The 57,671-nt window shown below is 39.7% G+C and carries 47 protein-coding genes, 10 pseudogenes and 1 other annotated feature (1 of these 58 only partly in view); of the genes and pseudogenes, 27 read left to right on the forward strand and 30 right to left on the reverse strand.

Translation table 11 applies throughout. The annotated features are described in order from the left end of the window. Nucleotides 1-193: 193 nt before the first annotated feature. Together F972_RS06840 and F972_RS06845 are read right to left on the reverse strand one after the other, a co-directional pair. Complete coding sequence (locus tag F972_RS06840) at nt 194-601, reverse strand: nuclear transport factor 2 family protein (RefSeq protein ID WP_004682042.1); 408 nt, start codon at nt 599-601, stop codon at nt 194-196. Nucleotides 602-673: 72 nt separating this feature from the next. Further along, nucleotides 674-2,698 carry an NADPH-dependent 2,4-dienoyl-CoA reductase gene (locus F972_RS06845; RefSeq protein ID WP_004769346.1) on the reverse strand — a complete coding sequence of 675 codons (2,025 nt, stop codon included), beginning with the start codon at nt 2,696-2,698 and terminating at the stop codon, nt 674-676. A gap of 124 nt (nt 2,699-2,822) precedes the next feature. Here F972_RS06845 and F972_RS06850 point away from each other — a divergent pair, with 124 nt between their 5' ends. Continuing rightward, on the forward strand, nt 2,823-3,383 hold the full coding sequence (locus F972_RS06850) for a PadR family transcriptional regulator (RefSeq protein ID WP_004682045.1): 561 nt from the start codon (nt 2,823-2,825) through the stop codon (nt 3,381-3,383). After that, nucleotides 3,383-4,294: an alpha/beta fold hydrolase gene (locus F972_RS06855; protein ID WP_004682046.1), complete on the forward strand. Its 912-nt coding sequence runs from the start codon at nt 3,383-3,385 to the stop codon at nt 4,292-4,294. Before F972_RS06850 ends, F972_RS06855 begins: the two co-directional genes overlap by 1 nt. A gap of 91 nt (nt 4,295-4,385) precedes the next feature. On the opposite strand, the gene F972_RS06860 is transcribed toward F972_RS06855, so the two are convergent. From F972_RS06860 to argC, 6 genes are all read right to left on the reverse strand, one after another. Continuing rightward, nucleotides 4,386-5,426, reverse strand: coding sequence for a 3-deoxy-7-phosphoheptulonate synthase (locus F972_RS06860; protein WP_004682048.1), 1,041 nt, complete (start codon nt 5,424-5,426; stop codon nt 4,386-4,388). A gap of 470 nt (nt 5,427-5,896) precedes the next feature. Beyond that, nucleotides 5,897-6,259 (reverse strand): YnfA family protein, encoded by a 363-nt coding sequence (locus F972_RS06865; RefSeq protein ID WP_004758005.1) that lies wholly within the window; start codon nt 6,257-6,259, stop codon nt 5,897-5,899. Continuing rightward, a complete protein-coding gene (gene clpA / locus F972_RS06870) occupies nt 6,259-8,544 on the reverse strand; it encodes an ATP-dependent Clp protease ATP-binding subunit ClpA (RefSeq protein ID WP_004758003.1) in 2,286 nt (761 codons plus the stop codon). Before clpA ends, F972_RS06865 begins: the two co-directional genes overlap by 1 nt. A 518-nt stretch (nt 8,545-9,062) precedes the next feature. Beyond that, nucleotides 9,063-9,476, reverse strand: a complete 414-nt coding sequence (gene clpS, locus F972_RS06875; protein WP_171062104.1) for an ATP-dependent Clp protease adapter ClpS — start codon at nt 9,474-9,476, stop codon at nt 9,063-9,065. A 22-nt stretch (nt 9,477-9,498) separates the two neighbouring features. Beyond that, nucleotides 9,499-10,248 (reverse strand): DUF6776 family protein, encoded by a 750-nt coding sequence (locus F972_RS06880; protein WP_004677325.1) that lies wholly within the window; start codon nt 10,246-10,248, stop codon nt 9,499-9,501. An 81-nt stretch (nt 10,249-10,329) separates the two neighbouring features. Next, on the reverse strand, nt 10,330-11,379 hold the full coding sequence (gene argC / locus F972_RS06885) for an N-acetyl-gamma-glutamyl-phosphate reductase (protein ID WP_004769349.1): 1,050 nt from the start codon (nt 11,377-11,379) through the stop codon (nt 10,330-10,332). Nucleotides 11,380-11,712: 333 nt separating this feature from the next. Between argC and F972_RS06890 the strand changes: the two are divergent. Then, a pseudogene (locus F972_RS06890) lies at nt 11,713-12,529 on the forward strand (hypothetical protein); the annotation flags it as partial. 58 nt (nt 12,530-12,587) lie between these two features. On the opposite strand, the gene F972_RS15250 reads toward F972_RS06890, so the two are convergent. Next, nucleotides 12,588-13,720, reverse strand: a protein-coding gene (locus tag F972_RS15250) for an IS3-like element ISAba14 family transposase (protein WP_228127220.1) whose coding sequence is annotated in 2 segments (ribosomal slippage) — nt 12,588-13,468 and nt 13,468-13,720 — 1,134 coding nt in all. Because the reading frame shifts where the segments join, the coding sequence is not laid out codon by codon here. 88 nt (nt 13,721-13,808) lie between these two features. Here F972_RS15250 and F972_RS06905 point away from each other — a divergent pair. Further along, nucleotides 13,809-14,528: pseudogene (locus tag F972_RS06905) on the forward strand (hypothetical protein); the annotation flags it as partial. On the opposite strand, the gene F972_RS06910 reads toward F972_RS06905, so the two are convergent. Both F972_RS06910 and rpiA read right to left on the reverse strand, forming a co-directional pair. Next, nucleotides 14,525-15,214, reverse strand: a complete 690-nt coding sequence (locus F972_RS06910; protein WP_004682064.1) for a YgjP family zinc-dependent metalloprotease — start codon at nt 15,212-15,214, stop codon at nt 14,525-14,527. The pseudogene F972_RS06905 and the gene F972_RS06910 sit on opposite strands and share 4 nt — an antisense overlap. Beyond that, on the reverse strand, nt 15,214-15,885 hold the full coding sequence (gene rpiA / locus F972_RS06915) for a ribose-5-phosphate isomerase RpiA (protein ID WP_004682065.1): 672 nt from the start codon (nt 15,883-15,885) through the stop codon (nt 15,214-15,216). The genes F972_RS06910 and rpiA overlap by 1 nt, the downstream gene beginning before the upstream one ends. Before the next feature lie 98 nt (nt 15,886-15,983). On the opposite strand from rpiA, the gene ilvA reads away from it, so the two are divergent. From ilvA to F972_RS06930, 3 genes are all read left to right on the forward strand, one after another. Beyond that, nucleotides 15,984-17,528, forward strand: a complete 1,545-nt coding sequence (gene ilvA, locus F972_RS06920) for a threonine ammonia-lyase, biosynthetic (RefSeq protein ID WP_171055713.1) — start codon at nt 15,984-15,986, stop codon at nt 17,526-17,528. 165 nt (nt 17,529-17,693) lie between these two features. Then, entirely contained in the window at nt 17,694-18,344 is a 651-nt protein-coding gene (locus F972_RS06925; RefSeq protein WP_004769353.1) for a potassium channel family protein, read from the forward strand. A 1-nt stretch (nt 18,345) separates the two neighbouring features. Further along, nucleotides 18,346-19,683: a TrkH family potassium uptake protein gene (locus tag F972_RS06930; protein WP_004757997.1), complete on the forward strand. Its 1,338-nt coding sequence runs from the start codon at nt 18,346-18,348 to the stop codon at nt 19,681-19,683. Between the two features lie 21 nt (nt 19,684-19,704). On the opposite strand, the gene F972_RS06935 is transcribed toward F972_RS06930, so the two are convergent. The 3 genes from F972_RS06935 to F972_RS06945 are packed head-to-tail and all read right to left on the reverse strand — an operon-like array spanning nt 19,705 to nt 24,359. After that, the gene (locus F972_RS06935) at nt 19,705-20,229 is read right to left on the reverse strand and encodes a cysteine peptidase family C39 domain-containing protein (protein WP_004769354.1); all 525 of its coding nucleotides are present in this window, start codon (nt 20,227-20,229) and stop codon (nt 19,705-19,707) included. Continuing rightward, nucleotides 20,230-21,399, reverse strand: coding sequence for a phospholipase A (locus F972_RS06940; RefSeq protein WP_004769355.1), 1,170 nt, complete (start codon nt 21,397-21,399; stop codon nt 20,230-20,232). 20 nt (nt 21,400-21,419) lie between these two features. Next, a complete protein-coding gene (locus F972_RS06945; RefSeq protein ID WP_004769356.1) occupies nt 21,420-24,359 on the reverse strand; it encodes an insulinase family protein in 2,940 nt (979 codons plus the stop codon). A 176-nt stretch (nt 24,360-24,535) separates the two neighbouring features. On the opposite strand from F972_RS06945, the gene F972_RS06950 reads away from it, so the two are divergent. The 8 genes from F972_RS06950 (at nt 24,536) to F972_RS06985 (ending at nt 30,379) form a co-directional block, all read left to right on the forward strand. Continuing rightward, nucleotides 24,536-25,549, forward strand: a complete 1,014-nt coding sequence (locus F972_RS06950) for an adenosine kinase (RefSeq protein ID WP_004682077.1) — start codon at nt 24,536-24,538, stop codon at nt 25,547-25,549. Nucleotides 25,550-25,565: 16 nt separating this feature from the next. After that, nucleotides 25,566-25,871 (forward strand): Rieske (2Fe-2S) protein, encoded by a 306-nt coding sequence (locus F972_RS06955; RefSeq protein WP_010589426.1) that lies wholly within the window; start codon nt 25,566-25,568, stop codon nt 25,869-25,871. A 22-nt stretch (nt 25,872-25,893) separates the two neighbouring features. Next, complete coding sequence (locus tag F972_RS06960) at nt 25,894-26,505, forward strand: OB-fold-containig protein (protein WP_171062621.1); 612 nt, start codon at nt 25,894-25,896, stop codon at nt 26,503-26,505. A gap of 547 nt (nt 26,506-27,052) precedes the next feature. Next, nucleotides 27,053-27,244, forward strand: a complete 192-nt coding sequence (gene cydP, locus F972_RS06965) for a cytochrome oxidase putative small subunit CydP (RefSeq protein ID WP_004677296.1) — start codon at nt 27,053-27,055, stop codon at nt 27,242-27,244. Then, a complete protein-coding gene (locus F972_RS06970) occupies nt 27,244-28,821 on the forward strand; it encodes a cytochrome ubiquinol oxidase subunit I (RefSeq protein WP_004757992.1) in 1,578 nt (525 codons plus the stop codon). Before cydP ends, F972_RS06970 begins: the two co-directional genes overlap by 1 nt. Next, a complete protein-coding gene (gene cydB / locus F972_RS06975; RefSeq protein ID WP_004682087.1) occupies nt 28,818-29,963 on the forward strand; it encodes a cytochrome d ubiquinol oxidase subunit II in 1,146 nt (381 codons plus the stop codon). The genes F972_RS06970 and cydB overlap by 4 nt, the downstream gene beginning before the upstream one ends. A 14-nt stretch (nt 29,964-29,977) precedes the next feature. Then, nucleotides 29,978-30,079 (forward strand): cytochrome bd-I oxidase subunit CydX, encoded by a 102-nt coding sequence (gene cydX / locus F972_RS15255; protein ID WP_004653762.1) that lies wholly within the window; start codon nt 29,978-29,980, stop codon nt 30,077-30,079. Between the two features lie 3 nt (nt 30,080-30,082). Then, entirely contained in the window at nt 30,083-30,379 is a 297-nt protein-coding gene (locus F972_RS06985; RefSeq protein WP_004682089.1) for a cyd operon YbgE family protein, read from the forward strand. Between the two features lie 140 nt (nt 30,380-30,519). Here the strand turns inward: F972_RS06985 and F972_RS06990 are convergent. The 3 genes and pseudogenes from F972_RS06990 to F972_RS07000 form a co-directional block, all read right to left on the reverse strand. After that, nucleotides 30,520-30,984, reverse strand: a pseudogene (locus tag F972_RS06990) (GNAT family N-acetyltransferase). A gap of 118 nt (nt 30,985-31,102) precedes the next feature. Continuing rightward, a complete protein-coding gene (locus F972_RS06995) occupies nt 31,103-31,780 on the reverse strand; it encodes a YccT family protein (protein ID WP_004682093.1) in 678 nt (225 codons plus the stop codon). A 222-nt stretch (nt 31,781-32,002) separates the two neighbouring features. Continuing rightward, nucleotides 32,003-32,599, reverse strand: coding sequence for a nitroreductase family protein (locus tag F972_RS07000; RefSeq protein WP_004769358.1), 597 nt, complete (start codon nt 32,597-32,599; stop codon nt 32,003-32,005). A gap of 173 nt (nt 32,600-32,772) precedes the next feature. Between F972_RS07000 and F972_RS07005 the strand changes: the two are divergent. Next, nucleotides 32,773-33,453, forward strand: a pseudogene (locus F972_RS07005) (IS3 family transposase); the annotation flags it as partial. Nucleotides 33,454-33,492: 39 nt separating this feature from the next. Here F972_RS07005 and F972_RS07010 read toward each other — a convergent pair. From F972_RS07010 to F972_RS07020, 3 genes are all read right to left on the reverse strand, one after another. Further along, nucleotides 33,493-33,999 carry a flavin reductase family protein gene (locus tag F972_RS07010; RefSeq protein WP_010589514.1) on the reverse strand — a complete coding sequence of 169 codons (507 nt, stop codon included), beginning with the start codon at nt 33,997-33,999 and terminating at the stop codon, nt 33,493-33,495. 84 nt (nt 34,000-34,083) lie between these two features. Next, complete coding sequence (locus tag F972_RS07015; protein WP_004677272.1) at nt 34,084-35,118, reverse strand: methionine synthase; 1,035 nt, start codon at nt 35,116-35,118, stop codon at nt 34,084-34,086. A gap of 31 nt (nt 35,119-35,149) precedes the next feature. Beyond that, complete coding sequence (locus tag F972_RS07020; RefSeq protein WP_004682100.1) at nt 35,150-36,142, reverse strand: DUF1852 domain-containing protein; 993 nt, start codon at nt 36,140-36,142, stop codon at nt 35,150-35,152. A 220-nt stretch (nt 36,143-36,362) separates the two neighbouring features. Between F972_RS07020 and F972_RS07025 the strand changes: the two are divergent. Continuing rightward, a pseudogene (locus tag F972_RS07025) lies at nt 36,363-36,614 on the forward strand (transposase); the annotation flags it as partial. Nucleotides 36,615-36,701: 87 nt separating this feature from the next. Here F972_RS07025 and F972_RS07030 read toward each other — a convergent pair. Continuing rightward, nucleotides 36,702-38,192, reverse strand: coding sequence for a bifunctional ADP-dependent NAD(P)H-hydrate dehydratase/NAD(P)H-hydrate epimerase (locus F972_RS07030; RefSeq protein WP_004769363.1), 1,491 nt, complete (start codon nt 38,190-38,192; stop codon nt 36,702-36,704). Between the two features lie 22 nt (nt 38,193-38,214). On the opposite strand from F972_RS07030, the gene queG reads away from it, so the two are divergent. Then, nucleotides 38,215-39,330: a tRNA epoxyqueuosine(34) reductase QueG gene (gene queG, locus F972_RS07035; protein ID WP_004682103.1), complete on the forward strand. Its 1,116-nt coding sequence runs from the start codon at nt 38,215-38,217 to the stop codon at nt 39,328-39,330. Between the two features lie 87 nt (nt 39,331-39,417). After that, complete coding sequence (bioB, locus tag F972_RS07040; RefSeq protein WP_004677262.1) at nt 39,418-40,407, forward strand: biotin synthase BioB; 990 nt, start codon at nt 39,418-39,420, stop codon at nt 40,405-40,407. A gap of 83 nt (nt 40,408-40,490) precedes the next feature. Here the strand turns inward: bioB and F972_RS15840 are convergent. Next, nucleotides 40,491-40,616: pseudogene (locus tag F972_RS15840) on the reverse strand (IS4 family transposase); the annotation flags it as partial. Between the two features lie 521 nt (nt 40,617-41,137). Between F972_RS15840 and F972_RS15265 the strand changes: the two are divergent. After that, nucleotides 41,138-41,347 (forward strand): annotated as a pseudogene (locus F972_RS15265) (transposase); the annotation flags it as partial. Nucleotides 41,348-41,350: 3 nt separating this feature from the next. Here the strand turns inward: F972_RS15265 and F972_RS07050 are convergent. From F972_RS07050 to F972_RS15845, 4 genes and pseudogenes are all read right to left on the reverse strand, one after another. Continuing rightward, nucleotides 41,351-42,423: pseudogene (locus tag F972_RS07050) on the reverse strand (IS3 family transposase); the annotation flags it as partial. Nucleotides 42,424-42,477: 54 nt separating this feature from the next. Continuing rightward, nucleotides 42,478-42,577, reverse strand: a sequence feature (AL1L pseudoknot). Further along, nucleotides 42,482-42,852 (reverse strand): annotated as a pseudogene (locus tag F972_RS07060) (transposase); the annotation flags it as partial. It overlaps the preceding feature by 96 nt. After that, nucleotides 42,821-43,342 carry a helix-turn-helix domain-containing protein gene (locus F972_RS15270; RefSeq protein ID WP_081399035.1) on the reverse strand — a complete coding sequence of 174 codons (522 nt, stop codon included), beginning with the start codon at nt 43,340-43,342 and terminating at the stop codon, nt 42,821-42,823. The gene F972_RS15270 and the pseudogene F972_RS07060, both read right to left, overlap by 32 nt. Nucleotides 43,343-43,789: 447 nt before the next feature. After that, a pseudogene (locus F972_RS15845) lies at nt 43,790-45,746 on the reverse strand (alkyl/aryl-sulfatase). Nucleotides 45,747-45,842: 96 nt separating this feature from the next. On the opposite strand from F972_RS15845, the gene F972_RS15850 reads away from it, so the two are divergent. Continuing rightward, nucleotides 45,843-46,933 (forward strand): IS4-like element ISAba33 family transposase gene (locus tag F972_RS15850; RefSeq protein ID WP_141629351.1). Its coding sequence is split into 2 segments (ribosomal slippage): nt 45,843-46,383 and nt 46,383-46,933, totalling 1,092 coding nucleotides; the frame shifts between segments, so codons are not numbered across the junction. A 108-nt stretch (nt 46,934-47,041) separates the two neighbouring features. On the opposite strand, the gene F972_RS07080 is transcribed toward F972_RS15850, so the two are convergent. The 4 genes from F972_RS07080 to F972_RS07095 form a co-directional block, all read right to left on the reverse strand. Next, nucleotides 47,042-47,293, reverse strand: a complete 252-nt coding sequence (locus F972_RS07080; protein ID WP_010589574.1) for a polymorphic toxin type 46 domain-containing protein — start codon at nt 47,291-47,293, stop codon at nt 47,042-47,044. Between the two features lie 168 nt (nt 47,294-47,461). Then, complete coding sequence (locus F972_RS07085; protein ID WP_004682117.1) at nt 47,462-48,703, reverse strand: tetratricopeptide repeat protein; 1,242 nt, start codon at nt 48,701-48,703, stop codon at nt 47,462-47,464. A gap of 16 nt (nt 48,704-48,719) precedes the next feature. Next, entirely contained in the window at nt 48,720-50,303 is a 1,584-nt protein-coding gene (locus F972_RS07090; RefSeq protein ID WP_004769368.1) for a CAP domain-containing protein, read from the reverse strand. Between the two features lie 30 nt (nt 50,304-50,333). Beyond that, nucleotides 50,334-50,942, reverse strand: coding sequence for a sortase family protein (locus tag F972_RS07095; RefSeq protein WP_004769369.1), 609 nt, complete (start codon nt 50,940-50,942; stop codon nt 50,334-50,336). A gap of 839 nt (nt 50,943-51,781) precedes the next feature. On the opposite strand from F972_RS07095, the gene F972_RS07100 reads away from it, so the two are divergent. The 6 genes from F972_RS07100 to F972_RS07125 all read left to right on the forward strand — a co-directional run. After that, nucleotides 51,782-52,135: a hypothetical protein gene (locus F972_RS07100; RefSeq protein ID WP_004682121.1), complete on the forward strand. Its 354-nt coding sequence runs from the start codon at nt 51,782-51,784 to the stop codon at nt 52,133-52,135. 502 nt (nt 52,136-52,637) lie between these two features. After that, complete coding sequence (locus tag F972_RS07105) at nt 52,638-52,985, forward strand: hypothetical protein (protein WP_004682123.1); 348 nt, start codon at nt 52,638-52,640, stop codon at nt 52,983-52,985. After that, nucleotides 52,969-53,823, forward strand: a complete 855-nt coding sequence (locus F972_RS07110; protein ID WP_004682125.1) for a hypothetical protein — start codon at nt 52,969-52,971, stop codon at nt 53,821-53,823. The genes F972_RS07105 and F972_RS07110 overlap by 17 nt, the downstream gene beginning before the upstream one ends. A 228-nt stretch (nt 53,824-54,051) precedes the next feature. Continuing rightward, nucleotides 54,052-55,260 carry an FMNH2-dependent alkanesulfonate monooxygenase gene (gene ssuD, locus F972_RS07115; protein WP_004769371.1) on the forward strand — a complete coding sequence of 403 codons (1,209 nt, stop codon included), beginning with the start codon at nt 54,052-54,054 and terminating at the stop codon, nt 55,258-55,260. A 584-nt stretch (nt 55,261-55,844) separates the two neighbouring features. Continuing rightward, nucleotides 55,845-56,414, forward strand: a complete 570-nt coding sequence (locus F972_RS07120) for a hypothetical protein (protein WP_004675247.1) — start codon at nt 55,845-55,847, stop codon at nt 56,412-56,414. A 202-nt stretch (nt 56,415-56,616) separates the two neighbouring features. Then, nucleotides 56,617-57,671, forward strand: partial view of a Dyp-type peroxidase gene (locus F972_RS07125; protein ID WP_004682128.1) — the 5' portion only. Its footprint extends 535 nt past the window's final position; 1,055 of the gene's 1,590 nt are visible here — the first part of the coding sequence; the start codon lies at nt 56,617-56,619; its stop codon lies off the right edge, out of view.

Raw genomic sequence — 57,671 nt, forward strand, 5'->3', positions numbered from 1 at the left:
TGAGCGAAAAGCACTTTAAATGTGACTTGTTCCATTTTAGAGATTTGTTTAAGATAAGATATAACTCATTGAGATGTGTCATAGTATTCGTCGTTAGAAAACAATTATTGTGACATTATTTCAATGAGTTATCTATTTTTGTCGTGTACAGAGAATTTTGGGGATTATTTTTACTTAGGCTATTTTGTATTAATTAATTTGGTTGATATTGAGCAAATCTTGCGCCCATCTGTTCAGCCAATGCCGCCAAGCCACTCATTGGGCGAATCATCACTTCAAAATCAATGATTTTACCTTGCTCATTAAAACGAATCATATCGATGCCTTTTAATGATTTTCCGCTGACATTGGCACTAAATTCCAGTACCACATTTTCCCCATCTTCGGTATAAAATTCACGGTGATAAGTAAAGTCCTGAAAAACTTGAATTACATTGGTCAGGATAAAAAATACCACATGCTTGCCCTCATAAGGTTTGTATGCCACAGGCGAACGAAACACGACATCATCTGCCAGTAATTCATTTAAAGATGACATATCACCTGTTTTGATCATCTGATGCCATTTTTCTAGCGCTTGCTTAGTTGTTTCGATTGTCATTGTAATTTCCTTATATTTTAGCTAATGAAGTTTGAGACATTCTCCTAACATAGAGAATGTCTCATCTTTTACTTATAGAACTGCTGCTAACTCAGCACCTTGACGAATCGCACGTTTAGCGTCTAATTCACCAGCTTCCTTCGCACCACCGATCAAGTGAACATTCTTACCATCTGCTTTGAGTTGATCAAACATTGCTGTATATGATTCTTGACCAGCACAAATCACAACATTATCAACATCTAACACTGTGGTCTGACCATCTACAGTAATATGTAATCCTTGATCATCCACTTTGTCATAGCTTGCGCCTGCAATCATTTTCACATCGCGATGTTTTAAGCCTGTACGATGAATCCAACCAGTCGTTTTACCTAATCCAGCACCAACAGCGGCTGTTTTACGTTGTAATAGGTAAATCTCACGTTCAGATTTCTCTAGCTCAGGCTGTTTTAAGCCACCTACATGCGCATAAGTGGTATCAATGCCCCATTCATCATAGAATTTCTGTGGATTTAAACTACCGCTTTCACCCTCATGGCTTAAATATTCAGCCGTATCAAAACCAATACCGCCAGCACCAATAATCGCAACACGCTTACCGACTGGAACACGCTCTTTTAATACTTGGATGTAGCTCAATACTTTTGGATGATCAATACCTTCAAATTGTAATTGACGCGGTGTTACACCTGTTGCAACAACAATCTCATCATAATTAGCCTGGCTGAGTTCTTCATAAGTCACTGTATGATTGAGTACCAGCTCAATATTCGGCTGTAACTCAATTTGACGTTTGAAATAGCGTAAAGTTTCGTAAAACTCTTCTTTACCAGGAATGGTCTTAGCAATATTAAACTGACCACCAATCTGATTATTTGAATCAAACACTTTAACTTTATGACCACGACTCGCTGCATATGTTGCAAAACTTAGACCCGCTGGACCTGCACCAATTACTGCAATATTTTTTATTGCATTTGTTTCTTTAAAAATCAGCTCAGTTTCATAACATGCACGTGGATTAACTAAGCATGTTGCAATCTTCATCGAGAAAATATGATCTAAACATGCTTGGTTACAACCAATACAGGTATTGATTTCATCACTACGACCTTCACTCGCTTTCAATACAAAATCGGCATCAGCCAACATTGGGCGAGCCATCGAAATCATATCCGCATGACCTGAAGCCAGTACATGTTCAGCCATTTCAGGTGTGTTGATACGGTTCGATGTGATTAACGGAATTGAAACTGAGCCTTTTAGCTTTTCAGTTACCCATGTAAATGCAGCACGCGGTACTTTCGTTGCAATCGTTGGAATACGCGCTTCGTGCCAACCAATCCCTGTATTGATAATTGTTGCACCTGCTTTTTCAATTTCTTTAGCAAGTTGTACAACTTCTTCTAAACTTGAACCACCTTCGACTAAATCAAGCATCGATAAACGATAAATAATAATAAAGTTTTCGCCAACTAAGTCACGAGTACGTTTAACGATTTCAATAGGAAAGCGGATACGATTTTCGTAGCTACCGCCCCATTCGTCATCACGGTGGTTGGTACGAGCAGCAATGAATTCATTGATCAAGTAACCTTCTGAACCCATGATTTCAACACCATCATACCCTGCATATTGTGCAAGCTTGGCACAGTTGGCAAAGTCATCAATCGTTTGCTGAACTTCTGCCGAACTTAATGCTTTAGGTTTGATTGGATTAATGGGCGCTTGAATCGCTGATGGCGCAACATTGTTTGCTTGATAAGAATAACGCCCCGTATGCAAAATTTGCATTGCGATCTTTCCACCAGCTTCATGTACAGCCTGAGTAATAACTTTATGTTTTTCAGCTTCTTCGACGGAATCTAATTTTGTACCGTGTGCAAATACAACACCATCATCATTTGGAGAAACACCGCCAGTTACAATCAGACTTACACCACCTTTGGCACGTTCTGCATAAAATGCAGCCATACGTTCATAGCCTTGAGGTGCTTCCTCTAAACCAATATGCATAGAGCCCATAAGCACACGGTTCTTTAATGTGGTAAAACCCAAGTCAAGTGGTTGTAATAAATGTGGATAAGCTGACATGTTTTCTCCTTTGGCTAGCAATCTGCTTGCTAATGCAACTTGTTGCATAAACTTATAAACAAGATTTGATTTTTATGCAACATATTGCATAATTCTGATGAGTCATTTTTTATTACGGATCATCATGTCACTTGCCCATGTTTTATTGACAAGCTTATTAGAGAAACCAAGTACAGGTTTTGATTTAGCTCGTCGTTTTGACCGTTCAATGGGCTTCTTTTGGAACGCGACTCATCAGCAAATTTACCGCGAACTCAATGGAATGCTGAAAAAAGGATGGATTTCTACATTAGAAGAACAGGCTGCAAACAGCCGAAAAAAAACCTATCAAGTCGAAGCACTAGGCAGAATAGAACTTGCTGCATGGGTTGAACAACAAAGCGAGCCTGCCCAGCTGCGTGATGACCTGATGGTTAGATTAAGGGCCGAAGCACAACTTGGCGGCAATAATATTTTGCCTGAACTTGAACGACATCTAGAACTTCATAAAGAAAAACTTAGTCTTTATCAAACCATCCATGATAAGGATTTTAAAAATAATGAACCTACTAATCGTGTCTTATTTATTCATAAAATGATTCTGGAACTCGGTATCATTAAAGAAATCGAATGGATAAGATGGTTAGAACAAATGATTCCACAACTTAAAAAGTTTGAAAAAGCCAACGGAGCTAGAGAAAAATAATGCCGTTTTATACCATGCCTGATCAGGAAAAATTGTTTGTCAGACGTGTTGGTGAGGGCAAACCTGTACTCGTCCTGTCAGGATTGGGCATGCAAAGCTGGCTATGGCTTCCATTTTTATTTGCAAGCCGTAAAAAATATGAATTTATCATTCCCGACTGGCGTGGTTTTGGCGGCTCAAAAGACTGTGCTATTCCTGAAATGGATGCAATCTCAAGTCACTGGAATGATGTGAATACCCTCATCAAGCAACTCAAGTTAGACCAATTTATTCTGATTGGCTATTCCATGGGTGCAACCACAGCCATGCATGGCTTTAAGCACGGTGGTTTGGCACAAAAACTCAAAGCCTATCTGCATATTGACCAAACCCCAAAGATTCCTGTGGATGATTCCTGGCAATATGGTTTACTTGGGCAAAAGCATCCCCTATTTAAATCGCTGCTACTGGATATTCAAAACGTACTCTCAGCAAATAGACAGGCAACCCAATTTGAAGATTTAGCTGCATCTGCTCGTGATCAATTAGTCAACGCATGGAGTAATTTTCTTGAGTTACAAAGTAGCAATCCTTATAGTGGCAAACTATTTAAAGCAGCGCTCAACCGCCCTTCTTTACAAAAATATTTATTGCCTATCCAGCGTTTGGATTACCTGCTTTGGTATGTGGAAAACTATTTAAATCATACTGAGGATTATCGCGAAGCCATTAGTCGAGTGAACTGTCCAACCACTTTCTTTATTGGGCGTGGTTCAACACTTTATCCTGAAACGGGGCAAACCATCATTGCTAAAAGTCTGAGCAATGCCAAAGCGGTTTATTTTGAACGTTCTGGGCATACACCACTAATTACTGAACCTAGAAAATTTAGTCAGGAAATTGGCAAGTTTTTAGAAAATCAAAGCCAGTAGATTAGCTTATTGATTTTAGATAGCCTAGTTACTTAGGCTATTTTTACGCAAAAAATAGCCAGCTTATTCATAAACTGGCTGTTAAATCAATTTAATGTCTTCTCATCTGCTCAGCAACATCCAGCAATAACTGTTCAGTTTTATCCCAACCTAAACAACCATCTGTGACGGATTGGCCATAAGTCATATTGCAAGAAATTTTTTGATTGCCATCAACCAAATGACTTTCAAGCATTACACCACGAACTTTGGATTCACTCCGCTCTGCAATAATCTGCTTTAAAACATTCGGCTGTTGTAATGGATCTTTACCACTATTCCCATGACTACAATCAATGACTAACGCAGGTAAATGCTTATGTTTAAAGTGCATGGCTTGGATTGAAGCCAAATCATAATTAGTTCCATGATTTGAACCGCGCAAAATCAAATGTGGTAATGGATTTCCATTACTATGCAAAATTGCAGGTAAACCTTGTTGAGTCATCCCCAAGAATTGATGACCATGCAGTGCAGACTGAATCGCATCCAAAGCAATTTGGATTGAACCATCTGTACCATTTTTGAAACCGATGCTATATGGCATATGGCTAGCAATTTCACGATGAATTTGTGATTCACTGGTACGTGCACCTATTGCACCCCAAGCCAATAAATCATCGAAATAACCTGTTGCCATGGGACTTAAAATTTCGCTGGCAATCGGCAAGCCTTTTTCAATCAATTGAATATAAAGTTCACGGGATTTTTCTAAACCCAATTGTAAATCTGATGATCCATCCAAATTTGGATCATATAAGAAACCTTTCCAACCCACTGTAGTACGTGGCTTTTCAATATACGCACGCATCACCAAAAATATTTGATCTTTTACCTGTTCTTGTAGTTTTTGGAGGCGATCAGCATATTCAAGTACTGCGATAGGATCATGAATCGAGCAAGGTCCTGTAATCACCATTAAACGATGATCCTGACCTGATAAAATATTCTGAATGGTTTGACGATGGTTTGAAATTTGCTGCGCTAAAGTTGCAGACAAGGGATACTGTGCTTTGAGTTGTGATGGCAAGCTAAGTATTGATTCTTTTGAATGAGTGTGTGGTTGTGTCAAAGCAGCATTTAAAGCATTCATTATTGATTTCCTTTGGACTGTTGTTCAGTCCCATCATTTATTTGAGCAAGTGTGATCTAAGTGATGTTGATTTTTTTGCAAAGTAAAACCAAGAAATCTTGCTAAAATATGAATAGTTAAATGTATACATGGTATTGCTCCAAAAATAATAAATGTTAAAGCATAAAAAAACCTGATCGGGGTTGCCGATCAGGTATTAACTGGTTGGGCAACCTTTTTGCTGCCCGAAACGCATCAGGCAACCATTAATAGTGCCAGAAATAAAAATATGCGTTTGTGTTTACAGTATGCTTTAACATGTTTCTTTAAAATATCTAAAAACTGTTCCTAAGTTCTAAATTACGCACTATTTCAGCATTTGACAAGCACTTTTTATCTTTTTTAATCAAAACTTCAAAATAGTAAAATTTGACCTTTCGTGTTTTCATCCATAGAATAGTTGAAAAATAAACCAATTCGAGATCACGCCTTTAACGAACCAAATCTTGCGGTTGTAAAATAATCAGGCAAGCACCGCAAACAACAACGATCCCACCTAAAATATCCCAACGCGTTAGCATGACTTGATCAACATAACGCAACCACATCAGGGCAGTAAAAATATAAATTCCACCATAGGCTGCATAAATACGACCTGATGCCGCAGGATGCAAAGTCAGTAACCAAACAAAGACTGTTAAGCTTAAAGCCGTAGGAACCCATAACCAATGCGACTTTCCTTGATTCAAAATCAAATAAGGAAAATAACAACCTAAAATTTCAGCAATTGCTGTGACGAAAAATAACCCAAATACTTTAAGTACTTGGGTTATCGAAAAAGAGAGTTCAAACATTAAGCAGGTTCAGCACTCGGGTTAATATGATCTTCAAACACTTCCAGTTTTAAACCTACCTCTTTGCCATCTTCTGTTTTCACAGAAACCGCAACATTACCGCCATGCTCAGCCAACTCACCAAATAAAATCATCTCAGCAAGTGGCTTTTTCAAATGTTCCTGAATCAGACGTTGCATTGGACGAGCACCCATCAGACGGTCATAACCATTGGTGGATAACCAGTCACGCGCACTTTGATCAACCTCAAGTACCACTTGTTTATCATCTAGGTGTGCCTGTAATTCTGTTAAGAACTTATCTACCACTGAATCAATGACAGTGGTTGGAAGTGCCTTAAATTGAATCACGCCATCCAGACGGTTACGGAATTCAGGTGAGAATGCACGTTTCATGGCATCCTGATTATCTGTACTATGATCTTGCTCAGTGAAACCAATACTTGAACGTACAATACTTTCTGCGCCAATATTGGTGGTCAAAACAATAATCACATTTCTAAAATCAGACTTGCGACCATTGTTATCTGTCAACGCACCATGATCCATCACCTGTAGTAACAAGTTAAATACATCTGGATGCGCCTTTTCAATTTCGTCCAGCAATAGAACACAGTGCGGATTTTTATGGATTGCATCGGTCAACAAACCGCCTTGATCATATCCAACATAACCTGGAGGCGCACCAATCAAACGGGAAACCGCATGACGCTCCATATATTCAGACATATCAAAACGGACTAGCTCCACACCCAGTAGTTTTGCTAGCTGCTTGGTGACTTCTGTTTTACCCACGCCTGTTGGACCAGCAAACACAAAGCTACCCACTGGTTTATCTGGTGCTTTTAAGCCCGCACGAGATAATTTGATCGCTGATGCAAGTGCTGTAATCGCTTCATCCTGACCAAACACAACACGTTTTAGGTCACGCTCTAAATTCTCAAGTACTGTCTTGTCATCTTTAGACACAGTTTTCGGTGGAATACGGGCGATCTTGGAAACGATATCTTCAATGTTTTCTACAGAAATCATTGAACTATCAACCTCAGCTTTTAAACGGCGCTGTGCACCAGCCTCATCAATCACATCGATGGCTTTATCTGGTAAAAAACGATCATTGATAAATTTAGCCGACAACTCAACAGCAGCGACGAGAGATTTATCATCGTATTCAACATGATGAAAATCTTCGAACTTGCTTTTCAAGCCACGTAAAATTTCAATCGTTTCGCTTATACTTGGTTCATTGACATCAATCTTTTGGAAACGACGTGACAATGCATGGTCTTTCTCAAAAACCTGACGATACTCTTGGAATGTCGTCGAACCAATACAACGTAAAGTTCCATTTGCCAATGCAGGTTTAATCAGATTCGATGCATCCATAGTACTGCCCATACTTGAGCCCGCACCAATAATCATATGAATCTCGTCAATGAATAGAATCGCATTTGGATTCTTTTTCAAAGCATTGAGCAATTGCTTTAAACGCTTCTCAAAGTCACCACGATATTTAGTCCCTGCAACCAAAGCACCAATATCCAGACTATAAACTTCGGCATTGGCAAGTGGTTTCGGGGCCTTGCCGTTAACAATCAACCACGCCAAACCTTCCGCAATCGAGGTTTTACCTACACCTGGATCACCGACAAGCAACGGATTATTTTTACGACGTCGACATAAAATTTGTGCTGCACGCTCAATTTCTTTTTCGCGTCCAATCAGAGGATCAGTTTTACCCTTTTGTGCTTCAATATTGAGATTAAGTGTATATTGCTCTAATGGGCCCGCATTGGCAGAAGCTGCATTTTCACCCTCAATATCCTCAACTTCTTCCTCAACCTGAATCTCATCTTTACGCGTACCATGAGAAAGATACTGAGTTAAAGTCAAACGATTGATTTGATGGCGTTTAAGCAAATAAACTGCAAAAGAGTCTCGTTCCGAATACATCGCAACCAAAACATCTGCACCTTCAACTGTACGGTCTCCACCACTAGATTGAACATGGAAAATTGCACGTTGCAGAATCCGATCAAAACTTTCCGTTGGATGAGGTGCCTGTTCACTGTTGTCACCAAGTTTCGGGGTATGTTGCTCTACATATTCCTCTAACTCCTTACGTAAGGTAACGATATCAGCGCCACATGCCTTTAACGCATTTACGGCCGAATCATTATCAAGTAAGGCAAGCAACAAATGTTCAACGGTTAGAAACTCATGTCTCTTTTGACGAGCCATGCTAACAGCCAAACGTAACGACACTTCCAATTGACGACTGAGCATGTAACCCCCTTATATCTTGGGCTCCATCAAAAAAAGACCTCTCTTTTAATGAAAAAGCGAATTATTAACTTGATCCGCCAGAGCTTCTGTAATTGCCATTTCATCTATGCCTACAAAGCTCTTGACTTCATAATCTACTGTTAGCATTAGTTGAGCATCTTGGTCAAGATTCAAAACATCGTATTGTTGTAAAAATTCAATTACAAAGAGAATAAGACCTATCTAATCGTTCAAAAAGACAGCAGATTTATTATTTATTTAAAGAATCACTGATTAATGTTAACTTTTGATAAATTTACTCTAAGAGGAATATATTCCGCAATTACTTCGCTTTTCCAACGCTGTTACTCGCAACAGAGTTGCTCGTCTTACGCTCGGAACAAAGCTTCGCTTTGTTTTTATCCTCTACCACTCGGGTATAACCCTCGTCTTGCGCAGCTAAAAAGCGTTGCTTTTTTTAACGCTTTCACTCCCAACACAGTTGCTCGTCTTGCGCAGCTAAAAAGCGTTGCTTTTTTTTAACGCTGCTCAGGTTCGATCTGACACAATAATGGATGTCCTTGAGAACGCGCATAATTATTCACTTGATTGGCTTTGGTCTCGGCAATATCCCTTGGGTAAACACCAGCAGTGCCCTTACCTTCGTAATGAACGGTTAACATCACCTGATTTGCCTGTTCAAAGCTCATTGCAAAGTAGCTTTGCAGCACCTCAATCACGAAGTCCATTGGTGTGTAATCATCATTCATTAAAACAACAACATAGAGCGGTGGCCGCTTCAATTCTGGCGGGGCTGTTTGCACAACCACCTCACCCTCATGATCCTCTTGCGAATCACCTAAACGTGGATTCAAGTGCCAGTCAACATAACCCGATTGATGAAAGGAATTTTTCACTTCACTTAAATTCATTTGACGTCTGTATCTTCGCATATTAAGTTCTTAATCTAAAAATTTACTGGGCATTTGCTTCAGCTTGAGGGATTTCCGACACGAAAGCAGAACTTACATCAACAGGCTTGCCACGCTGCCAGCTAAAACGTTTAATTACAGGCGTACCTGAACCTGATAAACGCACTTCGATAAATTGGGGTGTAAAGCCCTTTGGCATGGTCCATCGACCAGTCAAGCGCTCAAAGTCTTCAAAATTAAAGTTTTTATCCTCTAACGGTATATCCAGTATTTCAGTGTCCTTAATCAAACGTAATTCAACTGTACCCATTGCACGGCGTTTATTTGGACTCACCTGAACCAGATCCAGCTGATATTCAAAAGCATTTTCAGGAAGTGATTTAATCGCAAAATCCTGAACCGTTAAGCTTAGACCGCCACGCTGCCTAAGAATGTCACGATAAATGGTATTCATGCTTGCAAATTGCGCTTTATCTGCATTGGCCTGATTAATTCCCTTGAATAATTCCTCTGCATTGCCAACAGCCATATCTCGTTCTTGCACAGCGGCATTCAGGCTTTTGCTTACAGAATCGAGCGCGGCTTTTTGCTTCTGTACAACATCAACAAGTTGTTCTGCGTCCGCATCATAACCCACAACGGTTAATCCCTGACGATGACCGACAGTGTAACCAAGCATAAAACTGCTGCCAATAAGTAAAGTTGCAGCTATGACTAAAGGTAAATTCGTTTTGAGGAATTTATTTTTGTTAACGGAACTCTCTGGTAAAGTGGTCGGTTCAGCGTTTTCCATCATCATCTCTATCGTTATGGACTACATCAAAGCACACATTTAAATCCATATTTAAATGTGTGTGAAGTAAAAAAGCGTTTTTTATGGTAATAAACCGATACCATTCAAACCAGCAGCCTCATCAAAACCAAACATGAGGTTCATATTTTGCACTGCCTGGCCAGCAGCACCTTTCACTAGATTATCTTGTGCAACCAAGATAATGAGTTTACTTGGTTGAGGACGGTATAATGCAATTCTAAGCTCATTTGCACCACGGACGCTACGAGTCTCTGGAGAACTATTTGCTGGCATCACATCCACAAAGCGTTCATGCTGGTAAAAACTTTGGTAAAGTTCCTGCAAATCAGTTTGCTGGCCTTGCTCTGTCAGGTCTACATAAATGGTACTGAGCATGCCACGAATCATGGGCACTAAATGGGGTACAAAAATAAGCTGGTCAAACTGGCCCTGTTGACCTGAGATATTCTCTAGGGCCTCAACAATCTCAGGATGATGACGATGACCCGCAACACCATAAGCCTTGAAATTATCCGCATTTTCACTATAGATCATGCCCAGGCTAGCTTTGCGACCTGCACCAGATACGCCTGATTTTGCATCAACAATAATGCTTTTTGTATTTATGAGTTGATTTTGCGCTTTTAACAAAGGCGCCAAACCCAATTGTACTGTGGTTGGATAACAACCTGGATTACCAATCACCTTGGCGTTTTTAATTTTTTCACGATTCAGTTCAGTCAGGCCATATACTGAATCTTTCAATACCGTTGGGCAGCTATGTTGCATGCCATACCATTTCTCAAACTGTTCTAAATTCTGTAAACGGAAATCAGCAGCAAGATCGATGACCTTTGTACCAGCAGCAATGAGTTCTTCAGCATGTTGCATTGCAACTCCATGAGGTGTTGCAAAAAACACAACATCACATTGCTTGAGCAGATCCAGACTAAGATCGGAGAACTCAAGATCAGTATGTCCACGTAAACTTGGGAACATATCCGCGACACGCTTTCCTGCTTCAGTTCGGGAAGTTAGAACACGCACTTGAGCTTGTGGATGTCTTAATAATAGACGCAATAATTCAACGCCTGTATATCCAGTTCCCCCAACAATTCCAACAGAAATCACGTGCTCTACCTCAAATGATATATGTACCACTAGTATGGCAGTTTGATGGGATTTTCACAATCCACAACCCTATAACTTATATAGTGTTTGTTATGTTTATGGCTTTATATATAACAAATCCAGAAATTCATGGAATCAGCACATACGGGATTTAATCACTGTAAAAGATTCGCTATTCAGCAAAAAACAGTGTAAAAGATATTTTTAAATCGTTTTACTGATGCCGATTTTACCACTGGTCAAAAAATACTATTGAATCATTGAAGTATTCGCATAGAATAAAAACCATGCGGTAATAATAAATTTCATGGATGCAAATTTTGGAGAGCGGGAATGCCTTCTTTGAGTGTAAAACAAAGAACATATCGTCATATTGGTTTAGGCTTAGGCACACTTATATTAAGTTCGGTACTCATTAGCTGTGGTAGTGGTGAAAGTAAGGCACGTATTGAGAATACCCCTGTTATTACAGTTCCAAAACCAAAGAATTTTGACATTAAAGTTCCTGTAGAAATGCGTAATGTCGTTGTTAAGGTTCTCGACAATACCGATAACTCCATCGTTCTTGAACAGACGTTAAGTACAACAACAAACTTGAGCCTTACATTACCAATAGTGCTTAATCGTAGTCATTTATATAGAGTTGAGATATCAACTCTTCCGAATTCACTAATCTATGATTTTATCAGTGGTCAGTATCAGAATTTTTCTATGACCTTACACGCACTCGTTGACGTTGATACTAGTAATCTAACTCAAAAAATTTTTTATTAATCCAAGTTCTGAAGCTATTTATCAACGAGCATTAATCCGATCTGGACAACTACCTAATGAGCCAGAAGACCCAACACGCATTAGTTCACTACATCTAAAAATGGCATCTGGTGATGTAAGCATTGCTTTATTAAATGCTTTTAGTGGAATGGATATTCACAATCTTGAACCATCCTATTTATTAAGCGCTTTTACTCCACAAAATATGAATTTGGCTCAACAAGCCAATCTCTATACAACTACATATTTAAGTTTTGGCTATTTAAAGCAATGGGCAAATCAATTTCCAAATAATACCCTTACAGAATTTACCAAAAATCTGGCTATAGATTTACGGGATGGCTATCTGGATGCGAAAACAATTCGTGGAGATAGAGGTGGTCCCACATGTTTGAACAACTAAAAGCTTATTTATAAGTGATATTCTGCTCTAGTTAAGCTACCTTATTTTGTTGTGGTAGCTGGTCATAGTAAAACTCATCTGGGGTCATTTTGTCCAGACTCGAATGAGGCCGTTTCAAATTATAAAATTCAAAATATGCACTCAATTGCTTTTTCGCATCTGTGACACTGCTATAAGCTTTGAGATACACCTCTTCATATTTAACGCTCCGCCATAATCGTTCAACCATCACATTATCTACCCATCGACCTTTACCATCCATACTGATTTGAATGCCATTTGATTTCAATACATCAATAAATGCATCACTGGTAAACTGGCTGCCTTGGTCTGTATTAAATATTTCAGGTCGACCATATTTTTCAATCGCTTCATTTAAAGCCGAAATACAAAAATCCACCTCCATACTAATCGATACCCTATGCGCAAGTACCTTGCGGCTATGCCAATCAATCACAGCACATAAATAAACAAAACCTTTTGCCATAGGGATATACGTTATATCCGTAGACCACACTTGATTACTGCGCTGAATAGCCAATCCTTTGAGCAGATATGGATATTTACGGTGAGCTTGATTAGCCTGGCTTAAATTTGGTTTGCAATATAACGCCTGAATACCCATTTTCTTCATTAAAGTACGTGTATGACGTCGTCCTATATGATGTCCTTGACGATTCAACAAATCACGCATCATACGACTGCCTGCAAAAGGATATTGCATATGTAATTCATCAATACATCGCATCAGCTTCAGATCTGATGCACTCACAGGTTTTGGGCGATAATAATAACAACCACGGGAGACTTTCAGCAGCTTAGCTTGTTTAGATACTGAAATCTGAAGTGAGTCGTCGATTAACTTTTGTGGTTGAAGCGGCCCAGTTTCTTCAACACACCTTCTAAAAAATCAATTTCTAATGCCTGCTCACCGATTTTTGCATGTAGTTTTTTTAGATCGATGGGTGGTTCTGTTGGAGCTTTTGATTGATCGAAAGCTTGCGAGGAAGCTGAGATCAATTGATTTTTCCAGTCAATAATTTGGTTTTGATGAACATCAAACTCAGCACTCAATTCAGCAAGTGTTTTTTCTGCTTTAATCGCAGCAAGTGCTACCTTAGCTTTAAAATCATTTGAATGATTTCTTCTTGGTCTACGTGCCATAAAATACTCCTTATATCGATGTTTATAACATCATTTGGGGAGCAAAATATCACTTATAGCTGTTGTTCAAATTTCCTGATCCACCTCTGATCAAGCAAATTTAAGCTCCATTATCCCTGCTGCTCCTGAAAATATTGATCCAGCTAAAAATACATTATTAAATATCACAGCCAATCAAAAAGTTATTCGAGATCAATATGGCATCTCATTAAAAGCAGCAGTATTTGAACTAGCAACTAATTACCAACAGCAAAACTTGAATCCGACAGGTTATGCCCTATTACAGCAAAAAAGCTACGTAGGTGAAGACCCCATACTTGAATCCACCTCCTCTTTCCGTGTTGCTGGTGCTGGTGACTATCGGCGTGCTGTTGGTTTTGTAGACACAACTGGAAGTTGCAATGACTCAAAATATCCATGTAAGCAAGGCATAACTGGCATCAATCTGGTCAACCCCAATCTACCCTCCATCGAGTACTTAATTGGTCATTACGAAGATAAATCGAATGGATGTCAGTTAAATATTCGTGCCAATGGCGCACTGGAGCTGATTAAGGATTCAAAATTGTATCGCTCAGTTTTGGATGCGGATAGTACGGATAATTTATTACAGCTTCCAGATCCAACAAAATCTGAATATTTACTGAACAGTAGTTCTCCTGAGCCAAATAATGATTCGTTAAAATATGCATTTGTACAGGTTCACATTAAGGCCAATCAGGTATTAAGTGCACAGGCAGGTTTCGATAGCCGTAAAGCACCTGATGAACAGTTACAAGAAACTCAAGCACAATGTAGTTTTAGCTAGACATACCACCACGCAGGCAACTGGATACTTTTCAATTGCCTGCGATGATGTAAATATTCTGGATCATGTTGACTTACGCTATTCCAGAACGCAGGACTATGATCAAAATGCCGTGTATGAACCAGCTCATGCACACATACTGCGCGAACATTCTGCTCAGGCATAAGCACCAATGCCGCATGAAGCATAATATCCTGTCTTGAACTACAACTTCCCCATCGTGTTTTAGGCTTTCGAATTGTACATCTTTGATAGGGCAAACCTATTTCCTGACTGATGTGGGTTAAATATTCAGGTAAAAATTGTTTTGCATAGGCAAGTGTTGCAGCCTGTAAAGCCTTTTCAGGTTGTTCATTTTGAATGAACAAAATATGTTGTACCCAGTCGAACTTAAAAATATTGCGTTGTTGCTGATGAATAATTTGAAATGGCTGTAAATGATAAAATAATTTAATCTGTTCTGGAAAAGCAGCTGTTAAATTTAATTGTTTTTGCTGTTTATCCCAGGTTTCAATCAGCCATTGCTCTGATTGATTTAAAAACTGCTGAATCTGTTTCTTGGTACAAAATAAAGGAACTGTTAAACGAATACCTGTCGGTTCAACACGCAGGCGCAAACTTCGCGCGCTGGCATGTCGAATCATTTTAATTTCAGGTAATTGAGCTTTTAATGAAAGCAGAGCCATTATTGCGCTATACGTTCTTCAATACCGTGATCAGTCGCAACAACCGCAATACTTGCTGCATTTAAGGCAAAAATACCATTAGTCACCACACCTGGGATATTGTTGAGTGTTTTTTCCAGTTCGATGGCATTTAAGATATTGAGATTAAAAACATCCAGAATTACATTACCATTGTCAGTGACAACACCCTCACGGTAAACTGGGTCACCACCCAAAGCAACAATCTTGCGGGCAACCGCAGAACGTGCCATTGGAATAACTTCCACAGGCAATGGAAAATCACGCCCCAATTGCCCCACCCATTTTGAGTCATCCACAATACATACAAACTTCTTGGCAATTGAAGCCACAATTTTTTCACGGGTCAAGGCTGCGCCACCGCCCTTGATCATGTGCATATGACGGTCAATTTCGTCTGCACCATCCACATAGGCATCCAAACCACCCACCGAGTTCATGTCAACCACTTCAATCCCAATTTTTTTCAGCCGCTCAGCCGTTGTATTGGAACTCGCCACAGCTGCTTCTAACTGCAATTCAGGCAATAAATCAATTAAAAAATTGACGGTACTTCCTGTTCCTACACCCAAGATGCCGCCTTTGGGCAAATGTTTCAATGCCGCTTTTGCCGCAGCCTGTTTCTTTTCATCTTGGGTTGCATATAGACTCATGACTTCACTCAACTATTTTGACATTTGCTGCAAGAAAACAGCGCAAATGCACAGGGGTTTGCTACAATGTTCACCTATTTTAAACTATTATAGGGAAGATGAACATGCTGTCTCGTGTGGTACGACAAATTTTACAAGCAACGGTTTATGATGTTGCGATTGAAACACCGCTTGAAGCAGCTCCACGAATTAGTCAAAAAATTAACAATAACATTCGATTTAAACGTGAAGATTTACAGCCTGTATTTTCGTTCAAACTGCGCGGTGCCTATAACCGTATCAGCCAACTTCCCAAAGATCAATTAGAGCGTGGTGTGATTTGTGCCTCTGCGGGTAACCATGCGCAAGGTGTGGCTTTATCTGGAAAAAAACTCGGCATCCCTGCCATTATTGTTATGCCAAGTACCACGCCAGACATTAAGGTACAAGCAGTAAAAAATCTGGGGGGTCAGGTTGTCCTGCACGGTGACAGTTTTGATATTGCCAATAAATATGCCAAACAACGTGCTGAAGCTGAGGGCCTAGTCTTTATCCCTCCTTATGATGATGAACTAGTGATTGCTGGGCAAGGCACGATTGCCAACGAATTGTTGCGTCAATGGCGTGACGTGGAATATGTCTTTGTTGCTGTAGGTGGTGGTGGGCTGATTGCAGGTGTCGCCGCCTATTTAGGTGAGGTTGCACCTCATGTCAAAGTGATCGGGGTTGAATATGAGGAATCCGCCTGTCTAAAAGCCGCACTTGAAAGCAATGAACGTGTGATTTTACCGCATGTGGGTTTGTTTGCGGATGGTACGGCGGTAGCCCAGATTGGTGAATTACCATTTAAAATGATTCGCTTAATGAAATCAGACAGCTCAGGTCCGATTGTTGAACCTGTTATTGTCACGGTTGATACAGATGAAATTTGTGCGGCGATTAAAGACACATATGATGAAAACCGCTGTATTGTTGAGCCATCAGGTGCAATGGCATTGGCTGGAATCAAGAAATATGTGGCAGAACATCAATTAACAGACAAGAACATGGTGTCAATTGTTTGTGGTGCCAACATGAATTTTGATCGTCTGCGTTATATTGCAGAACGAACTGAATTGGGCGAGCGTAAAGAAGCGATTTATGCGGTTACCATTCCTGAGCAAAAAGGTGCTTTCCTGCAATTCTGCCGTGCCCTGCAAGGCCGTAACATCACCGAGTTTAACTATCGGACCAGTGACAGCAATCAGGCACAGGTTTTTGTCGGGATTAGCCTGAAAGGTGGTGAAACTGAACGTCACGAAATCCATGAATTACTCAAGCAACAATATGATGTTGATGACTTATCGGATGATGAAGTTGCAAAGCTACATATTCGTTACTTGATTGGTGGTCATGCCAATCTTGAAAATGAACGTTTATTCCGTGTTGAGTTTCCAGAACGCCCAGGTGCCTTGCTGACTTTCCTTGAACGTTTAGGCCCAACACATAACATCACCCTGTTTCATTATCGTAACCACGGTGCCGCTGAAGGACGTGTACTGGTGGGGCTACAGGCGACTGATGCCAAACAGAATCCTGATGGCTTGATTGAAACACTGGAACAGATTACCTATCCATATGCAGAAATCAGCAACAATATCGGTTATCGGCGCTTTCTTAAATAAAACGAATCATCAGCTAAAGCCGACCATGCGTTGGCTTTACTTTTATTACAGTACGATCTTTTCATATTCACTTTTTTTGACGCCAACAAAATCATTACAAACAGACCAACTGTTCCATCTTAGAATAAATAAAAAGATATTTTTATCATTTAGTTAAGGACAGATATGGCACAGTTTGCAGTGATTGGTTTAGGAAGTTTCGGTGCAACTGTTGCGCTAGAACTCACTCGACTAAAACATGATGTCATCGGTATTGATACCATTAAGCGCAATGTTGAAAACATATCGGATCAGATCACCCATGCCGTTATTGCAGATGCAACTGATGAACACGTCTTGGATGAACTGAATATTCAAAATTGCGATGCCGTGGTGGTCGCGATTGGTGAAGATATTGAAGCCAGTATTTTATGCGTCTTAAATTTAAAAAATTTAGGTGTAGAAAAAATCTTGGTTAAAGCCAAAACCAAAGCACACCACACCATTCTGTCACATTTACACGTCAGTAAAATTATTCATCCTGAAGAAGATATGGGGGTTCGGGTTGCACAGGCATTAAATTATCCGATGGTCAGCCGTTATATGGATTTAGGCGACGAACATTATATTATTAAGCTTCATGTACAGGATAAACTCAAAAATGTAAACCTATCAGGTATTCTGCAACAGGAACCACATATTAAATTATTATTATTGAAACGGAATCAACAGCTGATTTATGAAACCGATAGCAATTTTACTTTACAGGCAGGTGACATCCTGATTTTAGAGGGTTCACTGCATCATCTTAAAAAACTCTCAGGATGTTTCTTATAAAATGGCAATAAAAATAAACTCCCAGAAGATATTCAACCTGAGTCCACCCTCATTGTTGGCAATCGGTTTTCTTAGTTTTATTGTGCTTGGGACAATATTATTGAAACTGCCTTTTGCCAATAATGGCAATGTCAGCTGGATGGATGCCTTGTTTACTGCCACTTCTGCGGTAACGATTACAGGTTTATCGGTGGTGAATCTAAGTGAATCATTCAACCATTTTGGGCAGTTTATTATCTTGTTACTAATCCAGTCTGGTGGTTTAGGTTTTATGACCTTTGCAATTTTGGCGGCATTAAGCCTTGCCCCAAAACTTGGTCTAAAACAGCAAATGATGGCACAGGACAGTTTAGGACAGACTAGTCTCTCCAAAGTGACTTTTGTCGCCAAAGGTGTGGTGATTTATACTCTATTTTTTGAACTAATTGGCGTGGTTATATTAACTGCCTCATTTACGCCCATCTACGGCTTTGCACGTGGACTATATTATGCAGTTTTTTACAGTGTTTCCGCTTTTAACAACGCGGGTTTCTCATTATTTGACAATAACTTAATGAGCTTCCAGAGCCATTATCTCATTTGCCTCACCATCAGTTTACTATATACCTTGGGTGGAATTGGCTTTCTGGTTTTAATTGACATCAAGCAAAATAAACGCTGGAGCAAACTTACACCGAACAGCAAACTGATTCTCAGTACAATCGCCATCCTGAATCTAGTGGCTTTTGTTTTAATTTGGCTATTAGAATCCAATAACCCACTGACTTTAGGTTCTATGAGTCTGGGTGAACAAGCCATGAATGCCTGGTTTCAGGCCACAGTTCCCCGCTCTTCTGGTTTCAATACCATTGATACAGGTGCGATGGAGCATAGCACCGCCTTACTCACCATGTTGCTGATGTTTATTGGTGGTGGCTCCCTGAGTACAGCAGGCGGCATTAAAGTGGGCACTTTCGTTATTCTGGTGTTATGTGTGATTTCATTTTTAAGACGCAATGAGGAAATTCGCATTTTCAACCATTCTGTATCACAGGAAACTACCTATAAAGCACTTGCAGTTACCGCAATTACAGGGATGCTAGTATTTACAGGTTGTTTCATCCTGTTGCTGCTAGAACCTAAAATGGATGCACTTGACCTGATGTTTGAGGTGGTTTCGGCTGCATGTACTGTGGGCCTATCGCGTGGCGCAACAGGTGAACTGCATGATGGCAGTTTATTTGTCTTAAGTTTACTGATGTATACAGGCCGTTTGGGTCCACTGACCCTCGCCTACTTAATTGCAACGCCAAAGAAAAGCCGTTTAAAACATGCCATTGCCAACATTCAGATTGGGTAAATTGTCCAAAATTGAGGCTAGCTAGAAAATTGATATATTTCCCTGCTCAACCACAAGGGCTTGTCGACAAATCCCCTCGGCTTGGCGTTGCTGCTCAAATACAGTTTTTGACATGACGTCAAAATGATCACAAAAACTGATTTCCTTTTCATCAATTGAATAGATCAAGGACTGATTCCCAACACCCTGCAAGGTATCATAAAATACAATCACAAATTTACCCGCTTCAAATGCCTGTTGAATCTCTGTATAAGTCAAGGCAGCCCGAATGGGAATCTGTAGAAGTTGTGCAGCAACATAGCTTTGCTGTTCTTTCTCATCAATATTTGGGTCAGGATCAGTATACAGCGACACTTCAAATCCCAATTTTTTCAGGGCCACAGCCAAGGCAATGGTAAATGTTCCCTCTTCCTGATCATGGCGACATAATTGAATCAGGTCAGCAATATCAATATGGGTTTGATATTGCTTTATGATCAGCCAGACCGCAAACACCCCACAATTTGCCTCAAGCTGCAATAATGGCTCTGGAATATTTAAACCCATTTAATACCAGTTCATTAACGACACACCCAAACCTGCATAGGTTGCATGGTGGTTATAGTCAATCAGGCTTTCACCATATCCATCAAAGAGTTGTAAATGACCACGCAGTTTGCCCTTGATTGGAAATGCCCAGTCAAACTGCACCGCGCCATGTGATTTATCACCACCTTTAAGGGAATGACGCAGCATAACAGAAAAGTCATTTTCTCCCTTGCGATAAAATGCTGTTAAATCACCACGACCAATATAATCCTTAATATCAGGATTATTATCATCTTTGGCATTTTCTTCGACACGGTACCAAGGGCGAAGCATCAAAGCAAAATTGTCTTTTTCAAACCCTAAATTAAAAATTACACGGTTCCAACTACGTGATAATGGATCAGAACGACCATTGGATTGATGATTTAAGGTGACACCTAGCAAACGTGCATTTAGACCTAAAATTTCATAATTGGTTCTAAACATTAAACTTGCTTCAGGCTCATAATTGGTCTCACGAAATGGACGTGATTCCTCAGAGTTGTAAACCTGCCAACGCGAAGACTGAGTATAACCTATCCATAAATCGCCATTATTACCCAGGATGTTTTCCCACGCCTTGGTCTTAAAGGAAATCTGGAACTTTGCCTCACTAGAGGTTAATTCCTGTTTCTTATTGACGGTATTTTGTGGGTTTGGGCTGCTTGGAAATTCATTCTTATCACTGGTCCAGAACACTGGCAGTAAATAAACAGGTTGATAGGCACGAATATTCCATACGCCCAACTTACTTTCTTCTGACAGCTCCCAACGGCGATCCAGCAAGGAAACATTCGGATCAAACTTAGGCGCAGCACCCAGCAAATGTAGGTCACTGAGTTTTTGAACCACCTTATCCTTTAAAGATTCAGGCTTGTTTTTTTCATTGGTTTCAGCAACAGGTACAGATGTGGCAGCAATCACAGGTTCAGCCACCTGAACCTGTGGCTCAATAATGGTCGGTGCTTTAAAAAGCGCATCATAACAAGCCAGACGTTCAGCATTTGAAGCCAATGCCACACAGGCGTCAACTGTTGCAGGACTGGCTGGCGCCGTTTCCTGTGCATGGGTAAATGAGGTGGTTATAGAACCTAGTATAGCCACCACACTAAGCTCCAAATGACCCCGATCAAAAGATTTGAACGCCATACTTTTCTCCGATTCTTATTTTAATTGACCTGTTGGATACTAAATCCGAGTTGCTGTAGTTCTTCACGTTTTGCAAATGGTGCAACCACTGCTTTCACAGGTTTTTGTTGCAACAAATACTGTTTTGCCACACGGTTTAAATCATCCAGAGTCACATTTAACAGGCGTTCACGTAGCATTTTACGGAATTTCGGTGTACGGGCATGCAGCAACGCATAACACGCTGTAATTGCCTCACCAGCAGGTGAACCAGGCTTATCCATACTGGCAACCAGACCTAAAATCGCCTCTTCAAGTTGATGCGGCTGCTGTTCTGTATTCAGCAACCATTGCACACTGGCTTCAAAATCATTAAATGTTTCCGCCAATCGTGGATCACGGTAGCTATAGAAGCGGAATGAGCAGGCATTGCCATCATAACTGGCTCCACCACCATAGGCTCCACCTTTTTCACGGATGGCACTATGCAAAAAGCCATTACGCAGGTAGGCAGCCAACACCATTAATGGTGCAGCATCAGCATGGGCAACATCAACTGCCTGATAGGCGGAAGCACAGAACTGCACATTAGTCTGGATCAGCCATGCTTCATCATTTGCTGTATTGACTTGTTCAACTTGAGTTAAAGTGACAGGTTCTTTATTGACTTGCAACTTATCCCAGACGTTTTGCACCTCTTCCACTAAACGGTCAGAGTGATGCTCTTCACACACCAATAGGAACTGTTTAGGAGCCTGCAATAGTTTACGATGAATTGCCTGTAATTCAGCAATTAATGCATGATAGGCATCTTCATCCTGATCAATCTTAGTGACTAAATCACTCAGCCAGTTCAGCGCACCCAAACCTGTATTATGGTAGTCACGGCGAGCAAGTGCACTCATTTGACGTGAGGCAGTCTGCATCGCATAGCTATGCCCTGAACCAGACAAACGTGATTGCCAACGGGTTTTCCGTTGCTGCAATAATTCGATGATACGGTCTTTCTCATCAAAGCGAAGCTGTTCAAATGCCAGTTTTAATAACTGAATGGCATCAAGCTTCTGCGTTAATGACTTGGTGGTTAGGGTCAGCCATGCACTGATCCGATCCTTATTATCTACCTTGCTGCGTAGCGATGCCCCCATACCCAGTCCACCACTGACTGCGGTCTGGAGTTGCTGCAATTCAAGATAGTCATATTCACCTGCCCCTACTTCGCCCATCAAGATTGAAAGTAAGTTGAAATACGGTGATTGCACAATGTCGTCAGGAATTTGAATCAAGACCTGCTGATAATAAATACCATTGGTACCTGCATGGTAAAGATTTAATGGTGTATCCAGACCATTACAGATAATTTCACGCAATTGACCTTGCACAATATGCAAGTCTGCTGGCACATCCTCCAGCCCCACTTTTGGCAATAGCTCAAGATCATCAGGCGTATCTTGACGCTTTTTCAATGCCTCAGTTTTTTCCTGAATCTCGATTTTCTGATCTTCAGTTAGGTTTGCGGTAATCTCAGCCAAACGAGCCTGTTCAGCCTGTTGCTCTTTCACTGATTTAGTTGCATCAGGAACCAAAGTCATTTGTACACGATGCGGATTATCCAACAAATGAATTTGAATTAAATTAGACAACCACATTGGGTCTTTCAATTCTTCCTTAACCTGTTCAATCGCAGAATCCACATCCCAGACATGAATCGGGTCATTGTGGTGAATGGCACTGCCCAAACCATTTAGGATCAGGCTTAAGCCATACGGTGTGCCATCGCCATTGATTTCACGTTGATGCAATTCAATCTGATGCAGAATTGCATCGACCAAATCGGTATCAACAGGCTTGGATGCAACGTCCTGTAGAATGTTTAATACGCCACTCTTAAAGTTTTCAGCATATTCTGCATTTGAACCTTGTACGCCACAATAGAAAGTCATTTCAAAATTACTGTCATCCACACCCATCAATGGCCCTGTGGACTGTGCATAACCACAAGTTTCCAAATAATGACGCAACGGCGAAGCTGAATTTTCCAGCAAAATCCCCTCAACCAGACGCATGCCTAAGCGCAGCTTAATATCGCTGGTTTCAGGCAATAACCATGACATCACATGAAAGGTCTTGTCTTTCAGGTCTTCACTATCCACCGCATAGGATTCAGTCACCTCAATGGGCGCGGTTAAACGCTTCTCAGGTGTGGAATATAAAGTCGTTCCTTTGGAAAACTTATGTAAAGCCAATGTTTCAAACTGTTCCTGTAAATCATAAGCATTTTGATTGCCGAAAGTCATAAACACCGCATTACTTGGATGGTAATGGGTTTTATAGAACTCAACCAATTGCTCATAGCTTAAATCTGGAATTTCTTTTGGATCACCGCCAGAGTTGTAGTGATAGGTGGTTTCAGGGAATAAATGATAGGCCAGTTGATGATAAAGCTGATCGGTTGGCGAACTCATAGCCCCTTTCATTTCATTAAATACAACACCTTTATAAACCGCCTGATCATTCTCTAACTCAATACGGATTCCCTCCTGGGCAAAATCCAGAGGATTCAGGTTTGCGGCAAAGGCAGCATCCAGATAAACCGACAACAGGTTTTGAAAATCTTTCTTATTTTGTGTTGCGAATGGATAGGCCGTCCAGTCTGCCGCGGTAAAGGCATTCATAAAGGTATTCAATGAACGGCGAATCATTAAAAAGAATGGATCACGGACTGGAAACTTCTCAGAACCACATAAGGCAGTATGCTCTAAAATATGGGCGGTTCCCTTTGAGTCCATCGGCTGCGTTCTAAATGCCACCAAAAATACATTTTCATCGTGATTTGTGGCCAAATGGTAGTGAACAGCACCAGTTACTTTATGTTTATATTCTGAAACGTGAATATCAAGTGCTTCTACATGGTGTTGACGTAATAGCTGAAACGCAGGGTGAATGGTTTGAGTAATGCTTTCAGAAACATCGACAGTCATGTGATCTCCAATTTATCTATTTAATTAACATTCTTGATTATAGAGAGTCTACCGAAGAATATGCACGGATATCCATGTAAATTGGTATGTTTTTGTAGAAAAATTCAGCAAGCAAGGTGTGATGGTCAATGCATTGGTGTAAACTTTAGCTTTTGATTTTTACTGTGATGACAAACATGGCAACTGTTGATCTTTTTGCAATTGGAAATGCACTCATTGACCAAGAATTTAAAGTTTCTTATGAGTTTTTAACACAGCAGGCTTTGCAAAAAGGCACAATGCAGTTGACCGATGGTGAAACTCAAGCTGCTTTATATCAACAATTACAAGATACTCAAAGCTACAAGGGTCAAGCAAGTGGTGGGTCGGCTGCAAACACAACTGTTGCATTCAGTGCTTTAGGTAGTACAGCTTTTTACGGATGCCGTGTAGGTAACGACGAACTGGGTTCAATTTATCTGAATGGTTTAAATGATGCTGGTATCCAGACCACAACCCAATCAATCAGTGAAGGCGTAACAGGAACTTGTATGGTACTGATCAGTCCTGATTCAGAACGTACCATGCATACCTATCTAGGCATTACCGCTGAATTAACTGCTGAACAAATCGATTTTGAACCGTTAAAAACTGCAAAATGGCTCTATATCGAGGGTTACTTATCAACCAGTGATACGGCGCGTATCGCGGTCAAACAGGCCCGTGAGCTTGCAAAAGCGCATGGGGTGAAAATCGCCCTATCCCTTTCTGATCCAGCAATGGTGCAATATGCCCGTCAAGGTTTGGAAGAATTACTGGATGATGGCGTTGACTTACTGTTCTGTAATGAACAGGAAGCGTTGATGTTTACCAATACAGAAAATCTTGATGATGCCATTGCAGCATTAAAATCAAACAATCAGCATATCGTCATCACGCAAGGCGCAAATGGTGCGGTGATTATTGATCCAGCCCAACAGTTCCATGTGGCTGGACGGCATGTTGATGCTGTGGATACCAATGGTGCGGGTGATGCCTTTGCGGGTGCATTTTTATATGCCATTAATGCAGGCCTTAGTCTGGAAGCGGCTGCCCAGCTTGCCATTTTAATTTCCAGTGAGGTTGTTGCTCAATTCGGCCCACGTTTGGCTGTCGAAAACTACGCCAAGCTATTCGAACAATTCAAATCCACACAACAGGAATGTGCTTAACATGGAAAAGATTTGCATGACTGAGGAAGTCCCTGAACGTGAAGCACGTGCATATGACACCATGAAAGGAAAGACTATCTTCATCACCCAGCGTGACGGACAATTTTATGCCTATAATAATCTTTGTCCGCATTTGCAAACTGAGCTTGAATATCTGGAGAATCAATTTCTGGATCAGGACGGTGAATATATTCAATGTTCTACACATGGTGCCTTGTTCTCTGTAGAAACAGGTGAATGTATTTCGGGTCCATGTCTAGGTGAATTCCTTGAAAAAGTAAATTTGGAAGTACACTCTGATGGTGGTATTTATATTGATTAGTGCCTAAATCATGAATTCTGCGATGACTGAGTTTTTTTTAAATTACTACCTTATGCCATTTCACATGAGCGTAGTGGCTTTGATTTTGCTCAGCATTGCGGAAACAATTGGCATCTTTATTGGGTTGCGGCCAAGTCATCTGGTCAAAAAGCTGACACCTGAATGGTTACTTAATTCACCGCTACTCGATGTTAAATTCTCCAAGTATCTCATCTTTGTTTTTTTACTGATCAATTTCAGTTTTGCAGGTTATTTCTTAGAGCTTTCTTTTTTTGCCTTACAGCATTATTTCATCTCACCTTACTACTTATTTGTTCCTGCTTTGATTATCGACATCTTTTTTACTGTGTTTATGATTCATTGTCTTGACCAAGTGATTAAACCTAAAGTCACACATTCACATATCAATCTAGTGGGTCGCTTAGCAACAATCTCAACGGGAAATGCACGTCCAGGCTTCTCTGCGCAAGCACGTGTTCGCAATGAATTTGGTCAACTGTACTATGTTCAGGTTGAGCCTGAATATGGTGAACTGGAATTACAATCCCAAGTGTTGTTAATCAGTCAGAAATCTAATTCGTACTATATTGCTAAAAAAATCTCCATATCAAATAAGCTATTCACCGCAGAGTAAGACCTATATCGTTAAAATTTTGAGCACCCCACCAAAAATTACAATATGTTACAAAAAGAAAATTTATAAATATTGCAATTCCCTCTTCCATTTTCATCAATCTATTGATCTAACTTTCAAACCAAAATGAAGGATGATATTTCACACATTTTTTAAACCAAACTCTACCAATACACTAGGTTTTGTGCAGAATCCATTATAAGAATTACTTAATTGTGTAATCAATTACTTAAATGATTGTAAATATTATATTTTTTATACCCATACTATTTTAGTTGGTTTAATTTTTCTTAAATTAATTATAAACCAAACCTTTTTAATCAGATTTAAAAATATAAATACAACTGTTTTAATCAGTTTTTTAAATTAATTCATATTATTTTAGTTGGGTAATAATAATATTTTTCAAAATTTGATCAAATTTTATATAATTAATTGATTTTTATAAAAATATTAAATTAATTCATTTTAAAGCCCTTAAAGGTTTATTTTTAATGAATTTTATTTAATAATGTTTTACATGTTTTTAAATATGAGGCGAAGTTCTATGAACATGAGTTCTCAAGATCCAAATCGAAGATTAATCAGAGAGATCACAATCATTCTTATTATTAAAGTTGTGCTTCTCATGGTGGTTAAACATATCTGGTTTGATGCCCCAACGATTCCAAAAGATTTTAACAATGAAGTCGCCGAGCGTATTGCTGGCGATATGTCCAAAACTCAGGAGACACGTTGATGATTTCTGAAAGCGTGGTCGATCTTTCGCGGTTCCAATTCGCAATGACCGCAATGTATCACTTTCTTTTCGTCCCTCTCACTCTAGGTCTGGCGTTTATTCTTGCCATTATGGAAACCACTTATGTGATTTCTGGTAAAGAAATTTACAAAGACATGACCAAATTTTGGGGGAAACTCTTCGGGATTAACTTTGCCTTAGGTGTAACTACTGGTCTAACGATGGAATTCCAGTTTGGTACCAATTGGGCTTATTATTCTCACTATGTAGGCGACATCTTTGGTGCACCGCTTGCAATTGAAGGCTTAATGGCTTTCTTCCTAGAATCGACTTTTATTGGTCTATTCTTCTTTGGCTGGGATCGTCTTTCTAAAGTTCAACACTTAGCTGTAACTTGGCTAGTTGCGATTGGCTCCAATATGTCTGCCTTGTGGATTCTCATCGCAAATGGTTGGATGCAAAACCCTGTCGGTGCCGCATTTAACTATGAAACCATGCGTATGGAACTTGTAGACTTCGGAGCGTTGATTTTCAACCCAGTCGCTCAAGTAAAATTCGTACATACCGTTTCTGCCGGTTATGTCACAGGTGCAGTTTTTGTACTCGCCATCTCAAGCTATTATATGCTAAAGAAACGTGATATGCCCTTTGCTCGTCGCTCTTTCGCGATTGCTGCAATTTTTGGTTTAGCTTCAACTTTCTGCGTCATTTTACTTGGTGATGAATCAGGTTATGAATTGGGTGATGTGCAAAGAACTAAACTCGCTGCAATTGAAGCTGAATGGCACACTGAACCCGCACCTGCCGCATTTACTTTATTTGGTATTCCTAACCAGAAAGAAATGCGTACCGATTATGCAATTAAAATTCCATATGTTATGGGGATGATTGCAACTCGCTCGACAGACAAAGAAGTTACTGGCTTACATGACTTGATGAAAGAGCATGAAATCCGTATTCGTAATGGTATGGTGGCGTATAGCGAATTAACAAAACTCCGTGCGGGCGATCAGTCCCCAGAGTTACTTGCATCATTTGAAAAAAATCAAAAAGACTTAGGCTATGGTCTGCTATTAAAGAAATATACACCGAATGTTGTTGACGCAACTGAAGAACATATCAAAGCAGCAACTAAAGATACCATTCCAAATGTCGCTGCATTGTTCTTCTCGTTCCGTGCGATGGTGGCTTCTGGTGCATTAATGTTATTACTTTTCCTACTGGCTGCGTGGTCAGTCGCTAAACGTAATGCCGAAACAAAACCGTGGTTACTTAAATTTGCTCTATTTGCTCTTCCACTACCATGGATTGCAATTCAAACAGGTTGGTATGTAGCTGAAGGTGGTCGTCAACCATGGTCTATTGGTGAAGTTTTACCAACACATCTATCTGCATCTTCTTTAAGCACAGGTGATGTATGGGGATCAATTATTGCACTTGCTGCGTTCTATACGGTACTGCTCATTATTGAAATGTACTTAATGATCAAATTTGCTCGTTTAGGTCCAAGTTCTTTGCATACTGGTAAATATCATTTTGAGAAACTAGCAGCAAAAACTGGGGAGGCTCAATCATGATCGAATATGAACTCCTAAAAATTATTTGGTGGGTATTGGTTGGTGTATTACTGATTGGCTTTGCCCTCACAGATGGTTTCGACATGGGCTCAATGGCACTGATGCCATTTGTAGGCAAAACCGACTCTGAACGCCGTGCCGCCATCAACACCATTGCACCACACTGGGATGGTAACCAAGTCTGGTTTATTACTGCGGGCGGTGCCCTGTTCGCCGCATGGCCAATGGTTTATGCCGTCGCATTCTCAGGCATGTACTGGGCATTACTATTGGTTTTATTTGCCCTGTTCCTGCGACCTGTCGGATTTGACTATCGTTCCAAGCTGGAAAATACTCAATGGCGTACTTCTTGGGATTGGGGTCTGTGCATTGGTGGTGCTGTACCAGCACTAGTATTCGGTGTTGCATTTGGTAACTTATTTTTGGGCGTACCATTTAGCTTAGACGACACCTTACGTTCTCAATACACAGGCAGCTTCTTTGCATTATTGAATCCGTTTGCGCTGATTTGCGGTATTGTGAGTTTGTCGATGTTATGTGCTCACGGTGGTGCATGGTTAATGCTTCGTACTGATGGTGATTTACATAACCGTTCAGCTAAAGCAACTCAAATTATGGCAATCGTATTCCTTATATGTTTCTTAGCGGCTGGCGCTTGGTTATTCTTTGGAAATATCTCAGGCTATAGTTACGCTACTGCTGTGAATACTAATGCTGCATTAAACCCACTTGCAAAAGAAGTTGTAACAAATGCAAACCATGGTTGGTTGAATAACTACTCAACCTATCCAATTACTATGGCTGCACCAATTGTTGCAATCCTAGGTGCATTATTGGTTATTCTTAGTGCTGGAAAACGTAAGGCAGCTGCAAGTTTTACAGGTACGAGTCTGATGATTGTGGGTGCGATCTTAACTGCTGGTTTTGCATTATTCCCATTCTTATTGCCATCAAGTATCGATCCAACATCAAGTTTAACGATGTGGGATGCTGTTTCTAGTCACAAAACTCTTGGTGTAATGACTGTTGCTGCTTGTATTTTTGTTCCTCTCATTGTGATCTATACCTCTTGGTCTTATTACAAAATGTGGGGTGTCATCACTAACAAACACATTGAAGAAAATTCACATAGTTTGTACTAATGAGGAGATGTGAAATGTGGTATTTTGCATGGATTCTAGGCGTTTTGATGGCGTGCTTCGCAGGTGTACTGAGTGCGCTCTATATCGAACACCATCAAGATTTAGATGAGGAATAAGTAATGGCTCAAGCAATGACAACACCGAAGAATAGTAAGGCACAAGTGCTTGCAATGACCGTTTCGTTTTTGTTGGCATTGCCCCTTGCTGCCATTTTATTGGTACATCCTGCATTGATGCTGGATGCCAATGGTCACTACAACCACAGTATGCTGATGCTCGTCATGGTCGGTATTTCTGGCGGTTTTATTCATGGTGTTGGGTTTATACCAAGATTTTGGTTATGGAAATGGTTATTTAGTCCCTATATTGCATGGCCTCTGATGATCTTAGGCTATTATATTTGGATTGGTAATTAATCTTTAACAAATCAAATAAAGAGGAAGCATGGCTTCCTCTTTTTTTGTGTCGTTTTGAATGATCATTTAATAATACACAAAGTAATTACAATGTAATTTAAAATATTGAGTAATAAAATTTTTAATTTATAATCAATAGACTATATGATCGCCTTTTTCATTTCAATTAACTGAATTGGCACCAACGGCTGACCTACATTTGCATTTACAGGATAAGGCGCTGTATGACCTGTAATCTGATAACCACGACGCTGATAATATGCGATTAACTCAGAGCGGACATCTAAGACATACATAATTAAATCTCGAACTTCCATACAACTCTGTGCAACATATACTTCAACATAATTGAGCATTTGTTTGCCATATCCTAAGTTTTGAATCGATGAATCAATCGCAAAAGTTCCAATTTCAACAGAGTTATGATCAATACTGAGTCCAATACAAGCAACTAACAAACCTTGTTCATTCTCGCCAATAAACAGTTTAAAATTTGATCAGCTCAAGTCTCCACTCAATTGTTCATTGGTAATCCGTATTCCATCTACAAATGCTTTTTCAGTGGTCCAACTTCGCTCAGATTGAGCCCGATCAGCCAAATTGATTCATTCAACCAATTGCGCTACATCATCAATTTTTGCAGTTCTAATGTTTAAAGACATTTCTATTTTATACGCTCAATAAAAAACCGATGATAACATCGGTTCTTTTACAGTTGAGCAATTAGTTCGTTTGCCCTGCTAACCACGCCATAAATTTTTGACGTTCAGCTTTCGATGCTTTTTGCCACAACTCTACTAATTGCTGATCTGTGGTTTTTATATTGCCAGATACTACCGTTGTTGCTGTTACAGCAACAGGTGCTACATTTGTTGTCGAAGCTGCATAGACGGGTGCAGGTTGATTCACAACATTATTTTTATTTTTTTGGGTTAAATCTAAGGTACGAGCTAATAAACTATTACCTGAAAACCACGGTTGAGCTTCATTATTTGCACCTGTTTGCTGTACTACAAGTTTTTTACTTTGATCATATAAAGCAACCGTAGGCTGTTCAGCAAATTTTTTTGCTTGACTAAAGTCTTTTGGAGCATTTACGAGTGCCAAATTATAAGTTTGATTATCTTTAAGATCTGTTGTTTGAATTGTTACCACACCAGATTTCACAATATCGTGTTCACCATTTAAGTGTTCAAAATATTCACGGTAACGAACATTTACCGTTAAGTTCCCAGGATCAACCTGATAGTTATTTTTCTTTGAAGGAATTAAACCATTATTTACTTCTTGACCATTTACCGCAAGAATCACGATTTCTTCAGGTGCAGTGATTGTGACTGCTGAAAAAACTGAACTACTCAATAATAACCCGAAAGCAGCAACACCAACTCTTAAAGACATTAGACTCTTCTCGATATAAACAATTTATGAAATCGTAAGCACTATGCTCTGCGATTATGACCATTTTATGACATAAAACAAAACTGTCTATTCCAACAATTTGGCTTTTTTAAGATATATACATCAATTCTAATGCTAAGCACCGTAGTTCTTTTGGCGAATACAAACCTTAAATAAAAAAAGAGCACATTGAGTGCTCTTTTTAGTGATACATATATTTACTTAGTTAAAAGTTTTGAAACGTGCAGCGTCATCCATATAGGTTTTTTCGCCAGCAGCTGCTTCAATAGAACCGAATACTAACTGGGCACGTAGTTTCCAGTTTGATGGAATATCAAAAGTTTCAGCCACTTCGGCATCCACGATTGGATTATAGTGCTGTAATGATGCACCAACACCAATTTCAGATAATGCTGTCCATGTTGCGAACTGTGCAATGGCACTTGAATGTTCAGACCAAACTGGGAAGTTATCCGCATACAATGCGAATTGCTCTTGTAAGCCTTTTACAACATCTTGATCTTCATAAAATAACGCTGTACCAAAACCTGCTGAGAAACTATCAATTTTCGCGCTAGTATTTGCAAATGCTTCTGCTGGAACCATTTTACGTAAAGTTTCGCGAACAATTTCCCAAAATTTATGGTGTGATTCACCATATAAAGTTACAACACGTGAAGTTTGTGAGTTGAATGATGATGGGCTTTGTTTTACTGCTTCGCGAATTGTTTCTTCAATCGTTGCTTGGTCAACTGTAAGATTTTTACCAATTGCATAAATGCTACGACGCGATTTAATGCTATTTAAGAAGTTACTCATGTTGTTATTCCTACTTTATGCTCTTTGGAGGGTTATCTTAGATTAAATGTAGTGTATAACGATGCATTTTTTAGGAATAGTCTAAAAAACATGACAGATCGTTTTATTTTTGAAACACTTATCAGCACCTAAAAATATACCGAGTATTTCACTTAAATATTCTTTCACTCCATTATTACTATCGCCCAAAACCTGTAAGTGCATCAGATCTGAAGCTGATGCGTTGTATGAATGAATTACATATGCAATACCCTTTTGCAGGTAGCCGTATGATGCGTGATTTGTTGAATCGTCAAGGACATCCTATAGGACGACGTCATACACGTACTTTAATGAAGAAAATGGGCATTAATGCGTTATATCGTAAACCAAATCCAAGTCAGGCCAATCAAACTCAGCGTAAATATCCATATCTGCTCAAAGGATTGAGTATTCAGCGGAGTAATCAAGTGTGGTCTACGGATATAACATATATCCCAATGGCAAAAGGCTTTGTCTACTTATGTGCTGTGATTGATTGGCATAGCCGCAAGGTACTTGCGCATAGGGTATCGATGAGTATGGAGGTTGCATTTTGTATATAAACATTAAATGAAGCTATTAAAAAATATGGCCGACCTGAAATCTTTAATACAGACCAAGGCAGTCAATTTACCAGTGATGCATTTATTGAAGCATTGAAATCAAATGACATCCAAATCCTCAAAGCCTACAGCAATGTTTTTGATGCGAAGAAGCAATTAAACGCATATTTTGAATTTTATAATTTGAAACGACCTCATTCGAGTCTGGACAAAATGACTCCAGATGAGTTTTCCTATGACCAACTACCACAACAAAATAAGGTAGCTTAACTAGAGCAAAATATCACTTATAAATAAGCTTTTAGTTGTTCAAACAAGTGGGACCACCTCTATTTCCACTTGCCCCACATGATGATAGACACGGTTAAAATAAACCAGTCCCTGCTCCTGCTGACTTTGTTGAATTGCAACAATACGGCAGATAAAAATACTATGTGTGCCCACTTCCTGAATTTGCTCAATCTCACAGTCAAAGCTAACTAAAGCATCTGTTAAAATCGGTGAACCTGTTTCCAGTTCTGTCCAAATGGCTTGTTTAAAGCGCTCTTCTGGACTAATTTTAGAGGAAAATGCAGTAGAAAGATGTTGCTGATGTTCAGCCAATACATTGACACTTAGGATTTTATTTTCGATAAAATGAATATGCGAACTCGCAGCTCTATTCATACAGACCAATAAAGTCGCAGGACTATCCGATACACCACACACCGCAGATGCAGTAAAACCATAACGACCAGACATGCCTGCCGTAGTCACGACATTGACCGCACTTGCCAATAAAGACATTGCATTTCTAAAGTCTATTGCTTCAATCATCATTTTATTCCCAATAAAAATGACCTGTTTAATCCTAACCAGCCATTAAACAGGTCACTTTTACATCATGTTCTCAATTCTAAATTATTTGCCCAAAATTTCTTTTCGAACGATTTCCGCACCTGCGCTTAACGCATGCAATTTGCCTCTGGCAACTTCACGAGATAATGGTGTCATACCACAGTTGGTTGATGGATAAAGCTTATCTGCATCAACAAACTGAAGTGCTTTACGCAAGGTATCTGCAACTTCTTCAGGTGTTTCAATGCTGTTGGTTGCCACATCAATGGCCCCGACCATGACCTTTTTGCCACGGATCAGCTCAATTAAATCCATTGGCACACGTGAGTTCTGACATTCCAGTGAGACAATATCAATTTTAGACTGTTTCAGCTTTGGAAAAGCTTCTTCATATTGTCGCCATTCTGAACCCAGCGTCTTTTTCCAGTCGGTATTGGCCTTGATGCCATAGCCGTAACAAATATGTACCGCTGTTTCACATTTCAGGCCTTCAATTGCTCGCTCAAGGGTCGCAACACCCCAGTCATTCACCTCATCAAAGAACACATTAAATGCAGGCTCATCAAACTGGATAATATCCACACCCGCAGCTTCCAGCTCTTTAGCTTCTTCATTAAGGATTTTGGCAAATTCCCACGCCAGTTTTTCACGGCTTTTATAATGGGCATCATACAGCGTATCAATCATGGTCATTGGACCTGGCAATGCCCATTTAATTGGTTGTGTGGTGTGCTGACGTAAAAACTTGGCATCTTCCACAAAAACTGGCTTTTGACGAGAAACAGCATCAAATACAGTCGGGACACTGGCATCATAACGATTGCGGATTCTGACCGTTTCTCGTTTTTCAAAATCAACGCCATGCAGATGTTCAATAAAGGTGGTGACAAAGTGCTGGCGGGTCTGCTCACCATCACTGACAATATCAATGCCTGCATGGAGTTGTTCCTGCAAGGATACCAGCAACGCATCACGTTTGCCTTGAATCAGGTCATCGCCCTCTAATTTCCAAGGCGACCAAAGTTTCTCAGGTTCTGCAATCCAAGATGGTTTCGGCAAACTACCCGCAGTTGAAGTCGGTAATAATATTTTCGTCATGATCAATCATCTTTTCTATAAATTGGTGAATTTAAGCGGTTTCGGTTTTATCGGTGTAGCTCGCAGCCCATTGCTCAAGGATATTTTGGTATGGCTTGATAAAATGCTCTTCAGTCCATTTGCCTTGTTCAATCGCCAATCGGCTACGTTCTTCACGGTCATAGACAATTTGCGTCAGTGAAAAATCCTGATAGTTCAAGCTTGGTTGATAGCTTTGTGCTGCTACCGAATTGGCATTGTAAATTTCAGGGCGATAAATCTTCTGAAAGGTTTCCATGGTGCTAATCGTGCCGATCAGTTCAAGATCGGTGTAGTCACTCAGCAAATCACCATGATGATAAAATGCCAAAGGTGCAACACTGTTTGGTGGCATGAAATAGCGAACCTGCAAGCCCATTTTTGCGAAATATTCATCAGTTAAGGAATAATCATCCTGCTGATATTCCACCCCCAGGATAGGATGCTGATTGGCAGTGCGATGATAAGTCTTGGTGGTTGACACACTCAGACAAATCACAGGTGGTTTACTGAAATTATCTTTATAAGATTTTGAATTTAAAAAAGACTTAAAGATTTTACCATGAAGCTCGCCATAGTTTTCTGGCAGGCTAAATTTGGCTTGATGCTTGTTATGTTCTGGCAATAAGACACTAAAGTCATAATCGCGCACATAAGAGGAAAAATTGTTGCCAACAATGCCTTCAATACGTTTATTGGTTTTATGATCAACAATATTGGTTTTCAATATTTCAATGGTTGGGAAAGTCTCACCATTACCTTCCACATCAATATCAACCGAGATGATGTCAAGCTCAACTGAATAACGGTCTGCTTTAGGATTATCCCAATGTGCCAAGGCATTGAAACGATTGTCAATCATTTTTAGCGTGTTGCGCAAGTTCTCCTCACGACGTTCACCTCTGGCTAAATTCGCAAAGTTGGTTGTGATACGTGTATTGTCTGAGGGACGGTAATTTTCATCGAAACGAATACGCTTAATCGAAAATGCAAACTCATTGCTCATTGTGATCCACCACTCTAAATTCTACGATAAAACTTGAATGATGTGATTTATACCGAAAGCATCACATGAACAAAAACGAGTTAATTTCATAGAAAAGTGAATTTAATTCATGTTCACCTATTCTATAGCTTTCAGCCTTGTAAAATGAAAATACTTCATCTTAAGCTGAAAAAATATCAGCTTATTGACCCTTTTTGACTGATCCAAATTGCTAAGATAGTCACTCTTCGCTTATCCTATGGATATTGGCAAAGCGATTTACACGACCAATGCGATTGAATCATTGAACAGCGTTATCCGCCATGCAACTAGGAAAAGAAAAATCTTCCCAACCGATGATTCCGTGAAAAAGGTAGTATATTTAGCAATTATGGCAGCAAGCAAAAAATGGACGATGCCCATGCAGAATTGGAAAACTGCCATGAATCGCTTTAGTATCATGTTTGAAGAGCATGTAACCAAGTATTTTTAAAATTGCATTTACACAGAATTATTTACACCCTCTAGCTTATATATTTATTTGGATATCTTTATGAAATGTCAATAGACCTTAATCTTTCTATTCTTTATTCACCACCTTATAAATCATTTTCCCCATTTCGTGTGCTTGCAAACCCCTCATACCATTTTCAGCCAGTAAATCCCCTGCTTGTGCATGCAAACTCACAATTTCATGCAATGCAACTTGCTCATGAAATTGTGCTTTTAAAGTGGCAATCATCCCTGCCAGCACATCACCCATGCCCCCTGTTCCCATCCCTGCATTACCCTGTGTACAGATAAATAATTCATCTTCTAAAATCAGGCTACCTGCACCTTTAAGCACCCATTGCCCTGCATATTTTTGTTGTAAATTATGAATCGCAACAATACGATCTTGTTCAACATCAGCAGGCTTGCAACCCAATAATGTCGCTGCTTCACCAGAATGTGGAGTTGCGTAAACATGAGGATTTAATTGTTGCGGATGTTTTGCCAAAAACCACAACCCATCTGCATCTAATACCACTTCTAAATGTGAATTTTGATTAAGTAAATTGAACCACTCTAGATAAACATGCTCTGCCCATTCATCTCGCCCTAAGCCCATCCCGAAACATACGGCATCAATTTGAGTTAATAGGTGTTGGATCGTTTTTTCATCTAAGGCATTAATATCTCGCACCATAATATTCGGTGAACGCGCCAGAATAGCTTGATGATGTTTGGCATGACAGACCACACTGACTTTCCCTGCTCCAGCATGAAACGCTGCTTCAGCAGACATAATCACCGCTCCGCCCATATCCGTATGACCACCAACGACAAGCACATGCCCATAACTTCCTTTATGTCCAAAAGCTTGCCGTTTCGGTAATACAATTTTTTCAGATGATAGATATGCAAGTGGTTTTAATTCTGTATCAATTGGGATCAAGCTAACTAAATGCAGCTTTCCCACATATTCCTTGCCTTGACCAGTAAACAACCCTGCCTTATAACCTAAGATTGTAAAGGTTTGATCTGCCTGAATTGCACAGGGTAAAGCCCGACCTGTATTGGCATGTAGTCCGCTCGGAATATCAATAGCAATCTTTAAACCAATCTGTGAGTTAAATAAATGGATGATCGATTGCCATTTTTGATCTAGCATTCGATTGAGACCAATGCCAAACAGAGCATCAATATGACAATCAAAAGTTGGTATTTCTTGGTGATTCGCATTTTCCGACAATAAATAATCGATACTTTGAATATCAACTCGATTTAACAGTGCATATTGTACGGCTTGTTTTAAATCTAAAGATTGACCGAGTTCAGCTGCATAAACCGTGATGTGAAATCCATGTTGCTTTAGAAAAGCAGCGATATAGTAACCGTCACCTGCGTTATTGCCTTGTCCGCACCAAATTGCGATCTTTTGAATTTTATTTTTATTAAATGGTTCAATTAACTGTTGTGAGATTGTCCAAGCTGCTTGTTGCATCAGTCCTAAAGATGAATTTTGCTGCGCAAACCAACGCTGCTCCCATGCTTGAATGCTTTGGCTATGGTAAACTGAACGTTGCATGTTATCCCCTAATTATTGGTTTATGGCTTCAACCACATCCTCTGGAAAATCACTTGATAAAATTGAGCTTCAGCAGCTTGATCCTCAAGAACTTAAAACATGGATAAAAACTCAAGCTTTAGACTTGGGCTTTTCTGATTGTGTCATTGCCAAACCTGATGCTCAAGATCAAATGCCACGTTTTAAAGAATATTTAAAACGTGGTTATCATGCAGATATGCACTATTTAGAGGAAAATCTAGAAAAACGTGCTGATCCAACATTGCTTGTACCTGGAACTAAAAGCATTATTTGTGTGCGCATGAACTATCTTGTGGCATCACCTAAGCCCCGTTATGTACCATTTGAACCAAATTCAGCCATTATTGCACGCTACGCGCGTGGACGTGACTATCATAAAGTCATGCGTGGTCGACTTAAAACCTTAGCCAGTCGTATTAAAGAAAAAGTGGGCGATTTCGAATCACGCCCGTTTGCGGACTCAGCACCTATTTTTGAAAAATCACTTGCTGAAAGTGCAGGTATGGGATGGACAGGAAAACATACCTTACTCATTCATAAAAAATCAGGTTCATTCTTCGTTTTGGGTGAGCTATTTACTTCGCTTGACCTCCCTTTTGATCAACCTGCAACAGCCCATTGTGGCTCATGTACTGCTTGCATCGACATTTGCCCAACACAAGCCATTGTTGAGCCTTATATGTTAGATGCAAGGAAATGTATTGCTTACTTAACTATTGAACATAAAGGAATCATTCCTGAAGAGTTACGCTCAGGTATAGGTAATCGTATTTTTGGCTGTGATGATTGTCAGCTAATTTGCCCGTGGAATGGCTTTGCTAAAACTGCGTCAATTCCAGACTTTGACCCAAGACATAGTTTAGATGACATTAGCTTGTTAGATATCTGGCAATGGGATGAAGCGACTTTTCTTGCAAAAACAGAAGGTAGTCCAATTCGCCGCACAGGCTATCAATCCTTTAAACGGAATATTGCAATCGGCTTAGGAAATGCGCCATACTCGGCTGAAATTATAAGCCAATTACACGATGCAAAAATGTGGCACGATGAGATTGTCAATGTACATATTGAGTGGGCAATTCAACAACAATTGCAGCAAATAAGCGTACCTGAATAGAAAAATGATGTTTTTTGCCCTTTGGCTTTGGCACGATTTCTGTATGATTAATCTCAATGTTTGTAATCAATCATCATGGATATAACAATGACTTTACGTAATGACTGGACTCGTGATGAAATCCAAGCTTTATATGATCAACCTTTTCTAGACTTAGTATTCAAAGCACAAAGTGTTCATCGTGAGCATTTTCAGCCAAATACCATTCAAGTCAGTACACTGCTTTCAATCAAAACAGGTAAATGCCCAGAAGATTGTAAGTATTGTTCTCAATCTGCACATTACGACTCAAAACTAGAAGCAGAAAAGCGTATTGCAGTAGATAAAGTCATTCGTGAAGCACAAACAGCAAAAGATTCTGGTTCTTCACGTTTCTGTATGGGCGCTGCTTGGCGTAATCCACACGAACGAGATATGCCTTATGTGTTAGAAATGGTTCGAGAAGTAAAAGCACTCGGTTTAGAAACTTGTATGACTTTAGGTATGCTCAATCAGTCACAAGCTGAACGCTTAAAAGATGCTGGTTTAGATTATTATAACCATAACCTTGATACCTCTCGTGAATACTATTCACATATTATTAGTACACGTACTTTTGATGATCGTTTAGATACATTAGATCATGTACGTCAAGCGGGTATGAAAGTATGTAGTGGTGGTATCGTTGGCTTAGGTGAAAGTCGTAATGATCGAATTGGTTTATTACAAGAACTTGCAACGATGCCTGTACATCCTGAATCAGTGCCAATCAATATGCTTGTCCCGATCGAAGGTACACCGCTCGCTGAAGTTGAAAAGTTAGATGTGACTGAATGGATTCGTACTATTGCTGTTGCTCGTATTATTATGCCTCATAGTTATATTCGATTATCGGCAGGACGCGAATCACTCAGTGATTCAGATCAAGCACTTGCGTTCATGGCAGGTGCAAACTCGCTTTTTTCTGGTGATAAGTTATTGACTACGCCTAATGCTGGAGAAGGTAAAGACCAAATCCTATTTGCTAAATTAGGTTTAACAACAGAAAAACCGAAACCAACTGTTGCAGAACTTTCCATAGATGCCATGAGCGCATAGATCAAAAAGCTGTTTCATGAAAGTGGAACAGCTTTTTTTAATTTTGTTCAGCATTTATAAATTGTCTCTGTACACGACAAATTTCACAGAACCCTTATCCTATCAGGCTTCTGCTTTCTTAAAATTGCCAGAATTTCCTTAAGCTCTTCTTTTTTCCCAAAACCAATTAAACGCTGAATCGCCATTTGAACATAGTCTAGCCCAGTGAATACACTCTTGTTCAGTATCCCTTGTGCAATACTCTCTTTTACCATTTATCATAATTGATGTGGACCAACTATTTCCACGCTGTCTAGGTTTTGGTAATTTCATTGCTGCCACCCTTATTATAAAGTTATGTTAAAAATGACCGCAACGTTTTATTCAAAGCGTTCTGACCCATTTTTGACACAAATATATCTTTATTAGCAGAATTAAATGCAGCAAATAAAGCAAACGAAAGGCATAAAAAAAGACCTACAAGTCTTTGAAATGCTTGTAAGTCTTTGATTTATCTTGGTAGGTATATCCAGACTCGAACTGGAGACCTCTACGATGTCAACGTAATATTTTCACATTAAAATCAATAACTAATGAATAATTGGAGCTAAATTGGTGTTGTTTTTTTATGTAACAACATATTTTCATTTATACTTATCAATAACAAAACCAGTAAAACTTTTCTTTATCTCTTAATAGCTTTGTTGCACCAAGCTATTCTTTAAGGCTTCATCAGCAATATAATTTCCAAATGAAGAAGCCTGCATCCAAAATCTATCGCCCAACGAATTGGTCATCTTATAACCAAGCTTTAATCAAGCGAGAAAATATTTCAATTTGATTCGATCCCCAGACCCAATGGTATGCTCAGCCAAAAGCTAAACATGGAAGAAATCAAACCTATTCTGATACAGCAATTCAGTTCTGTTTGATGATCAAATCTATATTTCGACTTTCTTTACTCTATATATTTTGTAATATCCGCTTTGGCTTCTTCCCTTGTTTTGTAGTTGCGATGATGGACTAGTTCATTTTTGAGTATGCCCCAGAAACTCTCTATCGGTGCATTATCAAAGCAGTCGCCTTTTTTGCTCATTGAACCCTGAAAATCAAATTTCTCAAGTAAGTTTCGATATTCATTACTGCAATATTGGCTGCCTCTGTCTGAATGTACAATGAGACCTTTAGCAGGTTTCTGATTGCGAATAGCCATATTCAATGCATCACAAACAAGCTTGGCTGTCATGCGCTCATTTAAGCTATAGCCAACAACCTGTTTCGTGTAAAGATCTTTGACAGCTGCCAAGTACAACCAGCCCTCAGCCGTCCAAATGTAGGTAATGTCACTCGACCACGCAAGATTAGGCTTCGTCATTGAAAACTGTTGCTTGAGTAAATTGTCATAAATAGAACGGTTGTGATCACTGTTCGTGGTTCTTTTGAAACGCTTATGGCGCTTACAATACAACTGATTTGATTTTTTTATTTGGCGCACAGCATACATACTTATTTTGATACCTTGTGCTTGTAAATGCTTGGTTAATCGAACATAGCCATAGCTTTGTTTGGTTTCTTCATGGGCTATTTTGACCAAAATTGTCTGCTGATTTCGCTGAATTGATCTTTTACTCATGCCTCGCTTTAGCCAATCATAAAAGCGAGAAACGGATACACGAAGTAATCGAGCCATTAAAATAATCGGAAATAAGTGGCTTTGCGATTTCATATAGGCGTACCTCACTGACTTTCTTTTGCAAAGTACGCTGCTGCCTTTTTTAAAAATTCACGTTCCATTTCAGCTGTTTTGAGCTGTTGTTTAAGCTTCTTATTTTCTTCGAGTAAGGCGTTTAGATCGGGCGAATACTGTTTTGTGCCTGCTAAAGTTCCAGCCTTTGCTTTGTTATTCCAGTTCGAAAGGGTTTGCATCGAAATACCAAGTTGTCTAGCGGATTCCGATACATTACCTTGGTTCTCTTCAATGGCTTTTATGGCTTCAGCTTTAAATTCTGCGGTGTAAGTCTTCTGTTTCTTGCTCATGGTAAACTCCTAATGAGTATGTATAGCTTACCAAGTTAAACCCTCCTGTTTTTTAAGCACACATCACTTCAACACCATATCGATCTTTATTGTTATGGATAAAATCCACCATTATTTGTGTGGGCGGTCGAGCTCCGCCTGGGCGAAAAAAGCGGCTGCTTTGCGTAGAATTTCATTGGCACGTTTTAATTCTTTAATTTCACGTTCCATTTGCTTCATTTTTTCTTGGTCAGATATCTGTTGTACTTTGGCAGGATTTAGTTGATCCAGATGCTTTAAATACCAAACACGCAATGTTTCAGGAGTACAACCGATTTTAGGAGCAATAGCTGTGATTGCTGCCCAAGTAGAAGGATAATCTTTTTCAGATTCAATTAGTAATTGAACCGCTCTTTCTCTAATTTCGGGGGTATAGTTTGGTTTTGTCATCGGGATAGTCTCTCAGAATATTGACTCTCCGACAAACCCGGTACGGTTCACTGTGGCGTGTTCGTTTATAAACGATACCTGATGCTCTGAGGAATCGTCTTAGCGTTTCCTGACAAATTTCGATTTGATATTGTTCATATAATCGCTGTCTGATTTGTTCTGAGTTTAAAGTGTCGCTATCAATCCACGATAAAATCTGTGCCTGATGTACAGCTTGTAATATTCGTGGATGTCCAGAACGCTTACCCTCCCAAATCGCTTCTATTTTATGGTGTCGCCAGTTTCTGCGGTGAGTACGAATTGTTTCTTCCTTTACACCATGTAATACGGCAATTTCTTTCACTGTTTTACCTTGTGACAACCACAATATGGTTTGTGAGCGTTGCCTTTCTCGCCAATGCTTTGCATGTTTGGCTAAATGTTCTAGTTGATCCCGCTCGTCTTGTATCAACTTAATGATGCTGACTCTATAAAAATATAAGCTTGGCAAAACAAATATTGAGCTCTTAAACTATCGGATATTGATATGATCATCATGACCTATATATTTACTCAATATAATCATCAAATAGTGCAATCAAGTTAACCTAATATAAAAGCTTATTTTCAATAAAAAACACATCATAATACCCCCTTGCCTTTTAACCACAAAAATATTGAAGTTATTATTTAGAAGCAATTAATAGAAAAATAAACAAATCTTTTTTAAACAAGCTACTAATAAAAATATCTCCATCGAAAATAAAGTATAAAAATTCAAAAACCATTTAATAAAGTATCAATAGAGTTAAAATACATATAGCTTACTTTTAATTTTAAAGAGGAATACAAGAAATAATTTCTTGTATTCCTGTTATAAGATTGGGAGAACCAAGTTGATAATTTCACCCATTTCTTTGGATCTATTAATTTAAGTTTCGACTTTACTTATTTGAGCTTAGCCATTTGGTCGAGTCACAATCGGGAAAATTGAATCTGGACGTTTAAACATTGCAAAGAATTTTCCAATTTTCAGTGGATTACCTTTGACTTTACTGTCTTTAGAAAGCAGGACTTTTACCCCTTCTATTTGACCTGTAATCATTTTTAGATATAAGGGCTTGGTTAAGGTTAATGTAGGGCAATCCAATGCCAAATCTTTACTTTCATCATAACGCTTAAACTGCATGACTGAGTTTTCAACCCATAATGAAAAATGCTCTTTGGTATCCGACAAAACCAGATTGATACACTGGTTTTCATTTTTTAAATTTTCCACATCTAAATTTGTCGCCATAGCTTCAAGAAATCTTTCAGTTGGTGTATGAATCAATAAATCACTCGGATCAGAAGTATTTTGTAGGGGTACATTATTTTGTAGCTCTTGAGCGCCCACCAAAAAGAAATTACGCCAAGTTGAAGCCTCAGCAGCATAGCCCAATTGACGATAAGTATTCGCCAATAAGTCTTTTGCTTGTTGGTTTTGAGGGTTATTCAACACAATATGTTTTAAAATCTCGGCAGCCCATCTATAGTCAGCTTGAGCGTAGGCATCCCGCGCATTTTTCAATGCATTGTTCTCCCCACCTGCTAACTCAATATATTTTTTTGCAACAGCTTTAGGGGGTAATGGATCTAAATTGGAAGGATGGGCATCGAACCATCCCATATAATATTGGTATACTGCTTTTACATTATGTTTTAGGGTTCCATAATAGCCATGAGCATATAGTTTTTGATCAAGTGCCGCTGGAAGCTTAATTTTTTCGGCAATTTCAGCGCCATTAAAACCAGAGTTCATATATCTCACCGTCTGATCATGCGTGAACTTATAAACATCTCGCTGGGTTTTAATAAAATCTTGAATATTGTCATTGCCCCAGACAGGCCAATGATGCTGTGCAATCAATACATCGGATGCTTTGGCATGCTGCATTGCTTGGTCTAGATAGCCCACCCATTTTAAGGCATCACGGACTTTAGCACCCCGAAGGGTATAAAGATTATGCATGGTATGAGATAGAATTTCTGCGCCGTTATAAAGTTTCAATGATGGGATAGAGAACGTTAATTCTGCTGGTGCTTCTGAACCCGGCACGTTATAAAACACAAAATCCAAGCCATCAACCGTCATTTTCTGTTCTGGTTGAGTGATCAGTTGTGTAGGCTCAAGGATGCCCATTTTTTCCCACAGCAACAGCCTTACCTAAACCTGTATCCACCAATCCTTCCGCATTTTTAGGTAGAAAAGTTCCATACATATAAGTCGCACGACGTATCATGGCTGAACCTGCCATCACATTTTCACTGGTCGCTTCTTCCATAAAGCCTTTTGGCGCAATAATTGGAGTTTTTCTAGCGTTAATTTCTTCGCTAGAAAGAACGCCTAATGCACCACCAAAATGATCGATATGGCTATGGGTAAAGATAATGGCTGAAATTTTTTGCTCACCTAAATGCTGTCTAGCAAATTTAAGTGCTGCTTCAGCCGTTTCTTTAGAGGTTAATGTATCCACAATAATCCAGCCAGTATCACCCTGAATGATGGTCATATTTGCCAAATCAAAACCACGAATTTGCCAAACTCGATCTGTTACTTTAAATAGCCCAACATTGTTGTTTAATTTTGCTTGTCGCCATAGAGTGGGATTAACGGTATTTGGTGCTTGATCTTGTAAAAAACTAAATGCATCAAAATCCCAGATAACATTGCCTTTCTCACTTTTAATTTGACCTGTTGGCTTGGCAATAAAGCCCTTTTGAGCCTGATTAAACTCAGTCATATCCTCTAAGTTATACTTCGCCTTATATGTATTATTTGATTCAATGACCGCTTTTTCTACTACAGTATTTGCTGCAAAAACAGAAAATGGCAGAATAAGCATCAATGAAACTGTTAAAAACTTAATTTTCATCTTCTTTCCTTTTTTTAAATATCCACTTTGTACACGACAAAAAAATATAACTCATTGAAATAATGGCATAATACTTGTTTTCTGACGACGAATATGATGACACATTTCAATGAGTTACATCTCATCTTAAACAAATATCTAAAGTGGAACAAGTCACATGTAAAATGTTTTACACTGATTATGATTGCATTAATTGTAAAACAGACATGTAATCTTTCTTCTGCATCTAAAGCCTTACCCATCAAGTGCTTACCACAATCATTTTATCGACGTATACAACGCTTCTTTGCAGGTCAGTATTTTGATTATCGTCAAATTTCTCAGTTAATTTTCAATATATTTTCATTCGACAAAGTGCAACTGACTTTAGATAGAACCAATTGGAAATGGGGAAAACGAGATATCAATATCTTGATGTTAGCCATCGTCTATCGTGGAATAGCGATACCTATTGTTTGGACATTGCTCAATAAACGTGGAAATTCAGATACAAAAGAGCGTATTGCTTTGATTCAACGCTTTATCTCTATTTTTGGTAAAGACCGTATTGTGAATGTGTTCGCAGACAGAGAATTTATCGGCGAGAAATGGTTTACATGGTTAATTGAAAATGACATTAACTTTTGTATACGTGTTAAAAAAACTTCATTGTGACCAATCACTTAGCCAAGAATCATAAAATTAGTGATTTATTTCGTCATCTTCAAGTTGGTCAAACTGAATGTCGTAAACGACGTATTTGGGTTGGTCGAGTGAAACTGTATATTAGTGCGCTACGATTAGAAGATGGAGAACTTTTACTTGTTGTTTCTCCTATGTTTAATGCTTCTGCTATTCGTGATTATGCATTACGCTGGGAAATCGAAACCTTATTTAGTTGTCTCAAAGGACGTGGATTCAATCTTGAAAATAATCGTTTAACAGACCCTAGACGAGTCAAGAAATTGATAGCAGTACTAGCTATCGGTTTCTGTTGGTGCTATTTAACAGGTGAATGGCAACATGATCGAAAAAAAGCGATAAAAATAAAGAAGCATGGACGACTTTCAGTAAGTTTATTTCGATACGGTTTGGACTATGTTCAAATGGCTATTCTACGTTTGATTGGTTTTGGAAAAAAAGAAGAATTTAAGAAAGTGCTCGCAATTTTAAGGAAGAAAAAGCCTGATAGGACAAGGACCCTATGAAATTTGTCGTGTACAGAGTTTCAACACAATTAAATCTGGATATAAATCCATTAGATTCTCGCATTTTTCTAGTGCAATATAAAATAGTTCTAGCCGTTTATTCATTAATCACTTCACCTGTTTTAAATTTTCTTTGTTTGGAACAAAATACTGTGTACCACCACCTTTTGCTGGATAAGGTTTATTCGGATCAGTCCATGTATCAACAATTTCTTTAGCTTTTGATTTAAGCACCTCTGTTTCCTTTACTGGAGCAAAAGTAATTGGCACTCTTCCTGCTGGGTTAATTCCTAAATGGTTTGCTGGAGTACCAACTGGTGCAAAATAATTGCCAATTCTACCATCTTTAATATGTTGCACATATTTTTCATCTATTTTCAATATCGAATAAAAGCGTTAGTAAGTTCAACATCATTTTTAATTGGTTTAATATTCACTGATATTTCCTCATTCTTATAGTGTCCTCCAATTCCCAATACCTAGAAACAGGAGGATAGACATCAATATAGCTATTCTAATTTACGAGTATTATTTCAGCTTTGAATAAAACTTATTCTTACTATCATACTGATAAGGTACAATTTTATTTACTTTAACCATCTGACTATTGTCGTTCAAATCCGTTCCCTGATATTGAATCTGGAATGGATAAAATGGTTGTCCATTTTTGTTAACTTTGATTGCTGAAGAATAGCCGTACTCTGGTTGTTCTGAAACTTTTCCTTCTTCGAACATTTGTTCAACAATATAGTCGTCTTCATTTAACAGAAGAAGTGACCACACGCTTTCCCCATAACCATTGCCGTAATAACCATCAATGGTATAGCTTCCTAGTGTATTGTTTCCAAAAGCTTGTAAGTTCTTTTTAAATTCTTGAGCATTCCATGAGGTTCGACCATATCCCTCTATACTTTCAATTCCCCCTTGGGCTGTTTTTGAAATCATTTGGAATTGTCCATTGTCCAATTTTTTAAAGAGATATAATTCCAAAGTGCCTCGTGTAGCATGTGAAGTTTCTATCCTCCCTTCGATTGCTAAAGTCACTTCCACAGGGACTAAATAACGGGCTTCCCCCTGCATATTCTGGTAAGTAATAATAGGCGCGATACTGATTACAGCATCAGTGAGATCATCCAAGTCGCTAGGCTTATTAACATAGTAGTATTTGCCACTTCCCCAGTAATCATCTTTTCCTCTTTCTCTGGATGATGTCACTTTATAAAAACTTCGAGCAACGGTATCTGTACTTAGGTTAGGGAGTACAACTTGCTTAAAGTTCTTAGGTTCAAGCTTGGATGTATCATAGTATTTAATGGCTGTTGTAGCTGTTTGTACTGATGTCGTTTGAACAGCATTGAGCTGCTGTGCTTTATTAGCCTGCAATACATTGTATAACTTGACCGCTTCAGGTTGTCCCTGCCGTGCAGCACTTTGCAACAAGGTAACGCCCTTTTTTGCATCCTGTGGTACACCATCCCCATTAAGATACATGACTGCTAATGCGTACTGTGAAGGAGCAAAACCATTCACTGCTGCCTTGGAAAACCATTCAGCCGCTTTTTTATGATCTACAGGTACACCTTTCTTTCCTAAGTAGTAAAGCATTCCCATATTATGGTGACTTTGATTATTATCTCCTTTGGTCACGACTTGTGACAGTACATAGTTCAGTCCTGCCGACAGGTTCACTTTCTTGGTTTCAGCAGATACTGTTGAACTGGTCATTACCATACTGTTAGCGACAGCAAGATGGAGTATTAATTTTTTCATCTGATTCTTATCCTTATTAATCATTCACATTAAACCAGTAGGAATATTCTTTAGGCTGACCATTCACCAAGACATTGCTGAGTTTGACGTCGTAGATCACATTCAGTTTCAAATCGTCAAAGCTAAACTGGATATGGTTAGGAACTCCGATATTTTCATAGCGGATATTACTGATTTTCTGTTTAACTCCACTACTTCGTTCAGTGACGACAACAGTAGCTTTGGCATAATCCACATTTCGATTGGCAAAGAAATTCTTTTGATCGGTTAAAACTGAAATCGAGAGAATTGAACCCGCCATATAATATTTGGCTGGATAGTTGTGGTAGGGATAGGCAATCACACCGAGTGGTGCAGTGGTTGGATTGTCGAAGGGATAAACCACTTTGTAGGACGTACCGACCACATAAGGGAATCGGGTATCTTTAAATGATGGCGCATTAACTGAACCATACGCCGATTTTTGTAAGAAAGGATTCAGCATCCAGAGGCGATGCCCCACATCTCCTGCAAACAGATTTAATTTGTCATGCACCATATTGGTAATGCTTTCGGCAGGTGAATAGTCATATTTATTCTGTCTTACCCCCATTTCCAAACTACTGGTCCTTGCACCTACCGCACCAATATCTGAATAGCAGTTTGTGTTTGATTCTGGGTAATGGGTCAAGATGTTGTTTGCAGCAAGAATCAGCGCCGTCTGCATCATCTCATCTTCATGGGCATAGTCGTATGTAATACTTGGCAGCCCATGCAAGGCACGAACCGTATTGATTTCATTTAAAAATTCATTTCTAAAATTTGCACTGAGCTTGCCTGCATAACAGTTGTTGATATCGGGTGCCTCGCTCATGGATGAAGCTTTAAATACATCAAAACTGATGGTCAGGCTCTCTGCTGCCAGTGTTTTGGTATCACCCTCCTGGGTGAGTTTAAGGGTACATGCCCCCGCACCAATCCCCTTGAGTTCTCCCAGACTATACGTACAGGTTGATGAAGAAAGGCTACTGATCGTGACAGGAAGTTTGGCACTTGATTCAGCATCCAGTGAATACACACTCTCCGTCAGGATATATTTGATTTTTAGTGGGGTAATGGTTTGCTTGAGCTTATTCACGCACACATTATTTTCTAGATATTGATCGGCAGCACAAGTCACATTGACGGTCATGCTGCTATTCAATGCTAGAACTTTTGCCGTGCCTGCCTGTGTCAATCCCAGAGTACATTGTCCAACCTTTAGAGCTTTGAGTTCACTGCCATTTACACTACAGATGTTGGGAGTGTTACTGCTAAAAGTCACTGCCAGCCCTTGATCTGTCTGAAGCGATAATGGATAGCTTTGACCTTGGATCAAGTTACTCAATGGGAATGCCTGAATATTCTGCACTGCCTTGTTTTTACATACCCCCTCTTCCAGATATTGGCTTTCAGCACAGGTCACGGGCTTAGGATTGGTATTGTCACTATTAGAATTTTCCGTTCCACCGCCATTGGATGAACTTGAATCTCCACCCGAACTACCGCCACCACATCCGAGCATTACAGTACTGATTGCCATCATCAGAACAGATGGCATAAACGATCTTGAAATCATCATGATTGACTGCCTTAAATTTTTATATTGTTGTTATTGATAATGATCCGCTGATAGTAGCTGACGGATTTCACTGGCCATTTGTGGACTACGCCAAGGAAATAGGACTTTTAGGCTGTAATTCGGTTTGAATGGATCTCGTGTGCCGATATTGACTTGAAACTCTAGTTTCATCGGTGTGCGATGAACCTGTTGATTGACATGCGTTCCCATCATTGGATTGCTGATCACAGTGGTCGTGGTTCTAAAGTGATCTTCGACTAAGTTGTAGTGTCCGACGGAGGTGATGTAATCAAAGGGATATTTCACGAGACGTTGATCAGGCTGATCAAACAGGATAATGGTTTTATCTTGGCTATTAATCCAAACACCACGGTTTTGGTAGTTAAAAGTTTCTCCTTGACGCTTGAGTTGTTCAGTCATCCCGTCAAAGTAGGTATTTCCATATTCATAAAGGTAGTAAAGGATCACAAACCAGAACAGGTCAAAGCCAAAGAAGATGTAACCGAAAGCACCAAAAGAGAAGATTTTGGCAACGATGAGAAAGATCACGATGGGTAAGATCACACATTTTATAAAGAGCTTAGATTTTTGTGGGCGGTGTTCAATGGGTATGATTTTGGGTTTGCTTAATTCAGTCATGGTTGTTTCCCACATGTTCAATGCAATACACAATCACCAGCAGATATAAAAAGGTTTATTTTTTATAGGCGTGACTTAGCCATCCACCGTTGGATTGTTCTTGTAAAAATGTTGTTTGAATACAGACGAATAATAAAAATTAGCCGTATCGCCTTCGTTGCAAAGCACAACAAGGTTGAACATGGGGTGAGGCACAAATTAGAAAAAATTGGTACAGCATGAGAAGCTCCTTGTGTTAAGAAGTTCTACCAATTACTGTCAAATAATGGTGGCAGAACGAAAGAGGGTTGACAGACTGGAACACAAGAATCCAGCACGTCCGAAGACGTCCCCCTCCCGTTCCACCGCAGAGGGGCACGAGGGGATAAACACTAAAAGACAAGTCCTTTAATGCTCTTGTGTTGGACGGTCTGTCAAAACCGACTGGCAATGTAGGCCAGCGAGCCCATATTAATTTTATCCAGCGCTTTAGTCAATTTTACAAAGCACTAAAATCTATACATTTAGATTCGCCAAATGTAATCGCATTAAGTCTTTGATTTTTCCCATAAGGTCAAATTACTCCGATCGATCGGCTCATTTTGCTTTGATGGATGAGGCTAAAATGGACTGTTGTTCTCTATTAAAATAAAACAATAAAATAAAGAATTAAATCAGGCGCAGCTCAGCTGTTAAATTTGAAGCATTGAGATGAATCAATGCCTAATGAGCTGTTAATGAGAAGAATGAAATTTACAAAGGCTGATTTAAAGAGAGCAAACTGAAGTTCCCTCTTCTTCAGTAATATCCTATTAAATGCGATAGAATAAATAATCAGCAAAGCTCAGCGGGTCGATTGAATGAACTCAGCCAGTACAACAATGGTTTTAGCAGAAGCCGTCTTGAAAACCGCGAATTTACTTGGTCTTGGTAATACTCAACTGGCTACTGTGATGGGTCTCGATCTCATGTCGATGAACCAAATCGAATTCTCAGCTGTATTAGAACCCGCATCCCCACAAGGTGAATATGGATTATTACTGATTCGCCTTTATCAAAGCTTATCTACGTTAACGGGCGGTGATTCTGAATGGATTGATTATTTTATGAATGCATTCAATACCGCAACCGATGGTATCCCGATTCAGCAAATTCAGAACAGAAAAGGCTTAGAGAAAGTCTTAACGGTAGTTGAAGCCCTGAACAATCGATGATTTATTTAACTCATTCTTTTAGCGAATCAACCTCGATTTGATGGATTAGAAATTCTGATCATCATTTTCATCACTTCCGTTAAAAACACAGCAAAGATTAAAATTTGTGCTCAACACATCGCCATAAACATGATTCACAATCAAATTCCCAGCCGTCAAAAATTTAAAATATCTCCAGCAGAATCAATCAATTAATTAATGTTAAGATATGTAAAAAGATCCAATAACAGCGTTGACAGCTCAAGCGATACCCAGTTAAGCTAACTCTACACAGCAAAATCTGTGTTCAGGCGTAGGAAACCTGATATTATCTAGGTGCAAATAAATGTCGCACTTGCGGCTATTTTTTTGTCTACTGTTTAGCAGTCGTTATGGCAGTTTGACAGGACAACCGTAAGGTTGGCTGAGCCTAGATTCAGTATTTCCTACTCCTGTTAAGCTGCCACCATCATCGTAGGAAAATGATGGCGGTAAGTAATTAAACTTATCTAGGATTACTGCTATGAACGCAATTCTTCATGGTGCAAACACTTGCACACCTAAACAACAAGCCTCGCAACTGATTGTTGAACTTGGCAAAACTATTTCAAATCCTCAGCGTCAAACACTCGCCAATCTTTATATTGCTGTTGACACTGCAAACTCCCTGCTCAACGAGCTTGAACAAGCCCATCAAATTATTCGTCAATGCATGCATGAAATGACTGATGAACAAATTCTTGAAGTTGCAAAGCTCAATCAAAATAACAATTTATCGTCGCTCTGGGCATTTCGTACACATCAACGTCACAAGATGATTGAACGTGCACAACGTGTGCTACGTGGAGCGAATCATGTCCAAGGCCAATAAGAATAATAACCTCCTGATTTCTGGAGACTATCCTCTCATTGCTTCGCCAACGCTTGCAAAAGCGTTTGGCGTGGCTGCCGCCAATTTTTTACAGAAGCTGCATTACTTTTTAGAAAATAACGAAGGAAAAACCTTTAATGGAAAAAAATATTGGTTCCATAGTTATGAACAGTGGCAAAGCACGCTTGGCGTGTATAGCATCTCAACAATCAAACGAATTGTTGCAAAGTTAAAGCGAGCTGGGATTCTTGTGATTGAAAAGTTAGCACAAAATAAATGGCTACAAACCAATTTCTATACGATTAACTATAAGAAACTCAAACAATTCATCAAAGTCGACAGTCAACAAGATCATCAGGCTAAAGTGAAATCACCCATTTTTGCTCCAGTCGCTGCACCCAGCTTGCAGAAGCCAGCACCAGCACATACTATTCAACCGAGTGCACTAATTAATTCGATTCAACAGGCATTTCAAAATATCAAGGTTAGATCAAATAAATTTGAACCAACATTAAAAGTGGCAAAGGAATCCCTTATAAGCCCCGACTTTGTCACGCGTGAATCTTATTCAATAGTTGGATTAAGCCAACCACTCCACCCTGCGGCATCCAAGGAAATATTAAAAAATATGGATATGGACTACCGCTGCTTTTATCAAGCACTGCGGCAACAACGGGTAGATATTGATTATGATGATCAGCGTATTCAACAACTGTTAAAGTATCAGAAGCGAATTCTTCAACATATTGTATATATCAAACAAAATTTTGCAGGACATGAGCGTTATCAATGGCATACGCTGGAACAATTACAGATGGAAAACTATTTTAAGAAATAGGTCAAATTGCGCTAATACCAATTCAGTTGATCCGTCCATAGAAAGTATATAGACAGATCAACTAATTTAATTAAAGACTGAAGAAGGAATAATACATTCCATTGAGTTTGCTTGTGAGCAGTCATCATCTTTGGTTTATTAATGAGGATATTAGAAGTAGGACTTACGCAAAGACGACCGAAGGCGAGTTATCTTAATCAATTTTTGAGCTTACAAGCAGGGGTTACGATGAAAATTTTTTGGTTTATACCGACACATGGCGACAGTCGTTATTTAGGCACGAGTAAAGGGGCAAGAACCGTTGACCATACCTATATGAAGCAAATTGCAGTGGCAGCCGATAACCTTGGCTATGAGGGCGTGTTGATTCCGACAGGTCGCTCATGTGAAGACCCTTGGTTGGTCGCCGCTAGTCTCATTGATGCGACCACTCGCTTAAAGTTTTTGGTGGCATTACGCCCTGGGGTGACGACACCCGCGCTTGCTGCTCGCATGACAGGCACCTTTGATCGATTATCAAATGGTCGATTGCTGCTTAATCTGGTCACAGGCGGCGATGAACAAGAGCTTAAAGGCGATGGCATCTTTGAAGACCACGCGACGCGTTATCAGACAGCCAGTGAATACACCACGATTTGGCGAGAGATTTTGACTCGCTCGCACACAGGCGAATCCTTTACTTTTAACGGTGAACGCTTGCAAGTAGAAGATGCTAAATTGCTGTACCCCCCTCTACAACAGCCATATCCGCCCTTGTGGTTTGGCGGTTCATCTGAGGCGGCGCAAACACTGGCTGCCGAACAAGTTGACAGTTATTTGACGTGGGCTGAGCCGCCTGCCGCCGTCAAAGAGAAGATTGAGCAGCTTAAAACCAAAGCCGCTGCCAAAGGTCGTACATTAAGCTATGGTATTCGTCTGCACGTGATTGTGCGTGAAACCAATGAAGCCGCTTGGCAAGCCGCTGATGAATTATTGAGTCATGTGAATGACGACACCATTGCCGCTGCCCAAGCCAAATTTGCCCAAATGGACTCGGTGGGACAACAACGTATGGCAGCCTTGCATGGCGGTCGCCGTGATAACTTAGAAATTTCGCCCAACTTATGGGCAGGGATTGGACTGGTACGTGGTGGCGCAGGCACCGCACTGCTGGGCGACCCACAAACTGTTGCCGCGCGTATTCAAGAGTATGCCGATTTGGGCATTGATAACTTTATTTTTTCAGGCTATCCACACTTAGAAGAGGCGTATCGGTTTGCTGAATTGGTTTTCCCATTATTACCGATAGACACCCAAAACACCTTGGTCAAGCCAAATTTGACAGGACCGTTTGGTGAGATTGTCGCTAATAACTATGCACCACCGCAACAAACCCGTGACACTGCAACCCCAAAAACACCTACCACTGCTGCACCTAAACACGCCATCGCCTCTTAAATTCATCTTAAAGACATATTAAAGGCGTCTTCAATGCTTGTGATAAAACGTGCTAATTAAAGCACGTTTTTCGCTTCGTCTATACCTATCATTAGACACCTATCATCCGACAGGGTGTGTGGAATCCACCCTAGCCATGATAAACATCTTTTAACTGATAAACCTTTTAACTGATAGACTTTGTTTTAAAAAGTGGTAGCCAGTTATACGGTGAGATTAGACCAGCAAGCTACTTTGCTAAAGTTAATCATCAAGGTGTCAATATCCCAACTTTTTTAGCAAATGCAACACAGGAAAAATGACTTCTCTATAGCTAGGTTATATTCGGGATGTAAATAACCTATTGATAGTAATGAAAATTTTTTTAAGCCAACACTGTTAGTTTTACGGTCTCTAGTATGTCATTTTTTAATCAATAGTTTAGTTTTGTAATTTTATGGGTGATAAAAGTTATTTTAACGCTTTTTGCTTTTTGCGGCTTATATAATAAAAAAGATTTAAATTTTAAATCATAAAACAATGGGATAAATAAATTTAAATCATACACTTCAATTAATGATCAACTAACTATAAGGGCAATAAATATGACCACTGAAAACAATGAAAAACTTTCTTTATTAGACGATGTGGTATTAAAAGCCCAAATGCTCATGGCAAATCTAAAAGAGGGCGCTAATGATGGCTATGACCATTCTGTCACCAGTGCCGGTGAAAAGGGCTTAAAATCAGGCAAAGTGTCTGAACTCACCGCCATCGCCCCCTTAACCAAAGATGGGGCAGCTCGTATCAAACGAATTTTAGAAATCACCAAAGGCAATCTTGCAGGGGCGACCAATGTAGGCACCTTGCATGATTTGCGGTTGGTGTTTTTAGACAATGACACCAAGCTACTGTTTTGTACCGCCTATGATGGCGATTGGGACGCCTACATCAATGACTTTGCTACCAAAATTCCAGAACTCATGGACTTGATTTTTGGCAATGTAGAGGGTTGGCCTGGGATTAAAAGCCCGACTGTCAAGCAATTTATCCTTGACCATCAGATTACCGCTACCGGTTGGTATGTAGGTGTACCGCATCTGACGGTTCGTGATATTGCGCGTAATGACAAAATCGTGCGTGGCATCAATAAAGCCATTGAACAAGCCCAATAAGCCCGCTTAGAACCTGTATTCACCCTATCACGTTTATCAGCGTACTATTCTAACCGTACTCTGAACGGGCAAGCTTTAGGTTAAAATTTCGATACAAAAGCGATTTGTTCAGTGATTTTACCATAAGCGGTATTTTTTAGCGTGTTGCATTGTGAACAGGTTCTTAGCATCAAATTTTTAAAATTCCCTGCTAGGAACGACCATGAATAACGACAACCCAGCGAATGAAAGCCTACTTGGCAAATTAAAAACCCATCTACAAGATGGTATCGAGCATGGCATAGAGGCCATTAAAGACAAATTTGAACACAGCGATATACCCGCTGAAAAAGGCAGTGTCAAAGAACGGGTACACGAAGCGAAACAAAAAATCGGCACGCAGCTGCACAGCGTCATGACACGGGCAACGAACGCTATCTATCCCAATATCGCCACGATGGAGCTTGAGGATATTCAAGCTATTATTTTGCATGACCGCCCTGCGCCTTACTACGGCACGCTTGTCGCGCTAAAAGTCAATGACAGCAACGCAGGTCGTGAATTATTAAAAGCGGTATTACCAAACGTCAAAGGCTCAAAAAATTTCCAAAAAGATATGGATGCCAATTTGACCATTGTGATGACGTATAAGGGGCTAAAAGCTTTAGGCTTACCGCAAAGCTCGCTTGATTCTTTCCCAGAAAATTTCAAAGCAGGTATGGCAGGCCGCTCCGATATCTTGGGTGACAAAGGTGACAATGACCCGAGTAACTGGCTTGCGCCATTTGGTGATAAAGGCGATATTCATATTTGCGGCGCGGTGATTGCCAATAGCCAAGAAAAATGGCAAGCCAAACTTGCCGAACTTAAACAGGCGTTTGCCCCTTATCTAGATACCAGCCGTAACGCGATCGAAATCTTGGTGGAACATGATTTTGGCGTAGATGGTGACGTCAAAAACGTGTTTGGTTATCGCGATGGCATCAGTAACCCAGAAGTGGATGGCAGTGGTATCAGCCTTGAAAATAACACCGAACGTCCGATTGCGGCGGGTGAATTTGTGTTAGGTTATAAAGGTGAAGCGGGCGTGGTACCCCCCATGCCACAGCCTGAAGTATTGGGAAAAAACGGCTCATTTATGGTACTGCGAAAATACCGCAGTAATGTCGCTGACTTTCACCGCTATTGCCTTGAACAAAGCGACAATGACCCAGCTAAAGCCGATAAATTGGGGGCAAAAATGTTTGGCCGCTGGCGTTCGGGTGCCCCCATCACCCT

It is taken from the genome of Acinetobacter sp. CIP 102529 (assembly GCF_000368325.1).
Classification (GTDB): Bacteria; Pseudomonadota; Gammaproteobacteria; order Pseudomonadales; family Moraxellaceae; genus Acinetobacter; species Acinetobacter parvus.

Bases quoted from the DNA above. Each gene is read 5' to 3' on its own strand.
- F972_RS06950 (WP_004682077.1), top strand. From the start codon at position 24,536: ATGGCAACTGTTGATCTTTTTGCAATTGGAAATGCACTCATTGACCAA.
- F972_RS07010 (WP_010589514.1), bottom strand. From the start codon at position 33,999: ATGATTGAAGCAATAGACTTTAGAAATGCAATGTCTTTATTGGCAAGT.
- cydB (WP_004682087.1), top strand. From the start codon at position 28,818: ATGATCGAATATGAACTCCTAAAAATTATTTGGTGGGTATTGGTTGGT.
- F972_RS06955 (WP_010589426.1), top strand. From the start codon at position 25,566: ATGACTGAGGAAGTCCCTGAACGTGAAGCACGTGCATATGACACCATG.
- clpA (WP_004758003.1), bottom strand. From the start codon at position 8,544: ATGCTCAGTCGTCAATTGGAAGTGTCGTTACGTTTGGCTGTTAGCATG.
- F972_RS06845 (WP_004769346.1), bottom strand. From the start codon at position 2,698: ATGTCAGCTTATCCACATTTATTACAACCACTTGACTTGGGTTTTACC.
- F972_RS06850 (WP_004682045.1), top strand. From the start codon at position 2,823: ATGTCACTTGCCCATGTTTTATTGACAAGCTTATTAGAGAAACCAAGT.
- F972_RS06935 (WP_004769354.1), bottom strand. From the start codon at position 20,229: ATGGGTTTAAATATTCCAGAGCCATTATTGCAGCTTGAGGCAAATTGT.
- F972_RS06940 (WP_004769355.1), bottom strand. From the start codon at position 21,399: ATGGCGTTCAAATCTTTTGATCGGGGTCATTTGGAGCTTAGTGTGGTG.
- ilvA (WP_171055713.1), top strand. From the start codon at position 15,984: ATGAACATGCTGTCTCGTGTGGTACGACAAATTTTACAAGCAACGGTT.
- F972_RS06960 (WP_171062621.1), top strand. From the start codon at position 25,894: ATGACTGAGTTTTTTTTAAATTACTACCTTATGCCATTTCACATGAGC.
- F972_RS07110 (WP_004682125.1), top strand. From the start codon at position 52,969: ATGTCCAAGGCCAATAAGAATAATAACCTCCTGATTTCTGGAGACTAT.
- F972_RS07095 (WP_004769369.1), bottom strand. From the start codon at position 50,942: ATGACTGAATTAAGCAAACCCAAAATCATACCCATTGAACACCGCCCA.
- F972_RS06865 (WP_004758005.1), bottom strand. From the start codon at position 6,259: ATGTTTGAACTCTCTTTTTCGATAACCCAAGTACTTAAAGTATTTGGG.
- F972_RS07085 (WP_004682117.1), bottom strand. From the start codon at position 48,703: ATGAAAAAATTAATACTCCATCTTGCTGTCGCTAACAGTATGGTAATG.
- queG (WP_004682103.1), top strand. From the start codon at position 38,215: ATGGCTTCAACCACATCCTCTGGAAAATCACTTGATAAAATTGAGCTT.
- F972_RS07090 (WP_004769368.1), bottom strand. From the start codon at position 50,303: ATGATGATTTCAAGATCGTTTATGCCATCTGTTCTGATGATGGCAATC.
- F972_RS07100 (WP_004682121.1), top strand. From the start codon at position 51,782: ATGAACTCAGCCAGTACAACAATGGTTTTAGCAGAAGCCGTCTTGAAA.
- ssuD (WP_004769371.1), top strand. From the start codon at position 54,052: ATGAAAATTTTTTGGTTTATACCGACACATGGCGACAGTCGTTATTTA.
- cydP (WP_004677296.1), top strand. From the start codon at position 27,053: ATGAACATGAGTTCTCAAGATCCAAATCGAAGATTAATCAGAGAGATC.
- F972_RS07015 (WP_004677272.1), bottom strand. From the start codon at position 35,118: ATGACGAAAATATTATTACCGACTTCAACTGCGGGTAGTTTGCCGAAA.
- F972_RS06925 (WP_004769353.1), top strand. From the start codon at position 17,694: ATGGCACAGTTTGCAGTGATTGGTTTAGGAAGTTTCGGTGCAACTGTT.
- F972_RS06930 (WP_004757997.1), top strand. From the start codon at position 18,346: ATGGCAATAAAAATAAACTCCCAGAAGATATTCAACCTGAGTCCACCC.
- F972_RS06860 (WP_004682048.1), bottom strand. From the start codon at position 5,426: ATGAATGCTTTAAATGCTGCTTTGACACAACCACACACTCATTCAAAA.
- F972_RS06945 (WP_004769356.1), bottom strand. From the start codon at position 24,359: ATGACTGTCGATGTTTCTGAAAGCATTACTCAAACCATTCACCCTGCG.
- F972_RS07020 (WP_004682100.1), bottom strand. From the start codon at position 36,142: ATGAGCAATGAGTTTGCATTTTCGATTAAGCGTATTCGTTTCGATGAA.
- F972_RS07105 (WP_004682123.1), top strand. From the start codon at position 52,638: ATGAACGCAATTCTTCATGGTGCAAACACTTGCACACCTAAACAACAA.
- cydX (WP_004653762.1), top strand. From the start codon at position 29,978: ATGTGGTATTTTGCATGGATTCTAGGCGTTTTGATGGCGTGCTTCGCA.
- rpiA (WP_004682065.1), bottom strand. From the start codon at position 15,885: ATGAGTCTATATGCAACCCAAGATGAAAAGAAACAGGCTGCGGCAAAA.
- F972_RS07000 (WP_004769358.1), bottom strand. From the start codon at position 32,599: ATGAGTAACTTCTTAAATAGCATTAAATCGCGTCGTAGCATTTATGCA.
- clpS (WP_171062104.1), bottom strand. From the start codon at position 9,476: ATGCGAAGATACAGACGTCAAATGAATTTAAGTGAAGTGAAAAATTCC.
- F972_RS06970 (WP_004757992.1), top strand. From the start codon at position 27,244: ATGATTTCTGAAAGCGTGGTCGATCTTTCGCGGTTCCAATTCGCAATG.
- F972_RS06855 (WP_004682046.1), top strand. From the start codon at position 3,383: ATGCCGTTTTATACCATGCCTGATCAGGAAAAATTGTTTGTCAGACGT.
- bioB (WP_004677262.1), top strand. From the start codon at position 39,418: ATGACTTTACGTAATGACTGGACTCGTGATGAAATCCAAGCTTTATAT.
- F972_RS06840 (WP_004682042.1), bottom strand. From the start codon at position 601: ATGACAATCGAAACAACTAAGCAAGCGCTAGAAAAATGGCATCAGATG.
- F972_RS06995 (WP_004682093.1), bottom strand. From the start codon at position 31,780: ATGTCTTTAAGAGTTGGTGTTGCTGCTTTCGGGTTATTATTGAGTAGT.
- F972_RS06880 (WP_004677325.1), bottom strand. From the start codon at position 10,248: ATGGAAAACGCTGAACCGACCACTTTACCAGAGAGTTCCGTTAACAAA.
- F972_RS07120 (WP_004675247.1), top strand. From the start codon at position 55,845: ATGACCACTGAAAACAATGAAAAACTTTCTTTATTAGACGATGTGGTA.
- F972_RS07030 (WP_004769363.1), bottom strand. From the start codon at position 38,192: ATGCAACGTTCAGTTTACCATAGCCAAAGCATTCAAGCATGGGAGCAG.
- F972_RS06910 (WP_004682064.1), bottom strand. From the start codon at position 15,214: ATGGCTCTGCTTTCATTAAAAGCTCAATTACCTGAAATTAAAATGATT.
- F972_RS06985 (WP_004682089.1), top strand. From the start codon at position 30,083: ATGGCTCAAGCAATGACAACACCGAAGAATAGTAAGGCACAAGTGCTT.